Annotated in this window: 54 protein-coding genes and 2 pseudogenes (1 of these 56 only partly in view); 26 read left to right on the forward strand and 30 right to left on the reverse strand. The window is 58.7% G+C overall.

The features are described from left to right. The 5 genes and pseudogenes from ACERI1_RS17015 to ACERI1_RS17035 all read right to left on the reverse strand — a co-directional run. On the reverse strand, nt 1–660 hold a 660-nt coding region (locus ACERI1_RS17015), incomplete at its 3' end, for an MFS transporter (protein WP_373619656.1). A gap of 254 nt (nt 661–914) precedes the next feature. After that, nucleotides 915–1,190: a HalOD1 output domain-containing protein gene (locus ACERI1_RS17020; protein ID WP_373619657.1), complete on the reverse strand. Its 276-nt coding sequence runs from the start codon at nt 1,188–1,190 to the stop codon at nt 915–917. A 101-nt stretch (nt 1,191–1,291) separates the two neighbouring features. Continuing rightward, nucleotides 1,292–1,963 carry a helix-turn-helix domain-containing protein gene (locus ACERI1_RS17025; protein ID WP_373619658.1) on the reverse strand — a complete coding sequence of 224 codons (672 nt, stop codon included), beginning with the start codon at nt 1,961–1,963 and terminating at the stop codon, nt 1,292–1,294. 229 nt (nt 1,964–2,192) lie between these two features. Next, complete coding sequence (locus tag ACERI1_RS17030; RefSeq protein ID WP_373619659.1) at nt 2,193–3,014, reverse strand: ArsR family transcriptional regulator; 822 nt, start codon at nt 3,012–3,014, stop codon at nt 2,193–2,195. A 162-nt stretch (nt 3,015–3,176) separates the two neighbouring features. Next, nucleotides 3,177–3,295 (reverse strand): annotated as a pseudogene (locus ACERI1_RS17035) (IS6 family transposase); the annotation flags it as partial. Between the two features lie 333 nt (nt 3,296–3,628). Here ACERI1_RS17035 and ACERI1_RS17040 point away from each other — a divergent pair. Then, nucleotides 3,629–4,765, forward strand: coding sequence for a tyrosine-type recombinase/integrase (locus tag ACERI1_RS17040; protein WP_373619660.1), 1,137 nt, complete (start codon nt 3,629–3,631; stop codon nt 4,763–4,765). A gap of 260 nt (nt 4,766–5,025) precedes the next feature. Here the strand turns inward: ACERI1_RS17040 and ACERI1_RS17045 are convergent, their stop codons facing one another. After that, nucleotides 5,026–5,505: a hypothetical protein gene (locus tag ACERI1_RS17045; protein ID WP_373619661.1), complete on the reverse strand. Its 480-nt coding sequence runs from the start codon at nt 5,503–5,505 to the stop codon at nt 5,026–5,028. Between the two features lie 126 nt (nt 5,506–5,631). Beyond that, on the reverse strand, nt 5,632–6,474 hold the full coding sequence (locus tag ACERI1_RS17050; protein ID WP_373619662.1) for a thioesterase family protein: 843 nt from the start codon (nt 6,472–6,474) through the stop codon (nt 5,632–5,634). A 164-nt stretch (nt 6,475–6,638) separates the two neighbouring features. Here ACERI1_RS17050 and ACERI1_RS17055 point away from each other — a divergent pair, with 164 nt between their 5' ends. Next, nucleotides 6,639–7,040, forward strand: a complete 402-nt coding sequence (locus ACERI1_RS17055; protein WP_373619663.1) for a PaaI family thioesterase — start codon at nt 6,639–6,641, stop codon at nt 7,038–7,040. 147 nt (nt 7,041–7,187) lie between these two features. Here the strand turns inward: ACERI1_RS17055 and fdhF are convergent, their stop codons facing one another. After that, a complete protein-coding gene (gene fdhF / locus ACERI1_RS17060; protein ID WP_373619664.1) occupies nt 7,188–10,514 on the reverse strand; it encodes a formate dehydrogenase subunit alpha in 3,327 nt (1,108 codons plus the stop codon). Further along, entirely contained in the window at nt 10,511–12,037 is a 1,527-nt protein-coding gene (locus ACERI1_RS17065; protein ID WP_373619665.1) for an NADH-ubiquinone oxidoreductase-F iron-sulfur binding region domain-containing protein, read from the reverse strand. The genes fdhF and ACERI1_RS17065 overlap by 4 nt, the downstream gene beginning before the upstream one ends. Before the next feature lie 311 nt (nt 12,038–12,348). On the opposite strand from ACERI1_RS17065, the gene ACERI1_RS17070 reads away from it, so the two are divergent. Beyond that, the gene (locus ACERI1_RS17070) at nt 12,349–12,621 is read left to right on the forward strand and encodes a hypothetical protein (protein ID WP_373619666.1); all 273 of its coding nucleotides are present in this window, start codon (nt 12,349–12,351) and stop codon (nt 12,619–12,621) included. Between the two features lie 54 nt (nt 12,622–12,675). Here the strand turns inward: ACERI1_RS17070 and ACERI1_RS17075 are convergent, their stop codons facing one another. Further along, on the reverse strand, nt 12,676–14,460 hold the full coding sequence (locus ACERI1_RS17075) for an aldehyde ferredoxin oxidoreductase family protein (protein WP_373619667.1): 1,785 nt from the start codon (nt 14,458–14,460) through the stop codon (nt 12,676–12,678). A gap of 129 nt (nt 14,461–14,589) precedes the next feature. On the opposite strand from ACERI1_RS17075, the gene ACERI1_RS17080 reads away from it, so the two are divergent. Further along, nucleotides 14,590–15,336, forward strand: a complete 747-nt coding sequence (locus ACERI1_RS17080; protein ID WP_373619668.1) for an enoyl-CoA hydratase/isomerase family protein — start codon at nt 14,590–14,592, stop codon at nt 15,334–15,336. Between the two features lie 20 nt (nt 15,337–15,356). Here the strand turns inward: ACERI1_RS17080 and ACERI1_RS17085 are convergent, their stop codons facing one another. Together ACERI1_RS17085 and ACERI1_RS17090 are read right to left on the reverse strand one after the other, a co-directional pair. Continuing rightward, a complete protein-coding gene (locus tag ACERI1_RS17085) occupies nt 15,357–15,962 on the reverse strand; it encodes an N-acetyltransferase family protein (protein ID WP_373619669.1) in 606 nt (201 codons plus the stop codon). Nucleotides 15,963–16,030: 68 nt separating this feature from the next. Then, nucleotides 16,031–16,483 (reverse strand): MaoC family dehydratase, encoded by a 453-nt coding sequence (locus tag ACERI1_RS17090; RefSeq protein WP_373619670.1) that lies wholly within the window; start codon nt 16,481–16,483, stop codon nt 16,031–16,033. Between the two features lie 257 nt (nt 16,484–16,740). Between ACERI1_RS17090 and ACERI1_RS17095 the strand changes: the two genes are divergently transcribed. The 4 genes from ACERI1_RS17095 to ACERI1_RS17110 are packed head-to-tail and all read left to right on the forward strand — an operon-like array spanning nt 16,741 to nt 21,098. Further along, nucleotides 16,741–17,238, forward strand: coding sequence for a hypothetical protein (locus ACERI1_RS17095; protein ID WP_373619671.1), 498 nt, complete (start codon nt 16,741–16,743; stop codon nt 17,236–17,238). Continuing rightward, nucleotides 17,235–18,731 carry a UbiD family decarboxylase gene (locus ACERI1_RS17100; RefSeq protein ID WP_373619672.1) on the forward strand — a complete coding sequence of 499 codons (1,497 nt, stop codon included), beginning with the start codon at nt 17,235–17,237 and terminating at the stop codon, nt 18,729–18,731. Before ACERI1_RS17095 ends, ACERI1_RS17100 begins: the two co-directional genes overlap by 4 nt. Further along, nucleotides 18,728–20,149, forward strand: coding sequence for a UbiD family decarboxylase (locus ACERI1_RS17105; RefSeq protein WP_373619673.1), 1,422 nt, complete (start codon nt 18,728–18,730; stop codon nt 20,147–20,149). The genes ACERI1_RS17100 and ACERI1_RS17105 overlap by 4 nt, the downstream gene beginning before the upstream one ends. Beyond that, nucleotides 20,142–21,098 carry an MBL fold metallo-hydrolase gene (locus ACERI1_RS17110; RefSeq protein ID WP_373619674.1) on the forward strand — a complete coding sequence of 319 codons (957 nt, stop codon included), beginning with the start codon at nt 20,142–20,144 and terminating at the stop codon, nt 21,096–21,098. Before ACERI1_RS17105 ends, ACERI1_RS17110 begins: the two co-directional genes overlap by 8 nt. Nucleotides 21,099–21,331: 233 nt before the next feature. Here the strand turns inward: ACERI1_RS17110 and ACERI1_RS17115 are convergent, their stop codons facing one another. From ACERI1_RS17115 to ACERI1_RS17140, 6 genes are all read right to left on the reverse strand, one after another. Beyond that, the gene (locus tag ACERI1_RS17115) at nt 21,332–22,174 is read right to left on the reverse strand and encodes an enoyl-CoA hydratase/isomerase family protein (RefSeq protein WP_373619675.1); all 843 of its coding nucleotides are present in this window, start codon (nt 22,172–22,174) and stop codon (nt 21,332–21,334) included. Between the two features lie 125 nt (nt 22,175–22,299). Continuing rightward, nucleotides 22,300–22,476, reverse strand: coding sequence for a hypothetical protein (locus ACERI1_RS17120; protein ID WP_373619676.1), 177 nt, complete (start codon nt 22,474–22,476; stop codon nt 22,300–22,302). A 5-nt stretch (nt 22,477–22,481) separates the two neighbouring features. Beyond that, the gene (locus tag ACERI1_RS17125; RefSeq protein WP_373619677.1) at nt 22,482–23,246 is read right to left on the reverse strand and encodes a Phenylacetic acid catabolic protein; all 765 of its coding nucleotides are present in this window, start codon (nt 23,244–23,246) and stop codon (nt 22,482–22,484) included. Further along, a complete protein-coding gene (locus ACERI1_RS17130; protein WP_373619678.1) occupies nt 23,239–23,451 on the reverse strand; it encodes a phenylacetic acid degradation PaaB family protein in 213 nt (70 codons plus the stop codon). The genes ACERI1_RS17125 and ACERI1_RS17130 overlap by 8 nt, the downstream gene beginning before the upstream one ends. Nucleotides 23,452–23,460: 9 nt before the next feature. Beyond that, nucleotides 23,461–23,853 (reverse strand): metal-sulfur cluster assembly factor, encoded by a 393-nt coding sequence (locus tag ACERI1_RS17135; protein WP_373619679.1) that lies wholly within the window; start codon nt 23,851–23,853, stop codon nt 23,461–23,463. 1 nt (nt 23,854) lies between these two features. Further along, nucleotides 23,855–24,775 (reverse strand): Phenylacetic acid catabolic protein, encoded by a 921-nt coding sequence (locus ACERI1_RS17140; protein WP_373619680.1) that lies wholly within the window; start codon nt 24,773–24,775, stop codon nt 23,855–23,857. A 461-nt stretch (nt 24,776–25,236) separates the two neighbouring features. Here ACERI1_RS17140 and ACERI1_RS17145 point away from each other — a divergent pair, with 461 nt between their 5' ends. Together ACERI1_RS17145 and ACERI1_RS17150 are read left to right on the forward strand one after the other, a co-directional pair. Beyond that, entirely contained in the window at nt 25,237–25,734 is a 498-nt protein-coding gene (locus ACERI1_RS17145) for an N-acetyltransferase family protein (protein WP_373619681.1), read from the forward strand. Between the two features lie 3 nt (nt 25,735–25,737). Then, nucleotides 25,738–26,022, forward strand: coding sequence for a 2Fe-2S iron-sulfur cluster-binding protein (locus tag ACERI1_RS17150; protein ID WP_373619682.1), 285 nt, complete (start codon nt 25,738–25,740; stop codon nt 26,020–26,022). A 781-nt stretch (nt 26,023–26,803) separates the two neighbouring features. On the opposite strand, the gene ACERI1_RS17155 is transcribed toward ACERI1_RS17150, so the two are convergent. Beyond that, a complete protein-coding gene (locus tag ACERI1_RS17155; RefSeq protein ID WP_373619683.1) occupies nt 26,804–28,438 on the reverse strand; it encodes an acyl-CoA synthetase in 1,635 nt (544 codons plus the stop codon). A 432-nt stretch (nt 28,439–28,870) separates the two neighbouring features. Here ACERI1_RS17155 and ACERI1_RS17160 point away from each other — a divergent pair, with 432 nt between their 5' ends. The 9 genes and pseudogenes from ACERI1_RS17160 to ACERI1_RS17200 all read left to right on the forward strand — a co-directional run bounded on the left by ACERI1_RS17160 (nt 28,871) and on the right by ACERI1_RS17200 (nt 36,522). Next, complete coding sequence (locus ACERI1_RS17160; RefSeq protein WP_373619727.1) at nt 28,871–30,094, forward strand: ABC transporter substrate-binding protein; 1,224 nt, start codon at nt 28,871–28,873, stop codon at nt 30,092–30,094. A 99-nt stretch (nt 30,095–30,193) separates the two neighbouring features. Then, on the forward strand, nt 30,194–31,063 hold the full coding sequence (locus ACERI1_RS17165) for a branched-chain amino acid ABC transporter permease (RefSeq protein ID WP_373619684.1): 870 nt from the start codon (nt 30,194–30,196) through the stop codon (nt 31,061–31,063). Continuing rightward, entirely contained in the window at nt 31,064–32,143 is a 1,080-nt protein-coding gene (locus tag ACERI1_RS17170; protein WP_373619685.1) for a branched-chain amino acid ABC transporter permease, read from the forward strand. It abuts the gene before it with no gap. A gap of 2 nt (nt 32,144–32,145) precedes the next feature. Beyond that, nucleotides 32,146–32,740 (forward strand): annotated as a pseudogene (locus ACERI1_RS17175) (ABC transporter ATP-binding protein); the annotation flags it as partial. A gap of 95 nt (nt 32,741–32,835) precedes the next feature. After that, a complete protein-coding gene (locus tag ACERI1_RS17180; protein ID WP_373619728.1) occupies nt 32,836–32,961 on the forward strand; it encodes a hypothetical protein in 126 nt (41 codons plus the stop codon). Next, nucleotides 32,954–33,685, forward strand: coding sequence for an ABC transporter ATP-binding protein (locus ACERI1_RS17185; RefSeq protein WP_373619686.1), 732 nt, complete (start codon nt 32,954–32,956; stop codon nt 33,683–33,685). The genes ACERI1_RS17180 and ACERI1_RS17185 overlap by 8 nt, the downstream gene beginning before the upstream one ends. Before the next feature lie 157 nt (nt 33,686–33,842). After that, a complete protein-coding gene (locus ACERI1_RS17190) occupies nt 33,843–34,652 on the forward strand; it encodes an enoyl-CoA hydratase/isomerase family protein (protein ID WP_373619687.1) in 810 nt (269 codons plus the stop codon). Between the two features lie 221 nt (nt 34,653–34,873). Then, on the forward strand, nt 34,874–35,275 hold the full coding sequence (locus ACERI1_RS17195) for a universal stress protein (protein ID WP_373619688.1): 402 nt from the start codon (nt 34,874–34,876) through the stop codon (nt 35,273–35,275). A 470-nt stretch (nt 35,276–35,745) separates the two neighbouring features. Beyond that, nucleotides 35,746–36,522, forward strand: a complete 777-nt coding sequence (locus ACERI1_RS17200) for an enoyl-CoA hydratase/isomerase family protein (protein ID WP_373619689.1) — start codon at nt 35,746–35,748, stop codon at nt 36,520–36,522. Between the two features lie 57 nt (nt 36,523–36,579). On the opposite strand, the gene ACERI1_RS17205 is transcribed toward ACERI1_RS17200, so the two are convergent. The 6 genes from ACERI1_RS17205 to ACERI1_RS17230 all read right to left on the reverse strand — a co-directional run bounded on the left by ACERI1_RS17205 (nt 36,580) and on the right by ACERI1_RS17230 (nt 42,802). Beyond that, complete coding sequence (locus tag ACERI1_RS17205) at nt 36,580–37,386, reverse strand: enoyl-CoA hydratase/isomerase family protein (protein ID WP_373619690.1); 807 nt, start codon at nt 37,384–37,386, stop codon at nt 36,580–36,582. After that, a complete protein-coding gene (locus tag ACERI1_RS17210) occupies nt 37,379–38,269 on the reverse strand; it encodes a 3-hydroxyacyl-CoA dehydrogenase family protein (RefSeq protein ID WP_373619691.1) in 891 nt (296 codons plus the stop codon). The genes ACERI1_RS17205 and ACERI1_RS17210 overlap by 8 nt, the downstream gene beginning before the upstream one ends. A gap of 112 nt (nt 38,270–38,381) precedes the next feature. Next, a complete protein-coding gene (locus ACERI1_RS17215) occupies nt 38,382–38,774 on the reverse strand; it encodes a hypothetical protein (RefSeq protein WP_373619692.1) in 393 nt (130 codons plus the stop codon). A 2-nt stretch (nt 38,775–38,776) separates the two neighbouring features. Further along, the gene (locus ACERI1_RS17220) at nt 38,777–39,379 is read right to left on the reverse strand and encodes an HTH domain-containing protein (protein WP_373619693.1); all 603 of its coding nucleotides are present in this window, start codon (nt 39,377–39,379) and stop codon (nt 38,777–38,779) included. A gap of 826 nt (nt 39,380–40,205) precedes the next feature. Beyond that, a complete protein-coding gene (locus ACERI1_RS17225) occupies nt 40,206–41,627 on the reverse strand; it encodes a zinc ribbon domain-containing protein (protein WP_373619694.1) in 1,422 nt (473 codons plus the stop codon). Then, on the reverse strand, nt 41,624–42,802 hold the full coding sequence (locus ACERI1_RS17230; RefSeq protein WP_373619695.1) for a beta-ketoacyl synthase N-terminal-like domain-containing protein: 1,179 nt from the start codon (nt 42,800–42,802) through the stop codon (nt 41,624–41,626). The genes ACERI1_RS17225 and ACERI1_RS17230 overlap by 4 nt, the downstream gene beginning before the upstream one ends. A 112-nt stretch (nt 42,803–42,914) precedes the next feature. Here ACERI1_RS17230 and ACERI1_RS17235 point away from each other — a divergent pair, with 112 nt between their 5' ends. From ACERI1_RS17235 to rdfA, 3 genes are all read left to right on the forward strand, one after another. After that, nucleotides 42,915–44,366, forward strand: a complete 1,452-nt coding sequence (locus ACERI1_RS17235; protein WP_373619696.1) for an aldehyde dehydrogenase — start codon at nt 42,915–42,917, stop codon at nt 44,364–44,366. 327 nt (nt 44,367–44,693) lie between these two features. Further along, entirely contained in the window at nt 44,694–45,848 is a 1,155-nt protein-coding gene (locus ACERI1_RS17240; protein WP_373619697.1) for an acyl-CoA dehydrogenase family protein, read from the forward strand. An 805-nt stretch (nt 45,849–46,653) separates the two neighbouring features. Next, nucleotides 46,654–47,289, forward strand: a complete 636-nt coding sequence (gene rdfA / locus ACERI1_RS17245; protein ID WP_373619698.1) for a rod-determining factor RdfA — start codon at nt 46,654–46,656, stop codon at nt 47,287–47,289. Between the two features lie 309 nt (nt 47,290–47,598). Here rdfA and ACERI1_RS17250 read toward each other — a convergent pair whose 3' ends face one another. Next, nucleotides 47,599–48,363 (reverse strand): IclR family transcriptional regulator, encoded by a 765-nt coding sequence (locus ACERI1_RS17250; RefSeq protein ID WP_373619699.1) that lies wholly within the window; start codon nt 48,361–48,363, stop codon nt 47,599–47,601. A 361-nt stretch (nt 48,364–48,724) separates the two neighbouring features. Here ACERI1_RS17250 and ACERI1_RS17255 point away from each other — a divergent pair, with 361 nt between their 5' ends. After that, nucleotides 48,725–49,222, forward strand: a complete 498-nt coding sequence (locus tag ACERI1_RS17255; protein WP_373619700.1) for a gamma carbonic anhydrase family protein — start codon at nt 48,725–48,727, stop codon at nt 49,220–49,222. Between the two features lie 355 nt (nt 49,223–49,577). Continuing rightward, the gene (locus ACERI1_RS17260; protein ID WP_373619729.1) at nt 49,578–51,035 is read left to right on the forward strand and encodes an aldehyde dehydrogenase family protein; all 1,458 of its coding nucleotides are present in this window, start codon (nt 49,578–49,580) and stop codon (nt 51,033–51,035) included. Nucleotides 51,036–51,306: 271 nt separating this feature from the next. On the opposite strand, the gene ACERI1_RS17265 is transcribed toward ACERI1_RS17260, so the two are convergent. Next, a complete protein-coding gene (locus tag ACERI1_RS17265) occupies nt 51,307–52,476 on the reverse strand; it encodes an NAD(P)/FAD-dependent oxidoreductase (protein WP_373619701.1) in 1,170 nt (389 codons plus the stop codon). Nucleotides 52,477–52,710: 234 nt separating this feature from the next. Between ACERI1_RS17265 and ACERI1_RS17270 the strand changes: the two genes are divergently transcribed. Then, entirely contained in the window at nt 52,711–53,883 is a 1,173-nt protein-coding gene (locus tag ACERI1_RS17270; protein ID WP_373619702.1) for a sugar MFS transporter, read from the forward strand. A gap of 253 nt (nt 53,884–54,136) precedes the next feature. Continuing rightward, the gene (locus ACERI1_RS17275) at nt 54,137–56,152 is read left to right on the forward strand and encodes an AMP-binding protein (RefSeq protein WP_373619703.1); all 2,016 of its coding nucleotides are present in this window, start codon (nt 54,137–54,139) and stop codon (nt 56,150–56,152) included. Nucleotides 56,153–56,239: 87 nt separating this feature from the next. Here ACERI1_RS17275 and ACERI1_RS17280 read toward each other — a convergent pair whose 3' ends face one another. The 3 genes in view from ACERI1_RS17280 to ACERI1_RS17290 are tightly spaced (at most 3 nt apart) and all read right to left on the reverse strand, a layout consistent with a single transcriptional unit that may run on beyond the window. Beyond that, a complete protein-coding gene (locus ACERI1_RS17280; RefSeq protein WP_373619704.1) occupies nt 56,240–56,680 on the reverse strand; it encodes a universal stress protein in 441 nt (146 codons plus the stop codon). Between the two features lie 3 nt (nt 56,681–56,683). Beyond that, the gene (locus ACERI1_RS17285; RefSeq protein WP_373619705.1) at nt 56,684–57,118 is read right to left on the reverse strand and encodes a metal-sulfur cluster assembly factor; all 435 of its coding nucleotides are present in this window, start codon (nt 57,116–57,118) and stop codon (nt 56,684–56,686) included. A 2-nt stretch (nt 57,119–57,120) separates the two neighbouring features. Next, a protein-coding gene (locus tag ACERI1_RS17290; RefSeq protein ID WP_373619706.1) for an amidohydrolase family protein crosses the window boundary here: on the reverse strand, nt 57,121–57,327 show its end. Its footprint extends 870 nt past the window's final position; 207 of the gene's 1,077 nt are visible here — the last part of the coding sequence; its start codon lies beyond the right edge, outside the window; it ends in the stop codon at nt 57,121–57,123.

Genomic DNA, 57,327 nt, shown 5'->3' on the forward strand with positions numbered 1-57,327 from the left:
TAAGTCGCTGATCCTCGCGTAGAGCCATGCGGCGTCAACTGTAGTTGCGTTCTGCGAACCTCTCGGCGGTCGATGGTAGACGAAACTCGAGATGAACACGAGAACGGCAGTCACACCAACGACGGCAGCAAAGGCGGATCGGAAACCGGTCTGGTCGAACAGCCAGAGCCATGCGAACGGCAGCACTAACGGGCCGAGACCGATCCCTGTCATCGTGAGACTCGTCGCAAGCCCTTGATAGACATCGAACCATTGCGGTGCAAGCGAAACGACGATCGTAAACGCGGTTCCTCCGGTCGTGCCAAGGAGTACAAACGCGACAACGACACCGAGATACGAGTTGACGATCTGCAGGAGTGCGGTAGTAATAACGAGGCCGATGCCGATCAGTGCAAGGACCGGTCGGAGGGGGAATCGAGCGGCGAACACGCCGAAAAGGCCACCGGCCATGAGGAAGACTGCAGTCGTGATTGAAAAGACCGACGAGACCTGCAATGCAGAGAGGCTGAAGGTCGCGGCGAGGCGATCGGCGTAGACGGTGAAGGTAAAGACAGCCCCCCAGATCGCCGTGAGAATGCAGATGCCGAGTCCGACGATCAGCCACCCCTGCGCGGAATCGAGGGCCTCCTCGTGCGCGTTGGACACCTTAGTTGCGGTCACACTTTGCCCCTCCTAGTGACGGAGTAGCGCGCCATGTGTCTACGAACTGTAATTATTCTTAGAGAGTTTTGATCATCTAGGTCGGGCGTTTTTGCCAAGAGGCTGTATAAATAAGTCATTCTTATTGTTTTGGCATCAAAAATTCATTTATTTCCGGAATGGGGCGTCATTTCGCAGACACTCATGTCTTCCTGTGCCAGTGAGGACTCACCCTGCTGTAGCACCACCTCATGGAGTCGTACGTGGCTGATCCATTAGCGATTGAGAACCGCGATTTCTCCGTCGCTCTGAACGCGGATCTCGTAGCCACAATACACGAATTGCACGTGGCCCGATGTTTGGGGGGCATCGCTGCTTGCGGAGTGAAAGAGTGCATCCAGCGCTTCAGGATTGATCACCGAATACAGCGGTGGAGACAACTCTACTGGATCAACACCTTCCAAGTCGGAGATCAGTTCGATGATCATCATACTCAGGTCCTCGTCTGGCTCTGCTGTGGGGAACGATTTTGTCTGGATTTCTGCTTCCATACCAACTCGGTTCGGTGTATGTCTCCTCAACGATATCGCCGAATAGTTTGACTGCTTTTAAGCAGGAACGGACGCCGTCCGACTGTGCACCGCGGCGGGTCTCAGTCCGATTCGACCGCGAACAGGGACTCGAATACCGTTGCGTTGATTCTACGGAGATGGGACGATAGCGTTGACGGCGCGATGTCAAGCTCAGCAGCGACATCTTTCGCACTGGCGCCGTCTTTGTCGTAATAGCCCATCTGGGTCGCGACCCGGGCGACCTGTCGCTGGCGATCAGTCAGCGCCGCTTTGATCCCAGCCTGTTCATCTATCGGCTGTGCTCCGGAACTCCGGAGTACCTCCAACTCGAACTGGATATCCTCCTCGCGGCAATATTCCCATAACGTACCGAAGTGGTCTCGTTCGCCGGTCTCTAACCGAAAGCGCCAGCCGCGATCGGCGCTTTCGCTGTTGACGACGTGGATACCGAGTTCGGAGAGCGTCGGGGAAACGAGTATTGTCGCTGGACTCAACTGGACGCGGTACATCCGTGTATCGCCGAAGTCCATCGTTTGGGTCCACTCTGCGACCGTCTGGTCGCGAGCAAGCTCCGTTTCAAATACGTGGAAGTCAACGTCCGTTACCCGGTAGAGGACGGTCGGTACGTCTTCGGTCGTCGCTGGGCGAACGGATTCCTCCGTGATCGACGCGTGGGGAACTGCCTCGAGTGTTGGCGCTAACGGGGCGTTCGGATGAGTCAGCACAATATCGGCGATAAAACTCTCGGGCACTGGAGACAGCGAAGGTATTCATCCGTAGGGTGAAAATTCCTCTGTTTACACTATCAGGGTAATATTACAAGGATTTTATAATGGCGCACATATGTGGCCTTTATTTTGTATTATGGTGGAAAAATATAACATGCCTGTGGGATTCTCGGGGACAAGTGAGCATACGCAACTGCTATTCGGTGCAGGCGAAGTAAGTCTCGAATTCATGCTTCATAGCAAATATTGATGGTCAGCTTTCAAACGGAAGATTGCCAAGGAACTCGTCACTCTGGTAATCGAGGTGATCTAATCGCGGTCCGAGCAACTCACGGGTCAGGACCACCAAGGGGTTGGTCGTTCCTTCACCGACCATTGCGATCTCCGTTCTCGTCCCATCAGCAGCTTCATCCCACAGGCCGACGACGACTTTCGCTCGATCAGCAACAATCAGCCGACTTACTTTGGGATAACTCGACTGTTCATACATCCAGTCCATTTGGGGATCCCATATCGTCGCTGCTGGAAGACGCTCCCGGAAGAACTCTCGAGCCTCTCGGCTTTTTGTCCCGGCATGGAGTTCGACTCCCCGCTCGATAGCTCTCTTTGCATAGGGGAGACACTCTTCATCGAGTAGTTCGTCGGAGGCGTAAATCAGAAACAGTTCATCTTCGGCTGTATCAGCCAACCCCCGGCAGTAGTCGTACACCTCTTCGCTCCCTTCAAGTCGTCCAACGGTGCTTTCGTCCGTTCTGCGACCTGTTCCGACCTGTGAGAGCAGGTCGTCGAGTACGTCTATATCCATCCACTCGGCGTCACTTGTCAAGTAGTTCTGGCTAGTGACGATGCTTTCGTCGTGGTCGTAGTTGATTAGCCCTGCCTCGTCAAGTCGAGGAAGATGGTTGTGGTGGAGCGAGATAACCGTCTGCTCGATGCTCTCGTCGTCCTCCGAAACGAGTTGTTCCGCGATCTCGGACACAGAAAGTCCGTGTGAAGCATCAGTGAGAGCGGTCAAAACCGCCCGATTCGTGGTATCTGTAAGTAGCCGAATGAGTTCCTCGTCCTGCGAATCCATTACCATTGAATACTCCTGTTGGATAATAAGGAGAAGGTCTCAGTTCACATACACGATTCTTGAATAGTTATCTATCAACTCTAATTGAACGTAACTCCACCGACAACAATTACTAAGCAGGTCTACTTTGCGATCGCTGCGCCATCGTGCGTGTCAGACCGTCATGCCAACCAAGCGAAGAATCGCTTGTGTCTCTCGGAGCAAACACCCGTCCGCCCATGCTCCCATGATTCATAAAATCCCGTCGCATAGCACTCGCTGAGCAGGTCTGCGAACGGCATGACCAAACTATGGCTTTACGACCTGCTCGCTTCTCAAACTGGTTTATCGAGACAGTGCTAATTATACAGAACGGTGTGTTGTTCAACCATACAAAAATAATGTGAACCAAAGCTCAGACTGTAGGCGCTCTTTCGAGCCGTGGAAAACACCCTACTTGGCTGAAGCCGTCCGCTTCTGCCCCGCTAACGTCCCGATGTGCCATCTTCCGAGCCACGGATTTTTAATATATCATCATACCATTTACTATGTGGCGGTCTGTACCGTAGAACACTCGAGAAGCCTGGAATTAGCCGAATGAGTGTGTTCGCGAGCCACTGTGCATTAGTACAGTAATGCACAGTGAATTTATGCACCCCGACACTGTACGGGAAATCGAACAGATGGATCACAGCGATTCCACGGCGACACCCGGAGAACACGCCCTTGAGGATACCATCGACGCCTTCCTCGAGTCGGGTAACAAGGCCGGCAACTACCGCGATGCCCTCGAGCGCGTCTTGACCGACTGGCGACAGCGCCTCGAAGCCCGTGGCACCGGGACAGTCGAACATGTCTCGAAACGCGACATGGCAACGTATGCGCAAGCGCTCTCGAACGACGAGACAAAGACCGCAGCGACCGCGTGGACGTACTACGACTACGTCTCGGCATTTCTCTCTTACTGCGTGAAATGGGACTGGCTCGAAGACAATCCCGCCCAGAAAGGGATCGCACTCGACGAGCTGCCACCGCGACCGGCGAAAAAGAGCGGTGATCAACAGTTCTGGTCGGCTGAAGATCGGAAGGCGTTGCTCCGATTTGTCGATCGTCGTGCCCACGAGGCCGTCGACGAAAACGGCTCAGCCGCACTCGAGGAACTGCGCGATCGTGCGCTCGTCTACCTGCTGGCCTATTCGGGGGCTCGTGGCGGGGAAATCCTTTCAGACCCACGCGACGACCGGCGTAACGGCTTGCGATGGGGCGACATCGACCTCGAGAACAACCAGTTCCAGGTGCTCGGCAAAAGCCAGCACGAAGACGAGGAGGTCCAACTCCCAAAACAAGTGCATCGACCGCTCGAGCGGCTGGAACAAGCGCTCAAGCCGCCGACGCCCGAGTGGCCTGTGTTCGTGACGAGCCATGCCCCATCGTTGTACAGGGCACTCCCCGACGACGCTGATCCGTCTGTGGGTGGGCCACTCGAGTTACATCGGGAACATGGGGTCGTTCCGCCGTCGCTATCGACCAACGGCGGTCGGTCAGTTCTGAAACGGCTGTGTGATGCGGCTGCCCTCGAGATCGACGGCGAGTACTTGAAGCCCCACGGCGCACGGCGTGGTGTCGGTGAAGCCATCTATCGCGAGCACGGTGCGGCCGCAGCACAACGGGTGTTGCGCCACGCTGATCCTCGGACGACCTCACAGATGTACGCCCATATCGAAACTGAAGAATTGGCAGAGGAGACGTCTGAAGTCTTCGAGAACGAGTGAACTCAGTTTTGTGTAAACTGGTAGTTAGCCAATACGTCCTATACCTCTATCACCGTTCGTGTGGCTCGAGTGTTCTACGGGCAATAAACTAAATTTCGCTGTATAGATTCTACGGTGTAGAAGATGAGACTTTGATGGGCTCAGCAAGCCTGTAATACGCAGTCTCGGACGAATTAGTGAACAGGAATTGCTTCAAATCGACTCTCGAGCATCATTCTTATTGAACATCAACTATTTCGAAGCATCTGAAATTAAATCACTTACTCGTTGGTGTACTGAACAGCAACCCACACCTCGTTTTCAGAGTCTGAGTTGGGAAGAAGAAGGACTTCATCGACCAGACTCGTACGAACGCACTCTTCCCAAGCCTCCATCGCAGTGTCATGGTATTCATTGACAGTAGCTGTATCGACGTCCTCACCGTGATCGTTGCGAGCGATCGATCGTGATTCTTGTCGCGTCGGAATCGAAATTCGCGTTCGATTCCGATCGTAATCGCCGCGGACGTCAACAAAGGCTTCGGGACGAAGATTGATCGCTGTAGAATCAACGTCCGAGGGCGAATCCGTGTCATCCAGAACGTGGTGTCGCGCCGTCACGTCACCTTCGAACGGTGGTGAAATGCGGAGGACGTGGCGACGGTGTTCAGTCTCGTCGTCGCGATTTCGTTTGAACGCCGCAACGATCGTTGCAGGGTCAACGACGACCGTTTTGATTCGGTCCGCTACAGGTTGAGGCACACCTCGAGCCATACTATCGAATGCCTGTACTCTCTCCACCGATAAACCGCTATTGGTCGCTGAGCTCGATGGTCTCTGAACCATATCGATACTAACCAGCCGAGTCGGTGAAGTGAACGGTCCCCGCTATGGTTCGAACGGAGCAATCATTTCGTCGTCGAACGGGACGGGTACCCCGCTTCGATCGAAGCAGCCGTATTCCGTGACTCCGCTGATGTTCGTCGCTCCATCGCTCGTTAGTTCGTGCCTGACGCGGATCGTCTCTCGGTCGACGTGTACCACGTTACAGTCGACGTGAAGTTCGGTTTCGAAGTGAACAGGCGACTGAAACTGCCATTCCCACTCGCGGAGCCGATATGGCTGTTTCTCGCCGGCGAGTTCGCCGACGGACGTCCCCTGTTCAGTGAGGAACTCTTCGAGAGCAATACCCGCAAATCGGGGATACTCTTCGAAGTACGCCAGATCTGCGCCTTCGATGTAGGGGCTCCGAATCGGGACCGATGTCGAATACGAGGGGAGGTCCGAACCCTCGTTCGATTCCGTCGTCGGCCCGACTTCGGGATCACGATCGACACACGCGTCCGCGAACGCCGACTGCACCTGTTCGGGTAACGGACGTGCAGCGCCGGTCGGTGCGATCGTCACGTGGGTCATTCGCGCCGTCGCGAGACGCTCCCCGTCGTCGTCGAGAACTTCGTATAGGAGTTCGACGCTTGAGTCCCCGACGCCGATCGGGACCGTCTCGACGGTGATCGTGTCTCCGAGTGCGGGATATCGGTGAACAGTGGTATCGACCACGACCGGCGCGTAGGGAATACCGTCCTCGGCGAGGATCTCTTCGAACGAGTAGCCGAAGGCGGCGGCTACCTCCTGTGTCGAAATCAGCTGCCAGTCGAAAAGGACTGAGCCGTGAACGAGCGGTCCGGCGAGCTCTCCGAATCGGACGTCGGTATCGCTAATCGTTTGCACACCACGTCCCTATTCAGTCGAGTATTACTACATTACGGAAAACGGCAAACAATACTACGTTCGATCGACGAGTTCACTGCGCGGAAGCCAGCAGTGGAGACATTTGGGTAAAGCTCACTACCCGAGTCGCACGGCTTTTTATGCAACAATGACCTTTCGCTCATATGACTGCTGACGAAGAATCGAACGGGGACGAATCGTTCGACGATCCGTTCTGTGACCATCTCGGGATCACGTTCGACGAAATCGAAGACGGTGAAGCCACGGCGCGGATGCCGGTTACGGAATCGCATTTGAACTTTGCCGGCGTCCTCCACGGCGGTGCTGTCTTCGCGCTTGCAGACGCAGCAGCCGGGGCAGCGCTTTCTTCCCGTATCGGGAACGACGCCAGCATCGCACTCGAGGCGAACGTGTCCTTCCTCGAGGCAGTGGACGTCGGTGAGACGGTCGTCGCGACTGCGACGGTGCCACACGAAAGCAGGAAGACGGCGGAAATAACGGTCACGATCGAGACAGAAGCGGGGACGCGCGTTGCCTCATACCGGAGTCGGGGGTACAAATTCTAGCGACTGCCGGCACTCTATCCTTCGATAACGACGCCGCTCAGTTAGTCACGCTTTCGCGAACGGGCTCATACGATTTGCTGTAACGATGTACCGGTACAACCGCAGGGCGGTCGCGGTTGCGCCGGCACTGACTGACAGCAGACCGTATCAGTCGTCGGAAGCGGCGCCATCACGACGTGCCCTGACGGCTGGCGCTTGAAGCACCTCGGCGTCGGTCTCCGAACCAAGCGGTGTGACGCGGACACTCGTGACCTTGTACTCAGGGATGCCCGACTGTGGATCGAACGTCTCCTGTGTGAGCGTGTTGACCGCGCCGGCGGCGAAGTGCATCGGGATGAACAGCGTTCCCGCGTCGACGCGATCGGTGAGCTGTGCTCTGACTACGATCTCACCGCGTCGGGACTCAACGTGAACGTAGTCCCCGTCGTCGATCTCGAGGCGATCAGCCAGGTGCGGATGGATTTCGACGAAACTCTCGCCGACGTGGCTCATGAGCCCTTCGACACGGCGGGTGAGCTGGCCAGTGTGCCAGTGATAGAGGACCCGACCCGACGTGAGTGTGAGTGGGTACTCCTCATCTGGAATCTCTCCAGGTTGCCCGCTGTCTGCCGGGACGAATCGGGCGCGCCCATCGTCGAAGTTGAAGTTACCCTCCTCGTAGTCGTACAGATACGGCGTCCCGGGGTGGTCATCGGTCGGACAGGGCCACTGAAGCCCGTGTTGGTCGCCTGCCTCGAGGCGCTCGTAGCTGACGCCGCCGTAGATCGTCGTCACGTCACTGATCTCGGCCATTATCTCCCGGGGGTGGTCGTAGCTCCAGTCGTATCCCAGACGGTTCGCTAACTCCTGAGTGATCTCCCAGTCCTGGCGGGCGTTTCCAGGCGGGGTAGCCGTCGGGCGAACACGCTGGATACGACGTTCCGTGTTGGTGAACGTGCCGTGTTTCTCCGGTGATGTGGCTGCAGGGAGGATTACGTCCGCGTGCTCTGCCGTCTCGGTCATGAAGATGTCCTGGACGACGAGGAAGTCAAGCGCCTCGAGAGCCTCGCGAGCGTGTTCGATGTCGGGTTCGGAGAGGGCGGGGTTCTCGCCGACGATATACATGCCCCGCAGATTGCCTTCGTGGGCCTCGCTGAACATCTCGGGCACTTTGAGCCCAGGTTCGGCGGGTGGCTGCTCGCCCCACGCGTCCGCGAATTTTGCCTGCACGTCCTCGTCGGCTGGATCCTGATAGCCGGGCAGACTGCCGGGGAGCGTCCCCATGTCGCCGCCACCGCCCTGCACGTTGTTCTGGCCGCGGAACGGGGAAAGGCCAGCCCCCGGTTTTCCGAGCTGACCCAGCACGAGCGCGAGGTTTGCAAGCGCGAGGATGTTCTGCGTGCCGTGACTGGACTGAGTCATGCCCATTGCCCAGCCGAAGACGACGGTATCGGCCGCAGCGAGGGTTTCGGCGGCCGACTCAAGATCGGCTGCCGGGACACCGGCAACCTCCTCGACCCGTTCGGGTGTGTACGGTTGGACCTTCTCACGGAGGTCGTCGAAACCGGTGGTATTGCGCTCGATGAACGCCTCGTCGTGGAGGTCGTGTTCGATGATGTACCGAATCAGTCCGTTGATCCAGGCCACGTCGTAGCCCGGTTTGGTTCGAGTGTACTGGTCGGCGTGTTCGGCGATGCCGATCCTTCGCGGATCGAACACCATCAGGTCGGCACCGTCACGGACGTTCTGTTTGATGCGCGTTGCCAGCACCGGGTGGCTCTCGGTCGTGTTCGAGCCAGTGATGAGGTAGGCGTCTGCCTCGCCGACATCTTCGTTGATGCGGTTTGTCATCGCACCGTAGCCAAGCGTCTGCTGGAGGGCCGCGACCGTCGACGAGTGACAGAGACGCGCGCAGTTGTCGATGTTCTTCGTCCCTAGGACCTGCCGGGCGAACTTCTGGACGAGATACGCCTCCTCGTTCGTTCCCTTCGACGACGCGAGACAACTGACCGCGTCGACGCCGTGTTCGTCCTGTATCTCACGAAGGTTCTCTGCGACGTACTCGAGGGCCTCGTCCCACGAGACGGGCTCGAATTCGCCGGAGCCGGTTCGGACGAGCGGTTCCGTAAGTCGTTTGTCGCTGTTTGCGAACTCGTGGCCGAACTTTCCTTTGACGCAGGTCGAGAAATTGTTTGCGGGTGCTGCGGACGGCTCGTCGACCGGCTCGACGCCGATCGTGTCGCCGTCTTTCCCCCACATCTCGAAGCGACAGCCGACTGCACAGAACCCACACGTCGTTTCGGCAGTGTCGATCCTGTCGAGGCGCACGTCGCTGACGAAATCGGCGATATCGAAGAGTCGCCCTTCGGGAAGTGTGTTCATCGCGATGCTCTCGGCGGTGTGTTCGCCGGCGACGATCGCTTTCCGACCGTACTCGCTTGCCAGTTGCGCCGCACGGTTCTTGGCGCTCTCCATGAAGCGTGCGACTCTCGCCTCCTCGTTGCTGTCGGTGTCGGTCGCGTCGGAGGAATCGGCGCAACCGGGATCGGGAGGCCGATTGGGTGCGGACGTCTCGTCGAGCGTTTCGACGGCGTCGGTTTCGATGACCTTCCCGATCGAGTTGCGCTGAGTGAATCCCGGAAGCGGCAGCGTACCGGCACCGCCGATTCCCTTTTCGGTGAGTGCGCCGGTCGGACAGACCGTCGCACAGTGTCCACAGGAGACACAGTCCGACTCGGCCATCGTCTCTGCGTCCGACTGGAAGCCGATCCGGGTGTCCTCGCCGTGGCCCTCGATCCGGAGGACGCCCTCGACCTGGACGTCGTTACAGCCCTCGACACAGCGGTTACAGAGAATACACTTGTTGCGATCGATCTGGATGAACGACGAGGTGTCGTCGAGCGGTTCGTACTCGTCGCGGTCCGCGAAGACACCATAGCGTGGGTGATCGACACCCTCGCTGATCGCGGCGTCTTGCAGTTCACACCGACCGTTTCCGTTACAGGTCGTACAGCGGAGGTTGTGATTCGAGAGGACGAGATCCAGGTTGACGCTCCGGCTCTCCGCGGCGTCCGGCGTGTCGGTTTTGACCGTCAGTCCCTCCTCTGCGGGGAACGAACAGGACGGAACGAGGCCGTGTTCCTCGGTTTCGACCATACAGGTCCGACACTCGCTTCGCGGCCCGATCTTGTCACTCGCGTCGCCATCCCGATCGTAGTGACACAGCGCGGGCACGTCGGCGTCGTCCTCGAGGCCGTCGGCACCGTGCTGGACGGTTACCGTCTCGTCATCGACAGCGTCCATCGCGTCGATGACGGTCGAGTCTGGCGGAACGGTGACCGTCGTCCCATTAATCGAGAGGGTCGTTGGATGGTCGCCGGCTGTGCCGACAGGCGGGTCGTTCGCAGTGCCGGTCTCGAAGTCGGCTGTCACTGGCGTCTGTTCCTGTGTGTCGTCGATCGCCGGTACGTGCGGCAGTGGCTCGTCTGTACTCATAGTTGGGTCGAACACGTTCCGCTCGGACACTGTCCATCAGCGTGAACGCGAAATTCCGGTTCGAATTCGTCTATCGCCGTTACCACGGGCCGCGGTGCATATTCTCCGATCTGGCAATTACTCGAGCGAGTCATGACCCGCCCCAGTTCACGGATATCATCGCTTCTGAACGAGCCCTGGTAGAGTTCGCGAAGCAGTTCGGTGAGCTGTTTCGTTCCTTCTCGTCCCGGAACGCATCGACCGCTGTTCGCTTGGGAGGCAAAGCGCGCTCGCTCGCCGGCGGTCGCGACCGCACAGCGGTCGTCGTTCAACAGTTCGACAACGCCGTCCGTTCCGAGACCAGCAGCGGTAAGCGACTGTGCGGTCGGGGCGAGATCCAGTTCGGTCGTTATGCCACCGAAGACGCCGCCGACACACGCCATTTTGAACGAACCGTCCATCGAGACGGCATCGCGAGCCACCGCGAGTTCCGTCCCGGCGTCTAGTTCGACGACCGCCGGCACGTCGACATCGCCAGTGACGGTCACGAGCCGTGTCCCCGGATCCGGCGCGTCCGCGTCGAACGACGGTGGGGACCGCATCGCTCGCTGGAGCTGTGCGACCGTCCGGGGCGTGTGTACGACCGTCGGACGACCGTAGAGGCCGTATTGGGCCGGCGTCGGCGGTTGCAGACGCGGCTCGATCCGATCTGCCCCTTCCATCGCCTCGAGCGCGGCCGTCGGCGACCCAGCGCGGTACTCGTCGGGGCCGGCGACGACATCTGGGACGACGGGCAACACGTCTTTGACCGCGTCGACGGCCTGTCTGACGTGTTGCTGCAGTGCCGTCTCGCGCTCGTTCAGGTAGATCACTGCGTCCTCGGCACCGACGAACGACGCGACCGCCGCGACGCCATCGAGGACCGCGATCGGTGCGCTGGCGAGCAGCGTCCGGTCTGCCTGCTGGCGGTCGTCAGTCTCGTGTGCGTTGACGACGACGACGGGATCACCGTCGGTGTCACGAGCCGTCGTCCATGCGTTGGCAGCGGGCTGGTCCGCGACGGCGTCTCCCCTGCCGCGGGCGAGTACCCCCGTCTGTGCGGCGACACTCACATCTTGTTGCTCGGTCGAACAAAGCGCGTAGTCGGCCGGCTCAAGTGGATCGATCCAGCCACACGGGCCGAGGACGCGTCGGTGGCCGACGGACAGCGGACCGGTTTCCGGAACCGGGAGCGACGGCGTATCCGGGTCGTGTTCGACGACCGCATCGGCGTGGGACGTCGGGAACGTTCCTGATTCCAGTTCGGTGGCGAGCTCACGTGCGTCGGACGACGACGCCGAGTAGAAGAAGGCGGTTCGTCCACCGTCGGTCGCGAGGACCAGCGGCTCGAGTTTTCTGCTGCCGGTCGGTCCTGTTCGGACGATTGGCACGGAATCCGTGGCATCGCGGGCAGCAGCGTAGACCCGATCGCCACGATCCGCCGTCACGTCCGCCGAGATGCGAACGACCGGCGAGCGGTCAACGGTACCTGTAACATCCGTCATCGATGTCCATCGTTTGGAGTGTGGTACTAAAAACTACCCGAATATCACACTGCGGTGGACGTCCGTCCTGTCGACGATCGACGAGAGTTCAAAACGGCGGCTCGAGCTGGGGTTCATTTCGGCGGGCTTGCCGCCCAAGCACGACCACAAGCACCAGTACGACGATACCGAGTACGATCGATCGGGGTTTTGCCATACGTTCGTTCTCCGTGGTCGACCATGTAACGTCTTCGCTTCAGAACACGCACCAGCGGGCCAGTGAGAATCCGGTATCGAAGCGTTGAGGACGCGTCGACCGCTTCGCTTGAACGATGACGAACCCGCAGTTCGAGGACCTTCGAGCACAGGCCGCCGACGCAATCGACGATGACGATCTCATGTCGGTATACACGGGGCTCGTACACGAAGACGGTCGCCACGAGTACTACTTCGGGAACGACACTGAGGAAGCGACGGAGCTCCGAGAGGCGGCTGCAATCCAGCTCGGCATGATGCTCCGCGTGCTCGCGGACCGCTCCGACAGCTCCGTCGACGAGCTCACCGAGCTCGCAGCTGAACGCGCCGAACAAATGCAGCTCCGATAGTCTGACCCAGGCAACCACGGCTCAGCCGTCGTGGCTACGACTCGTGGGTGTCGTCTACGTCTCGCCCGTTGGTGGAGTATCGAGCGGCGTCTCGTCGTCGACGATATCATCGAGATCGAGTCGGACGAGCGTTTCGGCGAGTGGCCGACCATTCGGTCCCCAGCCTCTGGTCGCATAGTAGCGCTCGAGCGCTCGCTCGAAGTCGTCCGGATCGATGGCACTATCGCGTCCATGCGCGCCAGGGAGTGATTTCCGGAACACTGACGGAAGACTGTCGTCTGCTCTCTCGAACCCCTCTCGAACATTGAATAGTCGAACAAGCGTCCAGACTCGTTCGCCAAGTCGATAGAGGTCGCTCGAGTCGTACGATCGACCGAGCGCAGCCAGCCACTCTGCCCCTAAATCATCGAACACCTCGCCAAGGAAGTCGTCCGTCGGCAGACTCCAGAGGACCGAGCGAACGTTCTGTGCGGTGACGACCGCACGAACCTGCGTCTGGAGCGACCACTCTTCGTCGAAGACTTCGCGCTCGAAGGGACGTGCACGGCGGTGGCAGGCACCACGATCGCTCGTCGCGTACGCAAGCGCCATGCTGCCAGCCTGTCGCGGATCGTACGACGGCACGGCCATCGACTTCACGGTCGGCACGAACGCCTCGCCACCGTATCGATCGGCGGCAACAGCGACGCCGTCGGCTAACGCGTCCGCGACCGTCCCCTCTCGAGTCGCGATCCGTTTGATCAGTTCCGCGGCGGCGTCGGCGTCGCCAAAGGAGACCTCGAGATCGATATGTCCCGCGTCGGCAGCGCGGATCGCCCATGCAACCGCGTTTCCGGCACTGATAACGTCCAGTCCGAGCCGGTCACAGCACGCACCAAGTGTTGCGACGTCGTCGAAATCATCGATCCCAAGCCCGGCACCTAGCGTCATCGCAGTCGCACCGCGCGGGACGGTCTCGCCGTCCTCGGTTTCGATGCGAAAACCGCCGGGATAGTCTCCGTCGGGATACTCTCGCTCGACGGCAGACGCTTTGGCGGCTTCGACGCCGATCGCGTCGCTCTCGCCGAACGTCGTCTCCTGCCACCCTCGCGTCGCGAGCAGCCCGGTCTCGTCGGCGAAATCGAGACTCTCGATCGTCGCGCCCGCGTGTAACCACTGGCCGGTATCGTGTTCCTGATAGGCCTCGGCGTACGTCCGGTGGAGCTTCGCAAGTTCGCCGGTCGGCTCGAGTTCGTCCCCACGGACGGCGATCGCCTTGAGTCGTTTTGCGCCCATCACCGCACCCGCGCCGCCGCGACCTGCGTGGTGATCGCCGCCGTCGGATGCGATCGACGCGTACCTGACCATCGCTTCACCCGCGGGACCGATACACGCGACCGCGGCGTCGGGAAATGCATCCGCGACGGCGTCGGTCGTAGCCCCGGCGAGGTCGGCAGCCGTCTCAAGCGTGACTTCTCCGTCATCGATCTGGATCACGGTCGGAACGTCTGCACGTCCCGTCACGAACAGGCCGAGACAGTTCGGAAGCGCACCCGCGAGACGGGCAGGGAACTGGCCGCCAGCGTAGGAGTCGAGAAAGCCACCAGTGAGCGGCGATTTCGTGACCGCAGCGTATCGCGTTTCGCCGGGCAGATAGCCCGACAGCGGCCCGAGCATGAAGCCGAGGACGTTGTCGGGCCCCAACGGATCGACGTTTGCCTCGAGTTCCTCGTAGAGATAGCGAGCACCGAGCCCCTTGCCGCCGAGAAACTGCCGTCGCCACCGCTCCGGGACGCGTTCGTGACGAACCGTCCGCGCCGAGAGGTCGACCCAGCAGACGTGGTCGCGCGTCTGTGTCACGGTCCCAACCACGAGTCGGTCGAATAAACGCTTTCTGACTCGAGCGGGGACGGGCCGAGTCGTGCCGACGTGATACGTGAGAGTGTTGAGTCTAGCAAAATTTAACAGCCGCGGACGACAGGATGCCGTATGAACGTCGAAGATCAGAACGGCGTACGGACGGTCACGTTCGACCGGCCCGAATCGTTGAATGCGTTTACCGCCGATGCAGCCAAAGCGCTCGCACAGGCCATCGAAGGCGTCGATGCAGACCAGCACGATGCGATCGTTCTCACTGGCGAGGGCGAGGCGTTCAGCGCTGGTGGCGATCTCGAGGCGATGGCCGAACGCGATGAGACGCCGAAGGAGTCCTTCGACCGGACACGCGAGACGCTCGGACGAGTCGTCGAGACAGCCCTCACGTCGGACGTGCCGATCGTCGCAAAGGTAAACGGCGATGCCGTCGGTGCCGGACTCGCCGTCACTGCCGTGAGCGATTTCGCCTACGCCGCTGACTCCGCGTCGTTTAGCTGTGCGTTCGCACGAGTGGGTCTCGTTCCAGATACCGGCGGAACGTTCCTGCTTCCCCGGCTTGTCGGCCTCCGGACGGCCAAACGGCTGGCGTTAACCGCCGAGTTCATTTCCGCAGCCGAAGCCGCCGACCTCGGGCTGATCAACGAGGCCGTCCCGGACGACGACCTTGATGCCACCGTCGATGACCTCCTCGAGACGCTCCGCAAGCGACCGACGGCAACGCTCGGACTGACAAAGCGTGCGATCCACGAAAACATGGGACGGTACTGGCAGGAGGCCCTCGACCACGAACTCCTCACGCAATCGCTCGCATACGGCACGCCGGAACACGAGGATGGTGTGAACGCCTTTCTCGAACGGTGATCGTGGGCAGCTTCCGTCGGTCACTCACGCTTGGCCGGTGGTCGCTGAACCTGGTCGGCGATCGGCAACTGGAGTTCGAGCGCCATTGCGAGTTCCGAGAGTTTCCGGTTGGTCACTTCGAAGCCGATGTTCTGGTACACTGAGATCGCCTGTTTGTTTCCCTTGGCTACCTCGAGCGTCAACGCTTGGTGGTTCTTGTCCTTTGCGTACGCGATCAGCTGTTTGATGAGTTCAGAGCCGATCCCGCTGTTCTGAAAGTCCTGATGAACGAAGATAATGAACTCAGGACTGTCCGAATCGGCAGGAACCACTGCGGTGTGGCCGACGATGCGGTCATCAGCAACGACGACCAAGTTCCATCCGTTCGTAGTTAACCGATCGACCCAGGTCTCGAGTCGTGAGCGCCCTTTCGGGGGCAACCCCATCGTTCGGTTGTAGTCGTCGATTTCCTCGTACATCGTGAGTAGTGACTCTCGATCGCTGGACCGATAGCAGCGAGCGATGAAGGCATCGCCGTCTGCATCCCGGAATCGCGGGCATCGTGGTGGACAGTGCGGCGTGCCCTCACATTCCCCGTTGTCCCACGCGGTACAGGCTGGTGTCGCTGTCTCAGACCCAACGGTCATATCGGTTTGTTTCTTCGGCAGGCACTTAATTTGTCACTCGGACCTATTGGCCTGCTAGTATATTTGTCTCACTCGCGTCGCTCGACCAGTTCGCGGTTCTCGAGCGAGAGCACTTCGGTCCCGGACTGGTTCAGCACCGAAATCTCCTCGTGGACGATTCCGGTCGTTGGGTCGCTCTCGGAGGGCCGCGTCTCGACGATCGTCGTCTCGACGGCGAGCGTATCGCCCGGGCGAACCGGCGCGTGCCATCGGACGTTGTCGATCCCGATGCCAGCGATGACGGCCCGGTCGCTGCGAACCTCCTCGACGAGCAGCCGAACCGACAGGGAAAGTGTATGGTAGCCGCTGGCAATGAGGCCCTCGTACCGACTTTCGGACGCTGCTTCCGGGTCGGTATGGATGGGAAGCGGATCGAACTGCTGGGCAAACTCGACGATTTCGTCAGCAGAAACCGTCACCTCGCCGCAGTGAATCGTCGCTCCGGCGGAGATGTCCTCGAGATAGACCGTATCGCTATCCATATCTGGCATCGATACGAGGAACTCGCTCGTGTGAGCACTTTATATTGCCGGCTATCAGTCCGTGCTCATCCATTGCGACTCACGCGCGACCGACGTCTCCCCCACATTGTCCAAGAGAGTGATATTCAGTTGACACACTGGAAAACCGTGTATGGGGACGAAACGAGCGCGGCTGCAGTTAATTATGAATATAAAACATGTCCGATCGGATAGAGGGGGATTTTATTTGGAGGCATCCCCCATATCCGATATCAAGTATGGCAGGAAAGTACATCACATCCGAAAGCAACTTACCGGAGAACCCCGAGGGGGAGGAGATCCAATTACAGGTCAGTGATGAAGAAACGAAAGAAATTTTCACTATTCGGGCCAGAGTCGATCGAGAACCAGACAACCTTCTCGATCCCGACACCCTCACTGTCGTGAAAGGCCCCCACGAGGACACTGAAGAGGAGTGGTACGTCGATGTTCTCGAGACTGACAGTGGAGAACCGATCGATACCGAACTTCTAGAGTCGACGATGAACGCGCTCGAGGACAAGTCAACCGTGATTAATACCCGGTCGAAGGAAGTGAAGACGCTCCTGCAATACCTCACGGAGAAAGGGGAGTACAACTCCGTCTCAGAGGCAAGCCGGACGATTATGCTCGAGTATCTCTCCGAGGCCTACCCGGACCTCGTCAGTGAGTACATCGATCTCAAAGTGCAGTCTGAACGAAGCGAGTTGGCTGACGAACTGCACGATCACCGATGACGATCAGTAGTCTTCGGCAGTACATCCAGCGACTCGAGACACGAGATGAGTTACATCGAATCACGGAACCGGTCTCATGGAATTTAGAGGCTAGTGCTGTCACGATGCTGTTAAACGAAGAAGACAGTAGCGTGCCACTGTTCGAAAACGTCGAGGCAGCGCGGCTCATCGGCGATCCGTATCGGGGATCACAGCGCAGGCCATGGGATCGAATCGCGCTCGGACTGGAATTACCGACAGACCTATCATATCGTGAATATTATGAATCGGTTATCGAGCGGTTGAAAAATCCGGTCGAGCCTGTCACGGTCGCTGCCGATGACGCGCCGTGTAAGGATGTCATCCAGACGGGAGACGACGTTGACCTGTTGGATTTTCCCTGGCCGTACATTCACGCGGGTGACGGTGGCCGGTATTCGAATCTCCATACGCTTATTGCACCTGACCCAGACTCCGAGTGGGTCGACTGGTCGTACCACCGATCGATGATTCACGATAGCGAGACGGCCAGCGTGCTCTTGCTTGCGGGTGAACAGACGCCGAATATGTACTATTACAAGTACGAGCGGCGAAACGAGCCGATGCCAGTCGCGATCGCCGTTGGCGTCGAACCTGCCGTTCAGTATGCGTCTGTCATGTGGATCCCGACGGGCCGGAACGAGGCGGAGTACGCGGGCGGGTTGAAACAGGGACCGGTTGAACTCGTTCCCTGTGAAACGAACGATCTCTTGGTTCCAGCGACGGCAGAACTTATCATTGAGGGTGAGATTCTTCCCGATGAACGGCGCGACGAAGGGCCGTTTGGCGACTATTTCGGGTATATGAATGGGCCCCGACGGTCGATGCCGCTGTTCCGAGTGACGGGTATTACCCACCAGACGGATCCGATACTGCCGTTCTGTGTCGAAGGGGTCGGGGTCGGACATACGGAAAACACGACCAGTTCGATGGAGGTCGGCTGCGTCGGCCCGGACGCAACGCTCGGGCTTCGAACGGCCGGGTTCGACGTCGAATGCTGTGCACCGTGGAAATCGACGCCGAGAACGGTGTACGCGATCTCGACCGAGAAAACCAACCCCAGCTATCTCCACGATATGGCGAACTTCATCTTCACGACATGGGGGATGCTCCACGTCGACTTCTTCATATTCGTCGATGCCGACGTCAACCCGCTCGATCAGCGAGCAGTTCTCGAGGCGCTTGCGTTACATGCGGATCCGGATACGGACTTTCACCAGTTCGGTGTTGAAACGATGCCGAAAGTGCCGCTGAACATCTATCAAACGCCGACCGAGAAGGGCGACGTTCAGACTGGGACGTCGAAAGCAAAAACATCGAAAGCGTACATCGACGCGACGAGTACGGAGTCCGAACGCGAGAGCCGCGATACCGACGACGTGGAGCGTAAATATCGGGCGCAAAAAATACTCAAACGAGCCGGTATCGAGTCGGAGACGTTCTCGTTTATTGAGCCAGGAGACTCAGCGCAATGACAGCAGTACGACAGCATCTTGATCGACTCAGCGAAACGGACGATCTGATCACCATTACGGAACACGTTCACTGGGACGGCATGGTTGCCGAGGTCGCAAGCGAGGCGATACAGCATAACTGTCCCGTCACGCTGTTCGAGAACACATCCGGCGCAGTACGGCTTGCGAGTGGCGTTTACGGTGGTGCTGACCAGTTCGCCAGTAAAGACCAACAGCCGTGGCAACGAATTACGCAAGCACTTGACCTCGGTGCGGACTGTTCGTACAGCGAGTTGATCGAGCGGCTAGCACAGTGGAACTCGGCCAGCATCGACGATCAGTTCACCGATGAGGCGGAAGCGACAGTTCGTAACGATACTGACCTCTACGGCCTCGGTCTGCCGACGACCAGCGACGGAACGCCGCTCATGTCTCTCGGCCTTCTCGTCGTCGAGAAAGACGGCATCACGACCTGGGCACCGATCAAGGGACAAGCCCAGCGAAGCAGAACGCTTCGAGTATCTGTTCCGAAAGCCTTCGCGGAGTGGTGTCCGCCACAGGCAGATGCAAGCGTCGTGCTCGGCGTCTCGGCTGCTCCACTTATTGCGGCGCTGCAGGGATGGACACAGGTACAGACGACGCCTGCCGTCCCGAAACTGGCAGCAGGATTGACAGACGTTTCCCTGACATCGATCGGCTCGCGGACCGTTCCGGCAGACGCTGAGGTTCGCATCGACGGCCACATGAGCATCGGACCCGAGACCGAACCCGATGACAACGTAACAAAGGCAGCGTGGGAACTCGCGTGTGAGACCGAAACAATCACGATCGAAACCGACACGATTGCGCTCCGCGAGCAGCCGACCGTTCCGTTTACACCACTCGGTGAACCGCTGACCGACGATCTCCACCTACTGTGTCTCGTCGAGACGGCGAAACTCTTTCGACGCGTCAACAATTACTGGGGTGCCTCACCAGTCGAATGGATCCAGATCCCGGTCGAAGGGCGGCTTGGCTTCTGTATCGTCTCGAGTGAAATTCTCTATGCGGGATTCGAGTGGCAACTGGCGAACACGCTCTTTTCGTTTTCCGATCTGTTCGACAAAGTACTCGTATTAGACGAACAGGCGGATCCGACGAATCTTGCTCGCTCGCTCGACGATATGTGGGTCAAAGCCCATCCTGCCAACGACTGGACATTCAGCGAACCGAACGCCTCACGCGCAACCGCCCCCGTCTATCGTCCCGACGAGAACGGATCGCAGCTCTATATCAACGCCACGTGGGATCCACGATGGGACGAAGAGTACATCGCGCCCCGCGTTACCTTCGAGACGACGTTTTCGGAGAACGTACTCGAATCGATTGCCGACAGGTGGAACGAGTTGGGCCTTGGTGAACTCCTCGACAAGCAGGAAATTGGTGACGTCCATGAATGATACTATCCGAATTCCGGTCGGCAACGGCTCGCCAGAAGGAACGAATAGCGCATATGTCCTTCCGGACCGTGGCGTCGTCATTGACCCCGGGCCACCGTCCGAGGCGGCGTGGGACGCTCTTCGAGACGGGATTACTGACGCTGGCCTCGCACTCGAGGACGTCGAACACGTCCTCGTCACCCATTGGCACATCGATCACGCCGGCCTGACAGCCCGGCTCGCAGACCGTGCGAACGCGACAGTACACGCCCACCGGAACGATGCACCGTTGATCGGCGAGTACGCGACCGCTCGCCCACAGCGGCTTCGCCGTGACCGGCAGGTACTCGCGCAGTGGGGAGTGCCGGAATCGATCCGAACTGGCGTGCTGGATCGTGATACGCCGTCGCCGCTGCCCGACTCGTTCCCTGTCGTTCGACACGACGACGGCGAGACTATCGCCGGTGTCGAACTCGTTCACACGCCCGGACATACGAGCGGGCACAGCTCGCTACGGACGAGCGACGCGGTATTCCTCGGTGATCTGTTGTTACCGACGTATACCCCGAACGTCGGCGGCAGCGATACGCGACTCGAGGATCCGCTTGGGCGCTACCTGTCGTCGCTTCACCGTCTCGACTCGGCCCCGAAAGACGGACTCCCGGGGCATGGAACGCCACTCGAGATCGCGACCGCGATCGACGAGGTGAAACGTCACCATCGAGAGCGAGCCAGAGCAGCCTTTCGTGCACTCGCGACGCCAGAGCCAGCGGCACAGACGCCGTGGGACGTCGCACAAGCGTTGTTCGGAGAGATGCGCGGTATCCACGCGAAATTCGGTGCAGGCGAGGCGACCGCACATCTGCAGCGGCTCGCCGAACTGGGGATCGTCGACCGTCTCGAGGGAACACCGACTCGCTATCGTCCGAGCGTTGACGCGTACCCAGCAGAGCTATCCTTGACACCGTAGCACACGTAGTATTCCGGTTTTTCGACGCGATTAACCCAGATACGAGCAACCGTCGAATAGACACACGGCTACGAACGACTTAAAAGCGGAAACGGTAGTGTCGAACACCAGTCCGCAACCACCTGGTCGCACCTCGCATGCGAGCGTGTGTGGGCGACGGTATATCGACAGCGTACCTGTCGAGGCACAAGTCACCCGCAGAGGTGTGGGTGGGGACAGAACCTTCCGTGGTATTACTCTTCAGCGCCGGGTTCCTTGTCGCCGAGTTCGACGCCCAGGAAGTCCGGTTCGCGGTCCTCGAGGAACGCGGAGACACCTTCCTCTGCGACATCGGAGCCGAGCAGTCGGTTCTGGAGCTCGCGCTCGTGGACCAGTGCGTCCTGCAGCGGCATCTCGAGGCCTTCGTTGACCGCGAGCTTGTTGTTGCCGACCGCGACGCTCGGCTTTTCGACGAGTTCTCGGGCGAAGTCGAAGGCAGCGTCTTCGATCTCCGACGGCGGGAAGATCTTGTCGAAGATCCCTTTCTCGGTTGCCTCTTCCGGCGTGAACGTCTCACCGGTGAGCATCATCTCGAGTGCCTCAGACCGGTCGATGTACCGGGGCAGGAGCTGGGTCCCCGCCTCGCCAGCGATGAGACCGAGGCTGATCTCGGGCATTCCGATGTTATAGCCGTCGTCGTTGCCGACGTAGCGGAAGTCACAGGCGAGTGCAAGCTCGAGGCCACCACCCATACAGTGACCGTTGACCATCGCGATGAAGATCGTGTCGGTCGAGCGGATCTTCATCATGACTTCCTTGCTCGTCTGGCTCGCGTAGCCGACCTGGCGGCCGGACTCCTCGGCCAGCTCCTGGATGTCGAAGCCGGTCGAGAAGAACTTCTCGTTCTCGCTTCCGAAGAGCACAGCGCGGACGTTCTCGTCGAATCGGATGGACTCGACAGCACGCTGCAGCTCGAGCAGGACGTCAATGTCGTGTGCGTTTGCCGGTGGTCGGTTGAGACGGAGCACACCAACGTGGTCGGTTACTTCCGTTGTGAAGTACTCCAGTTCAAGCTCGTCGAACGATTGGAGTTGCATACAAAACACCAATCGCACCAACCATATATAAATCTTTCTAACGAAGGTCCAATATGCAAGCGAGAAACGCTGAGGATAGCAAATGCTACGGGTACCGAGGACGGTTTATCAGTCGACTGAGCTACCTATCGACCGGTGTCCGGACTCGAGCCGTCGTATTTGATCCGTTCGAACACGGTGTTGCAGCCGTGGCAGTAGTACTGCGTCTTCGAAATCTCGCTTCCGAAGGCGGATTCCTGTTCGGTGTCCGCTGACTCACAGAACGGACACACCACGGTTGGCTCCGAGAGCTGGTCGTTCATGGTGATCAGTTCAGTGCGAACAGTTCGTTCTCCTCGCCTCGGATCTGTTTGAGTTCCGTCTCACTGATCGACCCGCTGTCAACTCGTCGTCGCGTTTCGTCCCACTCCTCGGACGCGGGTGCGTCCCAGTCGACAGCGTCGAGCGAGACAGCCGTGTCCGCGAACAGGTTCTGGTAGTGCTCGATGAACGACTCACGGATGTCGGCGATCGATCGATCCGTAAAGCCAGCCTCGAGCAGTGGATCCTCCGCGTCGTCGTATGCTGCCGGCCCGATGAAGGCCAGTGCCTGTGGCAGCGTCTTTTCGAGGGTCTGCTGGATCGTCTCGGGGTCCTCGTCAGCGAGGGTTTCGAGGCGCGCATCGTGATACTCGAGATGGAAGTACTCGTCTTCACCCATCTTGGTGATCAGGCCGTCCAGATCGTCCTGATCGATCGCGTCGAGCAGATACCATGCGGCGCGATCTGCGGGCGCAATCGAGGCGATGTACGAGGTCCACTCGCCATCGATCTGATCGATAGACGCGGCGTTTGCGAATTCGTCCGGGTCGCGCTGTCCTTTCAGCCAGTCGTCGTCGCGGCCCTGCGCTTCCAGTTCGTTGGCCAGTTGCCGGACGTGGCCGATTTCTTCCTGTGCAGCACTCGAGCCACCGATGTCGTCCTCGAGCGTAGGACCTGCGAGACTCCATTGGCCGTATCGGAAGCCGAGGACGAGTTTCGTGTCGTGGATCGCCTGCACGTAGTCGACCGCTTGGTCGGGCCAGTCACTCATTGGGAGCCACCTCGGGCGTGGGTTGTGCGTCAGGATTTACTTCGTGGACGTCGTTCTCTCTGACGACAGCAAGGTAATCCCAGTCTTCTTCATCGAACGTATTGTGTGCGTACATCTGTGCGAGTTTGTCGCTCTGTGCGGTGACGTTACCGATGTAGGTCGTCTGGTCACCGGCGTTGAGTCGTGCGAAGACTTCGTATTTCATTGGTCTGTGTTACAGGCTGATGCCTGCCTCGTGCATTTTTTTGCGAACCGATTCGGTGAGCATGTCCTTCGTCCAGACGGGATCCCAGACCACGTCGATCTCGACCTCGTCGACGCCGTCGATCACCGACAGACAGCTCCGGATATCGTTGTGGATCATGTCGTACGCCGGACAGCCCATGCAGGGGAAACTCATCTCGACGGTCACGTGTCCATCGTTGTTTCGGACGTCGTAGATCATCGCCATCTCGACGATGCTGACCGGGATGTGTGGATCGGGGATCTCGTCGATGATGTCCCAGAGTTCCCGCTCGAACGGCGTCGAGTCGGCGCGTCGCTGCTCGACGAACTCACTAGTTTCGGACACGTCCGCTGTGCTGGTGTTTCGCTGTGCGCTTGACATGTTAGACCTCGACTTCGACGGTACCGGATTGGATCAGGTTGACGTACTTCTCGTTGGCCGGTCCGCGACCGCGCCAGCGATCGATGACGTCGTCCCACGAGATCTGCTCGTCGTAGCGCCACTCCTTGTTGTCCGCGTCGAACGCGATCGGCATGTCGTACTCGAGGACGTATTTCTCTTGCTCCTCGTCGTAGTGAGCTGGGACGTCGAGATCGAGTTCGGTCAGGAACGGCATCGATCGGCTGAGCCAGTCCTGTCGGAGCTCGTCGTTGGACTTACCCTTGATACGGTACTCGAGTTGTTCGTCGTGTTTCTTTTTGTCGTCCGGGAGGCCGAACCATTCGACGCCGATGGGGAACATCCAGTCGACGGCGTCCTGCAGCATCTCTCGGGTCTTTTCGCTGTTGTTTGCGAGGCGGCGCATCCACGTCTCGCCATGGCGGAGGTGGAACTGCTCTTCCTTGCTGACCTTCGTGAGCGCGCGTTTCCATGGCGCGTACGAGGTATTCTCGTGAACGTCGCCCAATAGAGTGATCCCTGCTCGGTCGAACAGGCCGTGTGCCGTCACGAGCTCTGCGAAGTTGTCGATGTGCTGGTCGAACCCGTAGGTGTTGCGGAACTCGTGGGGTTCGCGCCCGTAGATGAGCTCCTCACGGTCTTCGCCCAGGTCCTCGAGCAGGCGATAGGCGATGTGACCGTGGCCGAGCTCGTCCTGGATGACGCTGATACACGATGCGCGTGCGTCGAGCGACGGCGCGTTGAGCGACTGGTCGTAGTACGCGGGTGCGCTCATCAGTTCCGTATCGCCCGAGACCAGCAGGATCTGCTTGAGGGCCTTCTTGTACCCATCAGTCATCTCCTCGGTCGATTCGATCATTCGCCCGTTCTGCAGCTCTTTTTTGAATTGCTTGTCTGTTGCCATAGCGCTGATCTTCCATTAGACCCTTTCAATCCCAGGGATATAATTGTTTCCTGTATACGCTTTGTGTATCTACTGTTTTCATCACTGGTGGTTATACTGTTGGCGGAATCGAGGGCCACATCACCCACAGACGACCGGTTGATCACCGGGCAATGGCCACCAATCGCCCCCAATCGTAGTGGATCGTGTCCGCGCGCGCGGCGTCGCCCGCGCCGCGTGATGCTGTAGTTCCTCCCACGATGTCGTCAACAGTGCAGCCGAGACATGTCCGCATGCAACACCGCGACTCCAAATCGCTTGAGTACAGCTAAATTGATGTCTCGTACGGGTTTCTCCGGGAAAATAGCCTCGCTGACCGCCGTCATTCTCGGCAGAAATATCAGCTATGAGTAGGTAAACTATTGACAAAATGGTTCGACTTACCAGTGCATTTTTTAATAGTCCGACCCTGACGGTAGTACATGACGTACCAGATACGACAGGCGAACCCAGACGACGGCACCGAACTGCTGGAACTATGGCACGGATTTACGAGCCATCTCTCAGAGCACGATGAGCGATACGAACACAAAGAAACCGCCAACGATCGGTGGCTCCAGTACTTCGAAAACCAGCTCGTCGACTCGAAATACGGGACTGTCATCGTCGCGGAACATGAGGAGTCCGGTGACCTCGTCGGCGTGCTCGAGGCGCGTATCATGGGCAATCACCCGATTTTCCGGCTGCAGGACCACGGATACATCAACGGCCACTTCGTCGAGGAAGCCCATCGCGGCAACGGTGTCGGGGCTGCGTTGCTGGACGAAGTTCATGACTGGTTCACGCAGTCGTCGAAGGATATCGACTTCTACCGCGTCGATGTCATCCACGGCGACGACTCTTCCGAAGCGTTCTACGAGGCGAACGACTTCGAACCGGTCGAGCATGTCTTCGAACGGTCCATCGATCAGGAGCAGTGAGCAATGGTCGAAAGTTATACTGTGGAGTTCGTCGACGAGGGACAGACGATCGAAGTACCAGCGAATAAGCCGATCCTCGAAGCAGCGGAAGAAGCCGGACTGACTCCCCCCTACCAGTGTCGGATGGGCGTTTGCGGGGTCTGCTCTGCCATGATCGTCGAAGACGGTGAGGTCGATCAGACGGAAGGGATGTTCCTGTCCGACAGCGAAAAAGAGGAAGGCTATGCCCTGACCTGTATCGCAAAGCCGCGATCGGACCTTCGTATCCGAACGGACGAAGGCCCCTGAACGAACGCGACGCCCTCCTTTTCACCACACCCCATTCTTGAGAGTCGCAGAAGCACTCTCTGATCAGCGACCGCATCGACCCAGTAACGATCGCAGAGATGCATCAGCAGCTGGTCGGTCGCCCACCTTCTGGTTGGAGTGGTGTATACGGGGATCGTATACGGAAATCGTCTGTGCACCGGCCAGGTATTTACACCAGTACAACTGTAATTACACCGGTCGCCGAGCTGTCCGTGATCGGCCCATTCTCGAGAAGTGATTCTACATCGAATTACAACCGTACTGTTGTAATCGGATACCATCCTCAAGCCGAGTGCAGTCAAGCGACGAGGTCTGCTCCAGCATTTGTATACATCTTTCGTATACAATATTGTATACGGGATGGGAATACGATCGCTACCGACTCGAAAAACTCGATCGGCCTCTCAGGTCCTGTCCGGTCCCACGATTCACACGCGACTGAACTCGAACAGCTGTCGCCGGCGGTGTCTCTCTACGAGTAGCAAGCGCCGACGTTCATCGGACCGATCGACCGGCATCCGGAGAAGACGCGCGAGCAGTGCCTCGTCGACCTCATCCGACGGTGACGAGTCGAGAAGCGCGATTACGTACGTTGAAACCGATACAATATCCAAGAGTTAGACTGGTCTGAGAAGGCGAGACAGACAGAAACGACTGCAACAGGTGTCGGTAGGTGCATCGAAAAGTCTGCCCGAGAGAGGCAAGACAAGGCAATCGACAACGGCGAAATCCGACGCGGTTCGTCTCTGAAAGGCCGTTGTTAGCTGTGCTCTTGTTCCCGCAGTTCCGTCCGACGGATCTTTCCGGTCTCCGTCCGCGGAAGAGTCTCACAGAACTCGACCTTGCGCGGATACTTGTACGGCGCAAGGGTGTTCTTGACGTGGTTTTGGAGTTCCGAGACCAGTTCGTCACTACCGGAGACACCGTCGCTCAGGACGACGAACGCTTTCACGACTTCACCGCGTTGGTCGTCCGGACTGCCGACGACGGCGACCTCGGAGACCGATTCGTGTTCTTCGACAACTGCCTCAACTTCGGGTCCGGGGATGTTGTACCCACTCGAGATAATGAGATCGTCGTCACGGGACTTGTACTCGAGTCGACCGTCCTCACGCTGGACGAAGATGTCGCCCGGAATCGACCAGCCGTCCTTGTTCGCCCCGATCTGTTTTTCAGGTCGGTCCCAGTATTCGATACCAGTTGGACCGCGAACCGCGAGGTGACCTGGTTCACCGCGTTCCAGCTCTTCGCCAGTGTTGGGATCGATGATCTTGCACTCGTATCCGGGGACCGGGTAGCCGGTCACGTTCGGATCGATCTCCTCATCGTGGCGGTGGCTGATGAAGATGTGCAGCATTTCCGTCGTCCCGATCCCGTCAAGAATCTCGACCCCGTATTCGGATTTGAAATTCTCGAACGTCGTTGGAGTCAACGGCTCACCTGCACTGAGTCCGAGGCGAAGCGACGAGACATCGTATTCATCAGGCCCGTCCGGATGTCGTGAGAGGATCTGGTTGTATCCTGTTGGAATCGAACAGAAGACCGAGATGCCGTGATTTTCGATCGCTTCCAGTAAGTCGCCAGGAGACGCATCTTCGACGAGACTCGTACTCGCACCGAACCGAAGCGGGAACGTCACGAGGTCACCGAATCCGTACGCGAAGGGCAGCGGTGGGTTGCCACCAAAGACGTCGTCTTCCGTCGGCTCGATACAGTAGCGGGCATACGTATCTGCGGTGGCCAGCATGTTCCGATGGGTGTGAATTGCACCCTTTGGCCGCCCGGTCGTCCCGCTCGTATACAGCATCAACGCGAGATCGTCGCGCTCGGTCTCGTAGGCCTCGAGTTCGTCACTGGCGTCGTCGATCAGACCGTCGTAGCTGTGATAGCTGTGATCGATCCCGTTGCGTTCGGCAACGATGATGTCGTCGACGGTCTCGAGTTCGGGAAGCGCGTTCTCGATTTCGTCGAGGAGATCGTCGTAGACGACGACGGCTGACGCTTCGGCGTTGTTGATGATGTACTCGAGTTCTTTTGCTCGCAAGAGCTTCATCGATGGGAGCGCGACCGCACCGATTTTCTGGGCTGCCAGACACGAGACGATCGCCTCTGGTCGATTGGGGAACCGGACGACGACCCGATCGCCGGCTTCGATACCGAGGTCACGGAGCGCGTTCCCCATGCTGTTTACCTTCTGCTGGAGTTCCTCGTACGTGAGTGTCCGATCTTCGAAGTAGACCGCAACGTTGTCGCCGCGTCCCTCGCGGACGTGACGGTCGACCAGCTCGTCGGCCACGTTGATTTGCTGTGGATAGTGTGCTTCCGGTACCGCGTGGATGTACTCAGGGGTGTTCGATTCGTCTGGAAGGTACCCCTCTGTGATACCATCTTGCATGTACGGTCTATCTATAATAGCTTTTCATAATATAGCTGCCGGTTCCTACGTATCCGAATAGGATAATAAGAATACAGAAAGGTGTAATAATATTGAACATATGCTGGAACGAATGTCCATAGATTCAGCGCTAACAACACTCTTCGCCGCAACTCCCATCAATTAATATTAGCCACGGTTTGATCGCCGGCCTGACCAGCATCGGTCCGGAAACAGGAGCACATTGCTCACGCGCAGTCGATAGGATGCACCCACATTACATTGGACTCATCCAAGCTCGAAGGGTCCAATTCGAAATAGTGAGATCCGCATTTGAAACCTCGTTGTGATATTTCACGAACCGGTGGTCGTTCCCACCATATAGACGAAATTTATATATATGGTAATGCTACACAGTAGAGTATGGTTCGCAAACTCACGGACGAGAGTACCATGAGGAATGAAAACACACAGACAAAGTCATCGACGCTATCGAGACGACAATATCTCACAAGTGGGGCGGCAGTCGGTGTCGGAGCCGCACTCGGTGGCTGCCTCAGCGGCGGACACGACGGTCTGACAGTCGGATTTGCACTGCCGTTTACGGGCACGTATACGATGCTCGGAGAGAGTATCGTCAACGGGTTCGAACTCTACCTCGAGCAAAACGACGGGCAGATCAACGGTGAAGAGGTCGAAACAGTCGAGCGTGACACGGAAGCGAACACGAATCGCGGCGTGGACGTGACGCGGGAACTGCTGGTCGAAGAACGCGCGGATGCGATCGTTGGCCCCGTCTCGAGTGCCGTCGCGATCGCGATGATGCAGACGATCCAAACCGAGGCGAGCGCGATCTGGCTGAACGCGAACGCGGGCAACTACCGTATCGCGGAGGAGGGCTGTCTGAACTACCACTTCAGAACGTCGTTCAACGACTGGCAAACGAGTGCCCCGCTGGCACAGTGGGTATACGACAACGTCGCCGACAACGTGTGTCTGTCGTATGCTGATTACGCGTTCGGACAGAACTCGAAGAACTTCTTCAAAGAGGCGTTTACCGAAGCCGGTGGCGAAGTCGTCGACGAAGTCGGTGCGCCGCTTGGCACCAGTGACTACTCATCGTATCTCGGAGATATCGAGAGCAGCGGCGCTGATGCGGTGTTTTCGTTCTTTGCGGGGAGCGACGCCGTCAACTACATCTCCGACTTCGCCGAGTACGGGCTCAACAACGAGATGACCCAGACCGGAAGCGGATTCCTGTTGTCGGAAGATACGCTTCCCGCACAGGGTGAGGCCGCACTCGGCATGTACTCGCTGCTGCACTACACGCCGACTCGAGACGCCGAGCGAAACCAGCAGTTCGTCGAGAACTACAACAACGCCTATGATAGCACGGCCAACGTCTACGCTTGCCAGGGGTACGATTCCGCACAGGCGTTCGCTGCTGCGGTCGAAGAATCGGGTGGCTCGGATCCCGATGCCATGGCGAACGCCCTCAGTGGGATGGAACTCGATAGCCCACGCGGGAGTTTCACGTTCAACCCCGAAACACACGAAGCGGTGCAGGACATGTACGTGCGGGAAGTCGTCGAAAGCGACGGCGAAAATCCCGTCGAGAACGAAGTCGTCACGACGATCGAACAAGTCGAAGGCCCCAGCTGGGGATGCAGCCTGTGATTCGTATGGACCGTCCAAGACATCCACACGGTAGTAATCGCACAGACGAGAGAGCGCATTGCCGAGCGAGGCGAGCGAGAGCGGAGGTGACCGCCAGCCATGATTGACTCGATCCTTCGGGCGACGTTACTGGGGATCCAATCCGGGATGACCCTCGCACTGATCGCCGCAGGGCTGACGCTCATCTTCGGGATGCTCGACGTCATCAACTTCGCGCACGGGGCACTCTACATGCTCGGTGCGTACTTCGGTGTCGTCATCGCAGCACAGCTGGGCAGCTTCTGGCTTGCCCTGTTGCTTGCACCGTTGGTGGTCGGCGTCGTCGGGGTTGCAATCGAGATGCTGTCGCTCCGACCGCTCTACGGTCGCAACCCCCTCTACCATATCTTGCTGACCTTCGGGTTCGCGATTATGATACAGGGGGCCGTCGTGCAGATCTGGGGTGGACAGGCGAGACAAATCCCGAAACCAGACGTTCTCACCGGAACGGTGACACTGGGAGCGTTCGATTACCCACTGTACCGGCTGTTCGTCCTCGTCGTGAGCACGCTCTTGATAGCTGCCGTATGGCTAGCGATCGAGCGGAGTAACCTCGGCATCCTCATGCGAGCCAGTGCGCAGGACACGGAGATGGTCAACGCGCTCGGGATCGACGTTTCGAAGGTGTTCACCGGCGTCTTCGTGTTCGGTGCGGTGCTGGCCGGACTCGCGGGAGTATTACTCGGTGTGTCGCGCTCAGTCGACCCCGGCATGGGAATGGGCGTCATTATCGAAGCGTTCGTCATCGTCGTCATCGGCGGGTTGGGGAGTTTCCGCGGTGCTGTCTATACCGCGCTCCTGATCGGTCTGGTAACCGCGTACGGTGCATTGATCGTGCCGACGTTGACCGAACTGTTCCTCTTTGCACTGATGGCAGTGGTACTTATGATCAAACCGAACGGCCTGTTCGGCACGGCGGAGGCAGCATAGATGCAGCAAGTGTTCGACTTCATCCGGCGACAGCGACCGTCTGAGACGGGGAACCAGATCCTCTCGAGTGGCGGACGGCTCGTCTTGGTACTGGCCATCGCCAGTCTCGCCGCACTGGGACCAGTCATCCAGTCGGTACAGCCCTTCTGGCTGAACCTCCTGATCCGAATGCTGACGTTCGCACTCCTGGCGCTGAGTCTGGACTTCATCTTCGGCTACGCAGGACTGCTCTCGTTCGGCCACGCCGCGATGTACGGTGCTGGCGGGTACGTCGCTGCGTTACTAATCACGAGAGTGACTGCGAGCGCGCTCGTCGTCTTACCGGCAGCGATCATCACTGGCGTGATCACGGCCGCAGTGATCGGCTGGGTTAGCGTGCGAGCACGTGGCATCTACTTCGCCATGCTGACGCTGGCGTTCGCACAGATGATCTACATCATCGCGTTTACCGATCTCCCAGCGGCGATCCTCAGCATGGAAACGGTTACAGGTGGTGACAACGGTCTCTACGGGATTCAGCTGTACGAACTGTTCGGGATCGACTTCCGCAACCGGCTCAATTACTACTACCTGACGCTGGGAATCGTCGCCCTCTCGCTCGCCGGACTGGTTCGACTCGCCAACTCCCCGTTCGGACGCGTTCTACAGGGCATCCGCGAGAACGAAGACCGGATCGAGTTCATCGGGTACGACGTCGACCGGTACAAAGTCATCGCGTTCGCGATCAGCGGCGGCTTCGCCGGTCTCGCCGGTGGACTGTACGTTCCGTTCCAGAGCGTCGCAAACCCCGAACTGCTACACTGGACGGTTAGCGGTGAACTCGTCGTCATGGTGTTACTCGGCGGCATGGGAACGTTCTGGGGCCCAATGGTCGGCGCTGGACTCGTCGTCTTCCTCGAGGATCGACTCGGTGGTGTGGCAAGCTGGGAGGTCATCCTCGGTGGACTGTTCGTTGCAGTGGTAATTTTCGCCCCGCGTGGACTCGCTGGGATGATCGTCGCCGTGCGAAACGATCCCCGCGCCGCACTCGGCAAGGCATTACAGGCACTCAAAAACTACCTCGACGCGGTGAGAGGGTAACCATGAGCAGCAACGCAAACGAACTCGAGCAAGTGGATGGACCGCACCCGAACACATCGAGTGACGCGATCCTTCGGACCGACGGCTTGACCAAACGGTTCGGACCGCTGACCGCGACCGATAACGTCTCACTCGAGATCCAAGAGAACAGCATCACCTCGATCATCGGCCCGAACGGGGCTGGGAAGACGACGCTGTTCAACCTCATCACTGGCAAGTACGAGCCGACCGACGGGCAGATCGTCTTTCAGGACGAGTCGATCGGTGGCAAAGACCCACACCAAATCGTTCGTCACGGGATCGTTCGCTCGTTCCAGATTACGAACTTCTTTACCGAACTCACGACGATCGAAAACGTCCGCCTCGCCGCACAGGCCCGATACACCGGCTTTGGACCGACGGATTTCCTCAAACATCACGCATCACTCGAGGAGCCGATTAACGACGCAATGCGCGTTCTCGAGCGAGTCCAGCTGGACGACGTTGCCCACGAGCCTGCATCGAACCTCTCGTACGGGCAGCGACGACATCTCGAGATCGCGATTGCGCTCGCGTCGGACCCGGATCTCCTGTTGATGGACGAGCCAACGGCAGGGATGAGTCCCGAAGAGACGAACGAAACCGTGGAGCTGATCGAAGACATCGCGACGGATATTACGCTTATTATCATCGAACACGATATGGAGATTGTAATGGGAATTTCCGATCAAATTGCGGTGTTAAACAACGGATCGCTGTTGACACAGGGACCGCCAGCGGAGATTCAACAGGACGAACGCGTCCAGCGGGCATACCTGCGTGGTGGTAGCCGTGACTGACGCTCGAGCAGCCGATCGACTGTTGACGGTCGATTCGATCGATACCCACTACGGGGACAGTCACATCCTCTTCGATCTCTCGCTTGCCGTCGATCGTGGCGAGATCGTCGCATTGGTCGGTCGAAACGGGGCCGGAAAAACGACGACGCTCCGAAGTGTCATGGGGGTAACGTCGATCACGAACGGAGCAATCACGAAAGAGGAAGATCAGCTCCACGAGTTAGACCCACATGAGGTTCGGAAACACGGGATCTCGTGGATTCCCGAAGAACGACGCGTCTTCGGGAACTTGACCGTCGAGGAGAACCTTCGGCTGGCAGCACACAGCGGCGACGACGACCAGGCGGACCAATTCGAGGAGATCTATACGCAGTTTCCGCGACTCGACGAGCGACGGGACCAGAAAGCGGGAACGATGAGCGGCGGCGAACAACAGATGCTGGCGATCGCACGTGCGCTGCTCGGCCCCGAAACGGATCTGCTCCTCCTCGACGAACCAAGCGAGGGACTCGCCCCACAGATCGTCGACGACGTTGCCGATATCATTCGGCAACTCAACGAACGTGGCGTCACCATCCTGCTCGTCGAGCAGAACGCCGAAATGGCACTCGAGTTAGCGGATCGAGCATACGTCCTCGAGACTGGCGAGATCGTCCACGAATCGGCTGCTTCAGAACTGCTCGCCGACCGCGAAACGATGGAAAGCTACCTCGGTGTCCAATGACTGTCCCACGTGGGATGCACTCAGAACGGCTCAGCGCACACGTGAGCGACGGACGACCGAGTTCCCCGACGCGAACCCAGCCTCCGGCTCCCGCAGCGGCGGCATTCCGCGATACTCGTCGGAACTGGAGCAACTGGCCCACTGGGGGTGACTCAGTGTGACCATCGAAACCGAGCGACTTCACGAGTTGGTCCGCCTCGAGCGCCTCGACGACGACGGCGTCGCCCGCCTCGTGATGGAACACGATGAGACGCCGATGAACGTCTTTCGTCCCTCGAAGGTCGAGGCAATGGCAACAGCGGTGGAATCACTCGCCGGTGAGGTCGGCTGTCTGGTGCTATACGGTGAGCCGGTGTTCTCTGCTGGCGCAGATCTCGACTCGGTCAAGCAGACGCCACAGGAGATGCGGTCTGCAAAGATCGACACCATCGCAGCGGCGTCAAATCGCTTCATTCGAGCGATCAGGAGCTTTCCAGCGCCCGTTATCTCGGCCGTGACCGGCGTCGCGGCGGGTGGCGGTCTCGGCTTTGCACTCGCGTCGGATCTGATCAGTCTGCACGCCGACGCGGTGTTCGACACGGCGTACGCCCGTATCGGGCTGACGCCGGATAACGCGACGCCGTTCTTCCTCGTGAAAACGGTCGGTCCATACAGGGCCAGAGAATTACTGTTCGATCCCGAACCGATCTCTGCGACGGAGGCAGTCGAACTCGGCCTCGCAAATACCCGGTACGAAGTTCCGGAATCGGAGTTCATCGAGGCCGTGACTGAAGACGCGATAGCGTATGCGAATGGCCCCACTGAAACGTACGCACAGACGAAGCAACTCGTCGATACGGTCTTCAGCGAACGGCTCGATCAGCACCTCGAGCAGGAGCGGTCGACAATCAAGCGAATGAGCGAATCCGATACCTTTGACGAGGGGCTGTCGGCCTTTTTTGAAAAGCGCGGCCCGGACTGGGAGTAACGCTCACTCAGGTCCGGTAGCGTGCTATCGTAGCTACTGAACGTCACTGGGAAGGAATCGAAGCGTTTCGCGAGGACCGCGGCCCGGCAGTAACCGGAGAGGAGCGTTCAATCAATCGGACCGGGTCACAGACGCCACCCCGGTAGATCGAGAGTTACCACCGCTGGTTCGACTGGGAATCGCCCTCGAACTATTTATGTCTCGAACGGCTAGTGGTACCTATGAGCGAGATACTCCTTGCCGTCGATGACGAGATGGCTCGTGTCGAACGGCAGATTCAAACAGTGCTTGAGCTCCCGATCGAAACCGATGCCGTCTCCGTGACGGTATTACACGTCTTCTCGGATAACCCATCCGGGGCATCCGTTTCGCAACTCCAGACGGCACGAGCCGCTGAAGAGCAGCTCGAGGCTGCGGGGATCGACGTGAATCTGGCCGAGCGAAGCGGCGAACCGTCGTCGGAAATACTCTCGTATGCAGAACAGATGGATGCGGACATGATTTGCCTCGCCGGTCGGAATCGATCACCGACAGGGAAGGCACTGTTCGGCAGCGTCACACAGGACGTGATTTTGAGCACCGACCGGCCGGTTCTCATCGCCGGGAGATCGAAAGCAGACTGACCGGACCGCCGTCAGTCATGCTCTGTAGCCGGTCGTGGGTGTGCAATTTTCCACCGATCGCACAGTTATCGTGCGATCGGATATGATAACGCTCAGTGGCTACGAGAGAGACGCCATCAGTGGTTGTGGGACAGTCGACGCACGGTAGCGACAACGGATCGAGACCAACGGCTCATCGGTTTGTGGCAGCGAAACCGAGGGCCAGAGCAAGCAACATGGCTGTCTCTGGGCCTCGGACAGGAAGTCCAATTGTGTCACAGGCAGGATGTCTGATGACCAGAGGTGGATCTCTTGGGTGGAGCCGACCTTTTCCCGCCAATTAAGCAAACTGCAGTGGATCATAATAAAACTTGCTAAAACAGTTGGGTCGAATCGCTTCTCGGAGAGAGCAGCGAGTTTCAAACTTGGGGCTGATCGCGTCGAAAGCCCGAAAAGCTCATGATAAGACGCCTCGTGTCTCTCGTACACATATGACGTTCGACACACTCGAGGTGTCCGTCGACGATGGCATTGCAACCGTGCGACTCGCAAACGAGCCGGTCAACGCGATCAGCCAGCAGATGCGCTACGAACTCGCTGATGCAGTCGAGATCCTTCGCGAGGACCGCGTTCGCGTTGGACTCATCACCGGATCCGCTGACGTGTTTTCGGTCGGCGCGGATATTGGTCTCTTCGAAACGGCCCAGGAGTGGTCAACTGACGAATTTCGGTCGAACTCGCGAATTCTCGGTGGCGCCTTCGACGCGCTCGAAACGATGGAAAAGCCAGTTCTCGCTGCGATTGACGGAACCTGCGTCGGCGGCGGCCTCGAGCTCGCGTTAGCCTGTGACGTTCGCATCGCGGCTCCCGACGCAACGCTCGGCTTTCCCGAGCACAACATCGGGCTAATTCCCGGCTTGGGTGGCTGTTCGCGCTTCGTTCATCTCGTTGGTCCGGGAACAGCCAAGGACCTGATCTTCAGTGGCGACCTCATCGACGGTGAACGCGCCCACGAGATCGGTCTCGCCGAACGGGTCGAATCGGACCCCGAAGCCGCCGCACGAGAGTACGCAGACACACTGCTCGACCAGCCGCCGCAAGCCCTTGGATTGGCAAAGCGCGTCGTCAATGCGGCCCGCGATACCGACACGCAGACGGCGGGCGTTCTGGAATCGCTCGCCCAGAGTACGCTGCTGAAAACCGACGATCATCGCGAAGGACTCCAGGCATTTCGAGAGGATCGCGACCCAGAGTTCACTGGTGAGTAGCGCCCGGTCTAGTGGCAGTCACCCGTCTTTTGTTGCCGAAAAATCCGACTTCTGTAACTATTCGCCGGTAAATTCGGGCTCCCGACCCTCGAGGAAGGCGTCGATCCCCTCGTCTTTGTCGTCAGTTGCAAAGAGCTGGGTGAACAGTTCGGCTTCGTAGTCCAGCCCCTCCTCGAGCCCCATGCGAGCGCTCGCCGTGACGGCGTTTTTGGCGAACTCGAGGGCGAGTGGGCTTTTGGTGGCCATCGATTCGGCGAGGTCGTAGACGCGCTCGTCGAGGTCGGCTTCGTCATGCACTTCGTCGACGAGGCCGATCTCGTTGGCTTCCGTCGCGCCGACGAGTTCGCCGGAGAGGATCAGTTTCATCGCCTGCCCTTCGCCGACGAGTCGTGGCAACCGCTGCGTGCCGCCGCCGCCGGGGATGATACCGAGGTTGATCTCGGGCTGGCCGAGCTTCGACCCCGCTTTGGCGATACGGACGTCACAGGCCATCGCGAGTTCACAGCCACCGCCCAACGCGTGGCCGTTGATTTTCGCGATAACCGGGAGCGAGGCATCGTCGACGGTCTCGTAGATCCGCGGACGTTTGCTGGCGTCGCGCTGCTCGACGACACCGCGGTCTTTGAACTCGGTCACGTCGGCACCGGCAACGAATGCGCCTGATCCTTCACCGCCGGTAAGCACGAGGACGCGCACGTCGTCGTCCGCCTCGGCTGCAGCGACGGCGTTTTTGAGTTCCGTTCGGACCTGTCCGTTGAGCGCGTTCCGGGCGTCCGGTCGCTCGATGGCAACCGTCGCAACGCGGTCAGCGTGCTCACCAACTGTAACGGAGAGCAATTCATAGTCATCAGTAAGGTCACTCATCGTCATCACCCCACTCGCCGCTCATGCCGACGCGTTCGCCGTTTTCCCAGACGTAGTAGCCTTCGCCGGTCTTCTTGCCGAGCTTGTTCGCACGGACTTTCCGGCGCAGCGACTGCGGTGGCTTGAACCGCTCGCCCAGCTCCTCGCGGAGATGCTCGGCGATGTGTAGACGCACGTCGAGGCCAACGTGGTCGGTCAGCTCGAGTGGGCCCATCGGGTGGCCGTAGCCGACCGACATCCCCTCGTCGATGTCGGCTGGGCTGGCGACGCCCTGTTCGACCATCCGAATCGCCTCGAGGCCGAGCGCGACGCCGAGTCGTGACGTGGCAAAGCCAGCCGTATCGCGCACAACGACGTCTTCCTTGTCGATGCCCTGCACGTAGTCGATCGCGAACGCTTCGGTGCGGTCGTCGGTCTGCTCGGCGATGACGATCTCGACTAAGTCCATGATATGTGGCGGGTTGAAGAAGTGCAATCCGACGGCCCGCTCGGGGCGCTCGAGGGCGCTTGCCATCTCGGTCACGGACAGCGAGGAGGTGTTCGAGGCGATGATCGTGTCCTCGCTCGTCGCGGCTTCGACGTCCGCGAAGACCTCCTTCTTTAGGTCCATGTCTTCCGGCACCGCCTCGACGACGAGGTCCGCGTCCGCAACCGCTGCCTCGAGGTCAGTCATCCCCTCGATGCGCGCGAGCGTCTCAGTCATCTCGGCCTCGGTGAGCTTGTCCCGGTCGACGCCACCCTGAAGATTGGTGCGGATCCCCTCGAGACCGTTTTCGACGAACTCGTCTTCGATGTCTCGGAGGATGACATCGTGGCCCGCCATCGCAGAGACCTGGGCGATTCCGTGTCCCATACTTCCGGCTCCAAGAACGGTTACCTGCATAGACGAACACACTCGCGTCCGGATCAAAAAGATTGCTATCGCTGACAACGGGAACAATCAGTTGGACGGGATCGAACGTGCCAGCTGTGACGCGAGGAGACGCCGATACGCCTTACGTCAGGTCTGCTGCATCGAGACAGTCGAGAAGCGTTTCGAGGCGGTCGTGACGCCGATAGCGAAGTTCGTTCGAGCGGGAATCGTACTCGATGATGCCAGCCGCGGTCAACTTCGGGAGGTGAATATGATGGAGCAAGAGCTCGAGCTGGTCACGGTCCGGCTGCTCGCTCGTCCCCTCGGCGTATCGCTCGAGGAGATGCGTCGTCACCTCATCGATCGCCGTCGGCGTGTCAGTGGAACGTATCAGATACCGAAGGAGATCCCGTCGGTGCTGATGTGCCACTAGTTCGAGCAGCACGTCCACCGGTGGAGAGTCGTCGAAATCGGTCGAATCGGGCCGTATTTCCGACGGACGTTCGTCGTTCGGCTGACCGATGTCGTCATCCATCGTTAGCGATCGGAGGGACTGTTGTCGGGCTGGCTCTCGGTGCCCGTCTCCAGCGGTGTCGACTGCTCGTTTCCAGTCATAGGTGTCCCATCTGTGCCTTCATTCGGTTCGGTCGACATGAGCCACTCAGTGACGGTGTGCGTTCGCTCGCCGTTCGTGTAGGGAACGACTCCACAGAGGGAGTCCGTGTCAGCACCTGCGTCGTCGGCATAGAGTGCCAACGCGACGACGGGAACGCGAACTCGCTCGATCGAATCGTCAGTAGCAGCCTCGAGCAAGGGGACGTTCTGTCGCTGGAACGCCGGCTCGAGCGAGCAGTCGTGCTGCGCGGCCCAGCGTTCGAATTCGGCGACGAGTTCGTCTCGAGTCGGTTCGCCCTCGGTGATCGAGTCGATCGGCTGGCACTCCGGTGGCCAGGTCGTAACCTGATAGTCAGCGATGGTCCCGGATTCACGGAGGGAGTGCAACCGGTCGACGATATCGTCGATCGTCTCGGTAAGTGCAGCGGGAACGGATGCCCGGACGTAACACTCGACTCGAAGCTCCAGCTGTCGATCGACAGGGGCGGCTGTCACAGCCGGTGAGAGCAGCTCATTGGCAGACATATTCATCCTCCGTTCGCCGGATATGATCGTTTGCGTCGAGTGATGTCAGTATCGGAAGGAGCGTGAGTTTGGGTAGTTTCAGTCGGTGCTGGAGCTCGGAGACCGTCGCCCCGTCCATCACGAGAATAGTGACGTATACTAACTTTACTCGTGGTGATACAAGATCGTCTGGTAATGCGGTGTGATGGTCAGTTATGGACATCATCGCATGCCGTATGAGAACGAGTTACCAAATAAAGATAACTATGTCAGACATAATAATGATGGAAGGGGCAGAGAGAGACGCGAAGACGAGACTGTCCGTCTGAATCGGAGTTATCGCCAGTATTGTCGATGCCACTACTATTATATGATCTACTCAGTTTTGATAGATTACTTACGAAATGAGAACACAGTACTTCGTTCGTATCACCACTGCAATCGGGAGTTCCGCCATCGACGATACGGCGTCACAGTCTTACGGTGTACACAATGCGTAAGACGCAGGAAGAGTCGGTATATGTCGTCCCCCACAGTGACTGCTATCACACGAATCGAGACTGCCGAGGGATCCAGCAGGCATACACCGTTCGCGAACACCTTCGATCTGACCTCTCAGACGAGCTCGAGCACTGTCAACTATGCTCGGGGAACGTTCCCCTGCCAGACACCGATTCGTTCAAGTTCCGACGATTACTCGAGGAGCTCGATCCGGACGACATCAGCTGACAGCCTGCGGTAGAGAACATAGCGCGGATGTCTCCAGATCACGTATCGGGGGACCGCGGTATCGCTCCGAAAAACGAGGAACTGGACAGCAGTCGTGTAGTCAGATCCCTACAGACCGTCAGTGATCCCCATCATCGGCTGGCGTGAACTTGACACCGTACCGCGTGACGCCTTCCTGCGTGTAGATCCGCCGAATCGTCGCCGTGACGGTATCGCCGACGGCCATCGCCTCAGGATCGACGTCCGTCAACTGTGCGGGCAGCGTGACGGACCCGCCCTCGGTTTCGAGCGCGACGATTGCGGCAGTGTAGGCACCGTCCTGTTGCTGGAGTTGTGCGAACTCGGGCGGTGCACCGCCCTGTCCGATAACGGTCATCGCTCGAATCGTTCCGGTTCGAGGCGCTTCGACCGCGTCGAACTCGACGCGAGCGTGACACTCCTGACAGGCACCCTTGGGCGGGAACGTGACGCCGCCACACTCCGGGCACGACCCGGCAACGAGGCGGTATCGCTGCTCGAGTGACTGCTGCCAGTTCGGCAGGCTCACGTTCGCACCGCCACCGGAGACGTCACCGTCGACGACGTAGCCACGCTCTCGAAGGTACGCCGAATACGAGATCGGCTCCGCGGCGGCGATCCGTTCGATACCGGGGACCGCAAGGCTGCCCTCACAGGCCACTGCGGCTGCACTGCCACCGCCGAAGAAGGCACCGACGGTCAGTTCGTCGTCGTCGGCTTCATCGAGCGCCGAAAGCAGCCCGATCGGGACGGTCGCCGCGCCAGCATCGCCGATCTGATCGGCCACCGTCCCCGCCGACACGGCGTCAGGAGACAGGGGGAGATCGCCCGTGATGCGGTAGGGGAGCGAGGCGTTCGGCTGATGGACTGCCGCAGCGGTCGCCGTCTCGAGGTCGACGCCGAGTGAGGTGGCTGCACTCGTAACGGCCTCGCGCATGGCATCGCGCTCGTAGGTCGTGATGCCGAGCGAGTCGGTGTCTCGCTGACCGCGTTCACGGAAGCGGATGCCGGGCGTCTCGTTACTGTGCCAGGCCACGTTGTCGATCGCCACGGCGGGATCGTCACCGATAATGAGCGCTGCTGCGCCGGCACCGAAGGGATGATCGCTATCGGCGCGGTCTCCTTCGGGGCAGTCGGCAGCGATCACGAGCGCCGTCCCGTCGGCATCGAGCGCCCGCGAGAGCGCCTCCGCGCCGGCCGCAGTGTGATGTGTCGTGGTCGTACTCGCGACATCCGCTGGCAGATCGAGCATTCTGACCAGTCGTGACACGAAGTCGCCTTCCTCGAGCGGGGGTGTCGTCGTCGCAGCCGCGACGACATCGATCGCCGCTCGATCGACGGACGCACCCTCGAGTGCGCGTTCGGTGGCTGCGACGGCCATCGTCAGCGTATCCTCGTCGGCAGCGGGGACTGCCTTCTGGTCGACCCCCGCAGCGTGGCTCGTTCCCCATGCCGTCTCGAGTTCGTCGCTCGACAGTCGGAACCGAGGGACGTAGACGCCCCCAGCGACAAGTCCTCTCATGCTGACCCCTCCATTGGTTCCTTCTCAAAGATATGGACGGTCACACCACCGCCGCTGCCGCCGACGTTGTGTGTGAGCCCGTATTTCGGATCGTCGACCTGAACGTACGCCTCGCCGCGGAGCTGTTTGAAGGCTTCGACGACCTGACCGGTCCCGGTTGCCCCGATCGGATGGCCTTTCGATTTCAGCCCGCCGCTGGTGTTGGTCGGCAGTTCGCCGTCAGGGTCGGTAACCCCCTCCCGGAGCAGTCGACCGGCTTCGCCACGCTCACAGAATCCAAGGTCCTCGTAGGCCAGCAGTTCTGCGATGGCGAAACAGTCGTGGATCTCCGCGAAGTCGAGATCCGATGGTTCGATTCCCGCAGCCTCGTAGGCGTCTTCTCCCGCACGAACACTCGCTGGAATCGAGGTGAGCGATTCGCGCTGGAACAGTCCGACCCGGCCACTCGAGGCACCAGCACCGGCGACGCGGACCAGCGTATCGCTGTGTTCTCTGGCAACGTCTTCGCTCACGACGAGGACGGCGCTCGCGCCGTCGGTCGTCGGACAACAGTGATAGAGATTGAGCGGATCTGCGACCGACGGGGCAGCGGAGGCATCCTCGAGCGAGCACTCGAAGCCGAGGTGTGCCTTGGGATTCTGTGCGCCGTTCCCATGGTTTTTCACTGCGACGCGGCTGAGATCATCTATCTCGGCATCGTATTCGTCCATGTAGGCGCTTGCCATCTGGGCGTAGACACCGGCGAACGTCGTCCCGCTCATTCGTTCCCACTCGGTCTCGCCGCTGACGCCGAGCCACCAGCGCGTGTGGTCGGAACTCGCGTCGGTCATCACCTCGTAGCCACCGGCCAGTGCGACATCGACGAGTCCCGAACGGACGGCAGTCACCGCCTGTCGGAACGCGTAGCCGCTGGCAGCACAGGCGTTTTCGACGCGCGTCGTCGGAACGCCGTGAAGTCCGAGGTGTTCAGTTACTGCTGGCCCAGACAGACCGATCTGGCGGCCACCGACGCCGAGCGTTCCGAGAAACGCCTCGTCGATCTGTTCTGGGTCGATCGTCGTATCCACGCTGTCCATCGCCGCGTCGAACGCGTCGTCGAACAGCGAGAGATACGTCTCTTCTGGAAACGAGCCGAACGATGACTGTCCAGCTCCGAGTACGTATGCATCTCGCATGTCTTTGACTATCTACTCGGGGACCTTATAGATAACTCACGGAGTGAGAGAGTGTCCGCCGGGTGATTGGATACCACATATTTTTATCCGATCAACTGATACGCTGATGTGCATGAGTTACACCGGTCCAACAGACCTGTATATCAACGGCGACTGGATTGCCGCCGATGGCAACCAGACGTTTACGACTGAAGACCCAGCAACGGAGGAGACCTATGCGGAGCTCGCAGAAGCCAGCGAGGAAGACGTCGATCGTGCCGTCGAGGCAGCGTTCGATGCGGTCGACCGAGACAGTGAGTGGCGCTCGCTCGATCCCCGAGAGCGCGGCTCGTATCTCGACGCCATGGCAGACGCGATCGAAGACCGGAAAGACGAGATCGTCCGCGTCGAGTCTCGAGACAACGGCAAGACGCCGTTCGAAGCTACTCTCGACGTCGATATGGTCATCGACACGTTCCGCTACTACGCCGGCTGGACCGACAAGATCGAGGGCGACGAGGTACCGGTCCCCGGCGACCGACTGAACTACACCGTTCGAGAGCCGGTCGGCGTCACCGGACACGTCATCCCGTGGAATTACCCCTTCCAGCTCGCCGGACGGAGTCTCGCACCAGCGCTCGCGTGTGGAAACACGGCCGTTCTCAAGCCCTCGAGCACGACGCCACTGTCAGCACTGTACTACGCGCTCGCTGCAGACGAGGCAGGCATCCCCGATGGCGTGGTGAACGTCGTTCCCGGTCGCGGGAGCACGGCAGGAAACAGACTCGTCGAACACCCCGATGTCGACCACATCGCGTTCACCGGAAGTACGGGCGTCGGCAAAGGCGTCATGGAGCGTGCCTCACAGAACGTCACTGGTGTCACCCTCGAGCTTGGCGGCAAAGGGCCAAACATCGTCTACCCAGATGCTGACCTCGACGCCGCTGCTGCCGGGTGTCACTACGGCATCTTCATGAACGCTGGTCAGATGTGCTGGGCCGGCTCGCGACTGCTCGTCCACGAATCGGTCCACGACGAGGTCGTCGACCGGGTCGTCGAACGAGCCGAGGCGATCCCGCTGGGCAGCGGTATCGACGACGACGGCCAGATGGGGCCGACCGTTAGCGAGAGCCACCAGCAAGAGGTCCTCGACTACATCGAGACCGGCAAAGCCGAAGGTGCAACCGTCGCGACCGGCGGCGGCGTTCCCGCGAACAAAGACACTGGCTACTTCGTTGAGCCGACCGTCTTTACCGACGTGACGAACGATATGACGATCGCACAGGAGGAGATTTTCGGCCCTGTGCTCTCGGTCATCGAGTTCTCTGACCAGGAGGAAGCGATCGAAATCGCCAACGACTCGCCGTACGGACTCATGGCGGGCATCTGGACGAACGACCTGAAAACGGCCCACCAGACCGCCGAGTACCTCGACTACGGCATGGTGAGCATCAACGAATATCCCGTGACCCAGCCACAGACGCCGTTCGGCGGCTTCAAACAGAGCGGCTACGGGCGCGAACAGGGGACCGAGGCACTGCAGGAGTACACCCAGACCAAAAACGTCAACGTCAACCTCGAGTAACGACGCTCCTCCTCGGGAATTTAGCTCATCGTTTTTCGCTGCGTCTGCAGTTCCTGCCGGTCTGTAACCAAACACCGTCACCTGTGTCGAAGACGTCGAGACGCGACTATAGTACCAACTGAAACGGTTGATACACCGATCACACAGCTCTCGTGTCGGGTGTGCAGGGGACGTTCAGTGGCTACTATAATGGGACTGACACCCAACAGTCGCAAGTAGCCAGCAGCAGACGGTTGGGACCCGCCACGGAGAGGCACACGAATGGAGTGGTACTGCCGTAGCCGCTCGAGAACTTTTATAGTGATGTGCCTCGCCTGTAGTACTGTAATGAGCCTCATCGAGAACGCACTCTCTGACGAGCACCGCGAGTTCCGTGACCGAGCAGCAACGTTTGCCGAGGAGGTCGTCGAACCGGAAGCCGATCGGATCGAACGGACTGACGAGTTCCCACGCGACGTGATCGAAGCGGCGGGCGAGCGGGGACTGTTAGGGATCATGCTTCCCGAAGCGTACGGCGGTGCGGACTCGGATTTCGTTTCCTACTGTCTGGCGGTCGAACAGATCGCACAGGCCAGCGGTGCCGTCGCCGAAACGATTCAGGGTCACACGTTCGCAGCGCTCCCGATCGCGAACTTCGGCACTGAAGCCCAAAAGGAAGAATACCTCGAGCCGATGGCGCAAGGTGAAGCCGTCGGGTCGATGTTGCTGACGGAACCGGACGCCGGTAGCTCGCCGACCGAGCTGTCGACGGTCGCCGAGGAAACCGAAGACGGGTATGCGCTCAGCGGTGAGAAGGCGTTCGGAACGAACGCCGGCGTCGCGGATATCCATCTTGTCGTCGCTCGAAAACGGCCCGCGCCCGAGGAGGGCCACGGCGTAAGCGTGTTTCTCGCACCTAGTGCCGACGGACGGGACGGGTTCGACTTCGACCGGACGGAGTTCATGGGAATGCGCGGCCACGTGACGGGAGATTCGACGCTCGAAAACGTCGACATCGACGAGTCCGCGGTACTTGGCGAGATCGGACAGGGGTTCCGAATCGCGATGGGAACGATCGATATGGCCAGAACCGGACTGGGTGCGATCGGGACCGGAATCGCGACCGCTGCCTTCGAGGAAGCCGTCGACTATGCGGGAGACCGCGAGCAAGGCGGACAGCCCGTTGGCGAGTACCAGGCCGTGCAGGTTCTCGTCGCAGACATGGATGCCAAACTCGACGCGGCGCGGCATCTCGTCTACGACTCGGCGACGGCTATCGCATCCGGAAACGGCAGTACGCGCCAGTCGAGCAAAGCGAAGTACGTCGCGAGCGACGCCGCCGAGTTCGTCACTCGAAACGCAATGCAGGTCTACGGCGGGAAGGGATACCGGACGGATCTGCCGCTCGAGCGATACTACCGGGATGCGAAGATCCTGAGTATCATCGGTGGAACAACGGAGATTCAGAAGACAACGGTCGCGAGTGAAGCACTCGGGTTATAACGGTATTGGAGAGCGAACTTGAGTATAGTCTAACTGGCGTGATACGACTTGGTGGGTCAGGAGCCGCTATACACAGCGGTTGACGACCGATGTTTCCGCTGACCGTATCCCTCGGAACTGAGCGCTGACAGTATTTCATGCGTACCTGTATCAATGGGCAGGATCTATCGGGTGCGTTTGAGCGGTTGCTGATTTCAAACCTCAGTCATGGAATTAACAGTGGGTGAACGATCGATGAGAGTTTCTCACGCCGCTTGACCACAATTCACCGAACCCTGTGAGTCACTGGGTGACTGTAGCGGATCAGATATGGCTCCGAGCTAATGATCGCCCCATTCAACATTGTATACGGGTACCGTATACAGAATAGTATTGGCCCAATTATTCGAATCTGTGTTCTGATAGCCACCTACTTTTCGAACTTTTCTTTTTAGTCGATAGCTGGTCGTAGATTGAATGACACTCAGACCACAACTAGTAGTGGCGGGGGACGTATACGAGACTCGAATACGACGTTCCGTGTGTGGTTAAGCCACTCCACTGTGAGAACTCTCTCATCTTTCAATGACTGGAACAACAGATCACTACCCCGGCCAGACCGGACAAGACTGGACTCGCCGTCTATTACGGTTGTACTGTTGTAAATAGTGGAGGCATCGAAAGACCGCTATGGAAACGATACCACTAAGCATACTTACATGTGGTACGAAGACCAGTAGCAAGAGCGTATGGGTTATCCATCTCAGTCCTCGGACGGTATCCGAGAGGGAAACATATTTTACGCTCGTCACCTTCCAATTATCTAATGACCGATATCGAGGATTCCGAGACCGACGAATCGTCATGTGGCTGTAAGCTTGGACGGGTCGCCGACAAATACGACCTATCAGGTCTCGATAACGACTTGATCGCATACTGGACCGGCGATGCTGACGAACAGCTCAGCACACGGCAACTCGCGACATATGTGAACCAGCAGATACTCTCGGCGGCACTTGCTAACGCAGATATTCCGCCGCGAGAGGGGGAAATCGAGAATACATACCGATTGCTCACGGACGACGATGTCAGCAGCGGCACACGGGTTCAGACACGAAACGAGCTGCAACGCGATGGGGTTCCAGTTGAGCAGGTCGAATCTGATTTCGTCTCTCATCAAACCGTCTACAATCATCTCACGAAATGCCTCGAGACGGAACTCGAGAAGCCAAGCGACGAGGAACAACTCGAGCGAAGCCGGGAAAAGCTCGCTGCGCTCCAAAATCGAACCGAAGCAGTGACCTCGGATACGATTGCCCGACTCGATCGAAAGGACCTCATCGATATCGGTGAGTTCAACGTTACCGTCTCCGTTACCGTGACCTGCGAGGAGTGCCTTCAAGAGTACACTGTCAGGGAGTTACTCGACGAACGATCCTGTAACTGCCAAAGCCAATCGTAAAAGAAACGTCTCGACAGTCAAGATACTCTACGATCTGCTCACTTCTCAAACTGCGCTAGCTAGATGGTGCCTCCCCCAGCTTTATTCAGATCCTGGCGAAATACAATGATTGGAATTCTCTCAGAGTGGCTATTCCGTTCCCAAGTCAGGTACAACTGCAACATTCATCGTGACTCCTCGTACTACGACATTTCGACCATGCTAAAATGGAATTCACACTGATGCAGGTTAGAATGTTTTACAGACGTACCAATGTAACTCGTAGAATCGATTTATTTATTCAAGGTGTACATTGACGGCACCCATAATTCATGAAAGAGATAGCTCGAGTTCGAATTCATTGGCGACACCGGACAAGATGTTCGGAATGTCCTCTTCGAACTGTTCGTTGGTGAGTCGTTGGGCTGGACTGGCGACGCTGAACGCTCCGATGACGCGACCGTCGGATCCATTTACGGGAATACCGACGGCTTTGATGCCTTCAAGTTGTTCCTCGTAGTTGAACGCGATTCCCCTCTCGCGAATCGTCTCGAGTTGGTCAAGAAGCGTTTCAGTGTTAGTTATCGTGTTCTCCGTCGCCGAAGGGAGCCCCCATCGGTCAATTATTTCCTCAACGGGCTTTCGAGAAAGCCTCGATAGAATGGCCTTCCCAGCGGCAGTTTGATGCAGATAGAACCGCTTACCGATGGTCGAATACGTCCAGACTGCGTGTTTTCCCGAGGATGTGTACATGTAGACACCGCGTCTGTTTTCTTCGATCGCAAACACGACTCTGCAGTCGGTTTCTTTGGCGAGTTTCTCCGTATACGATTTCGCATTCCTGTAGGCGTTTTTCCTATTGCGAACGTACTCACCGTGTTCGAGAAATCGAAGGCTGAGATAGTACTCGTCGCCCTCTTTAACGGCGTAACCCTTCGCCAGTAGCGTTGTCAGATGAGAATGGACCGTACTTGGAGCCAACTCGAGCGCATCGGCCAGCTCCGTGACTCGCCCGCCGTCACGCTCTTGAAGCGCCTCTATGACCTCGAGCGAAGTAGCTGTTGTCTGTAGCTTTCGCCCGGTTTTGTCACCCATGGCATTACTATACGGACACTACATATAAAATTCTTCGTTCGAGAATGTCCGAGACTTTTTCATTATCATTTTGGATGATCATGGTTCACACGGTTTCTCCTGACCCTTTTCCTTCGAGATCAGGTTCCAATACTGGATATCCCGATTCTGTACCGCCTCGAGTGGCGAACCAGTAGTGGGCAACGTACGATACCATATCTGTAAATATCCGTCTCGGATCGGTATTCGCCTCTCGGGAATCGGCGGTACCCACTCCGAGGCTACCAGAGAATATCGAGGATTCTCAGTTGAACGGTCGAGCGCTTCGCAGAAGATCTAAACTCCGGTATCACTAAACCACGCCCCGGCATACGGGTGTCGCATGGAACGATCAGTACTGGGCTCAACCCCGGAAATCGCGGACTCGGCGTTCGTTTCGGAACTGGCATACGCAGTAGGAGACGTCACCGTGGGCGAGCAATCGAGCCTTTGGCCATTCGTCTGCCTTCGTGGCGACGGTGGACCGACCGTCGTTGGTAGCGAAACCAACGTTCAGGAGTTCTCGATGTTGCACGGCGCGACCATTGGCGACAGAGTGACCATCGGGCACAACGTTGTCATCGACTACGCAACCGTCGAAGATGATTCGCTCATTGGGATGTCCAGTACCGTCCAGAGAGACGCCGTCATCGAATCAAACTGTCTCGTCGCCGCGGGTAGTCTGGTGACCGAGGGGCAGACGATTCCGGAAGGCCACCTCGCGTACGGCGCCCCGGCGGAGACGCGGCCGATCAAGGACTCTCATCTCGAGGAACTCGTTCGGGTGCAAGAACTGTACGTAGAGCACACCGAGACCTATAAGGAGGCCGGGTTGGAGTAGGCTCCAGGAACGGAGTGTTCCCAAGAACAGATAGGACATCGATAGTTGCTGCGTAAGACACTGATTCACGAAATCCTGGGAGCCGATTCAATATCATAGTCCGAGAAGATCGTCCTCCGAAGCGTCGAAGCGACCTCCACCGGCGAGGAGAGGAGTGATCTCGACGCGCTTGATGACATCGAGAACGCCAGACAATGGCGATCGCGATCGGTCTGGGTTCTCACCTTCGAAGTGCTTGCAGCAGATGTCCAAACCTATCGCAAGTCGCCAGATATCCTCGTCGTTGAGAGGCCGTCCGAGGCGCTTGCAAGTTCACCAAGTTATTTGCATGATGGATTCGACTATTCGTGTGCTGATGTCCAGAGAAGCACTTGCTGCAGTTAGCAACCAGTATGGCCTGTGGATCGACGGAGAAGAACAGCCAGCCGAGACAGACGAGCAACTATCGGTTCTCAATCCTGCGACGGAAGGTGAACTTGCCACCGTTGCGATAGCTACCGAAAACGACGTTGACGAGGCGGTCCGCGTCGCTCGTGATGCGTTCGAGACGTGGAATCGTCAGACGCCGGCGGAACGTGGACGCATTCTCACGGATATTGCAGCTGCAATCCGCAATGAGAAGGAACGACTTGCGCAAATCGAGACGCTGGAAAACGGGAAACCACTGACAGAAGCGCGTGGCCAGGTCGAACGTGCAGCTCGCCACTTCGAATACTATGCTGGTATCGCGGATAAGATCCAGGGCGAGAGCATTCCACTCTCCGAGACGTACGTCGATTACACCGTTCGCGAACCACTCGGAGTTACCGCCCACATCGTTCCGTGGAACGTTCCGATCTATCTGTTCGCTCGGAGCGTTGCACCCGCACTCGCCGCTGGAAACGCGGCGGTCGTTAAACCGGCCAGGGAAACGCCGCTTGGCGCTCTCGAACTCGCCCAACTTGCGACCGATGTCGGATTGCCTGACGGCCTCTTGAACGTTGTCTCTGGACACGGTAGCGAGGCAGGCGCCGCTCTCACCGGCCATCCGGAGGTAAGCAGTGTTACTTTCACTGGATCAGACTCGACTGGGGTCAGGGTCGGGAAGAGTGCTATCGAGAATGTCTCAGAGGTGGTCCTCGAACTGGGTGGGAAGAGCCCGAACGTTGTTTTCCCTGATGCCGACTGGGAAGCAGCGCTCGAGGGGGTGATCACCGGAATCTTCAGCAATGCCGGACAGGTCTGTTCTGCTGGATCGCGGTTGCTGGTTCACGAAGAGATCCACGACGAATTCATTGCAGATCTTGCTGACCGCGCGACCGCTCTGGATGTTGGTCCGGGCATCGACGACGCCGACATGGGGCCGCTAACTTCGGACGATCATCTCGAAGAGGTGCTCGAGTACATCGACATTGGCCGTCAAGAGGCTGGTGACCCCGTCATTGGAGGGGACAGGCTTGATGGTGACGGATACTTCGTCGAACCAACGATCTTTGATTCCGTGACCCACGACATGCGTATCGCCCAAGAGGAGATTTTCGGACCCGTCCTCACCGTCTCAACGTTCGCTGATGAAGAAGAGGCCATCGAACTCGCCAATGCGACCGATTACGGCCTCGTCGCGGGAATCTACACCGAGAACGTCGGTCGTGCTCACCGCTTTGCCCGTGAGGTCGATGCCGGCCAGATCTACATCAATGAGTTCTTTGCGGGCGGCAATGAGACGCCGTTCGGCGGCTTCAAGCAGAGTGGCATCGGCCGTGATAACGGCGTACAGGCCATCGACAACTATACGCAAATCAAGAACGTCTGTGCGAATATCGATCACCGCTGAAGGAATTGGTTCTCCAGATACCGAGAAGCCCTTTCCCGTGAACAGAGACCATCACTAACTTTCCCAAACCAAGTGGCGGGTACGATTGGCGTGATACATGCAAGGACGCAGATGATCATGTCGTGGGTCGGGAGTTTCCGACACAGCAATGGGCACGTGTCTTGAATGACGATGGACCCGTTGTACGGGTTAGCTTTTGAACACCTCTCACCCCCTGTGGTTGATAGAACCTAGTTAACAACCACGGACCGACAACAATCATCGGCACTGTCTACAGCGAGGACCAAGACTTGCGAGCTTCGTTCCAGGACGTAATATCCGCTATCCAGCGGGCGGCGATGAGCTTTTTGAGCATCTGTGCTGGCACGCCGGTGAAGGTGTCGACGGGTAGGGAGATGCCGAAGGCCGGCTTGACCTTGTGGGCGACAGCTTCTTCGCCGACGGAGATGACGGTCCCTTTGTCCTCGTGTTCCCAGGTCCGGAGCGGTCGGTTCTCGATCGCACGGGCAATGTTCTCGCCAGCGACTTCCGCAGCCTGCCAGGCGGCCTGTGCTGTCGGTGGGGCAGGCTGGTCACCCTGATCGATGATCGCCGAGTCCCCGATAGCGAAGACGCAGTCATCGGAGGTCTGGAAGTTCGCGCCTGTGTTGACGCGGTTGTGTTCTTTCCCGAGGTCGGCATCTGCAAGCGTATCGCGCCCCGTGATCCCGCCAGTCCAGATGAGGATGTCGTGATTGAGGGGAGCGCCCTTGTCGAACTGGATATGCTTGTCGGTGGCTTTGGTAATCGGATCGTCGGTGTGGATCTGGACGCCAGCGTCTTCGAGTCGATCGCGCAGGGCCTGTTGGCACGCCGGGTCGTTACCCGGGAAGATTTCCTCGAGGGCTTCGACCAGATGGACCTCGATGGGTGCGTGGTGTTGGTCACGGAACTCAGCGATCTCGCCGGCAGTCTGGATGCCAGAGAGGCCGGCACCGCCGATGACCACCTGTGCGGGCTCGCTACGGGCCGCAGCCTGACTTGCTTCTTTGACAGCCTTGTGGATCTCGAGGGCGTCATCGAGGTTTTTGAGCGTTAGGGAGTGTTCCTCGAGACCAGGGATACCGTAGTAGGCGGTCTGGCTGCCCAGCGCAACAAGGACGTAGTCGTATTCGACATCGTCGCTTGCTGCGAGTTCGACAACCTGATCCTCGACGTTGAGTCCAACGACCTTGTCCTGAATGAACCGGGTCGACGGGTCCGCGATCCCATCGACAGGGAACGTGATGTCCGACTGGACTGACGGATCTCGAATTACGCGATGAGACTCGTGCAAAACGAGGTGATAGTCGACATCAGCGATCCACGTAAGCTGTGCGTTGTCGCTCAGTTCTGACTGAAGTTTAGTGATCGCGCCGGTACTGGCGTATCCGGCACCGAGTACGATGACGTTCACTGCCATATCCAGGCTTTAGGAGTACGATGATACAAAGGTATTGGAATGAATATGTCGGTACTTCTTGACCAAAGTTCCGTGAGGCGTGATGATTGTCGAAGAGAAGGCGACAGCCCGCGGCCGAGACATACGCTTGTGGTACGTCTACTCCAATGGCAATTCACTCGCATTCATTCCGACTGATTGTGAAAGTATAAGGTACCACTTTTTATCCCTGGCGTGTAGATGTGTGATAGCGACATGGTAAAGCGAAGGCTCTGGACAGCAGCGGTATTTCTGTTTATTATCAGCGACGGAATTACCTCGCAGGTTCGTGGCGCATTACTGCCGAGTATCAAAGACTCGTTCACTGTTTCAGACACTTTACTGGGTCTAGTTGCACCAGCTGGTACGCTCGGATATCTCTTCGCTGCAGTAGCCGTTGGCTTCGCAGCGAGTCGACTCGATACCCGTCGGTTCCTCTTGGTTGGGGCGGGTGGGACGGCGCTGTTCCTATCGCTGTTGAGCCAGGTCCCCACATACATGCTACTGCTCGTATTCCTGCTTGGACAGAGTCTTACGATTGGTGTCTTTCGGGGATTGGATCGAGCACTGTTGAGTACACTTTACCCCAAAGATCGTGGCCGACTATTCAATATCTACGCGCTGATGTGGGCAATCGGTGCCACGGTAGGGCCACTGCTGGTCAACCAGGTCCTCAAGAGCGGCGACTGGCGTGTCACCTTCCTGCTGTTGGCGGCTGGCTTTCTCCCGGCGTTTGTGCTCATCACGCAACTCGAGCTCCCATCGAATCTCGATAAGGGAGAGTCGTTCTCGTTGGCTGAACTCCGGGAGTTGCTCCAGAACCCCGCCATCGTCGGGATGGCAGTGGCGCTGTTGTTGAGCGGTGGCATCGAGGGTGGCTTCTTCACCTGGTTGCCCTACTACGCGAACCAGTACTTCCCGCGAGCAACCGCGAACGTCGTCCTGTCTGGGTTTCTGGTCGCGTACATTCCCGGACGGTTCGTCTACAGCCAGCTTTCGGGCCGGGTCGAACCACTCACGCTCCTCTTGACGTTGGCACTCGCCGCAATCCCAGTCCTCGGATACGTCTTCTTCATCAGCGACGGTCGCGGGATGATTCTCGGCGTCTTCCTTGTGGGCTTTTTTGTCTCCGGGTTCTTTCCGACGCTCTCGGCGTTCGGAATCGATGCCGTTCCGCACCACAGCGGCCCAGTTAACGCTATCGCGATCAGTGCAAACTTTCTCGGCCTGTCGGTCGTCCCGGTCATTATGGGCATCGTCAGTGACCAGAGTACCATCACAACGGCGATGCGGCTGCTCATCGTCTCGATGGCCGCCCTGGCGCTCGTCATCGTCGCGTCGAAGGTGGCCGTCAACCGACAGACGCCGACAGCCACTGTCGCTGACTAAGCGAAGACTTTTCGGTCGAATTGATCTGTAGACTGGCACATTTCGACCCAATACAGCGTTCACTGATCGCCACAAATCCAATGAGACGGATCCATCAGCATTCGTCTCCGAGCTGGCGTACCTCATCGATGAGATCTCCATCGGACTATACAAGGACGGATACCACTTCGAGTAATAGGGCGGCACACCGGCTACGTTCAAACAGCGACGACCGCCAATTATAGGTGATGGGAGCGCACACGTGTAGGCGAACATGGCGGAGCAAGAAGAGCCAGTGACAGAGACGGGTATCGTCCACGAGCCGAGCCGGGAATTCGTCGAATCGACGAACGTCTGGCGGTTCATGCAGGAGTACGGAATCGACGACTACGACGATCTCATCAAACGTACGACGACCGAGATCAACGGCATCCCCGATTCGGGTGTCGAGTGGTTCTGGGACGAACTCGTCGACTATCTCGACATTGAGTTCTACACGGACTACGACCACGTGCGAGACAACACCACGGGACCGCAGTTCACCGACTGGTATCCCGGCGGCGAACTCAACATCGCTCATAACGTTCTCGACAGACACGCTGCTCCCGACAGCGAACGGCGGAACAAGGTCGCCTGCATCTGGGAAGCCGAAGACGGCGAGATCCGCGAGGTGACCTATCATGAACTGCATCGCCAGGCCAACCAGGTTGCCAACACCCTCGAGGCGCGTGGCGTCGAGACCGGCGACACCGTTGGCCTGTATATGCCGATGGTCCCCGAGGTCATATCCATCCTCTACGGCTGTTTCAAGGTCGGCGCGATCGCGGTCCCCATCTTCTCGGGCTTCGGCGTCGACGCCGCTGCGACACGCATCGAAGACTCCGAGTGCAGCGTCCTGTTCACCGGTGACGGCTTCCAGCGACGGGGAGGGGAGATTACGCTGAAAGGGACGGCCGACGACGCCATCGAACAGGCCGGCCACGTTGAGCACACCATCGTCTTCGACCGACTCGGACTCGCCAGCGACGATGAAATCCCCTGGCATGATGACCGCGACGAACACTGGGCCGACACCGTCGAAACCCAGGATGACAACTACGATACCACGGCGCTTTCGTCGGATCAGGAGTCGATGCTCCTGTACTCGTCGGGCACCACCGGCAAACCCAAAGGCATCGTTCACACCCACGCCGGTGCAGTGATGCAAGCCGCCAAGGAGCTTCACTTCGGGTTCGATCTCAAGCCCTCGGACCGATTTTTCTGGGTGTCGGATATCGGATGGATGATGGGACCCTGGACGCTGATCGGCAACCACGCCTTCGGTGGAACCGTCTTCATGTACGAAGGTGCGCCGGATCACCCCCAGCCGGATCGATTCTGGCAGCTGATCGACCGCCACGAACTCACTCAGTTCGGCATCTCACCCACGGCGATTCGCGCCCTCCGCAAACAGGGTGATGAGTGGATCAAAGGCTACGACCTCTCTTCGCTCCGCATGCTCGGGTCGACGGGCGAACCCTGGGACGCCGAGTCCTGGCTCTGGTTCTACGAGCACGTCGGTGGCGGCGACACACCCATCGTGAACATCAGCGGGGGCACCGAGATCATGGGCTGTTTCCTCATGCCGATGCCGATCCAACCGCTCAAACCCGGGACGCTCGGCGGTCCTGGTCTTGGCATGAACATCGACATCGTCGATGGCGACGGCAACAGCATCAAGGACGACCACGAGCGCGGGTATCTGGTGGCGCGTGACTCCTGTCCGTCGATGACGAAATCGCTCTGGTCCGGTGATGAGCGGTACCTCGAGGAGTACTGGTCATCGTTCGAGGACCCACCGCTGTGGGACCACGGTGACTGGGCGCAGAAAGACGAGGATGGTCTCTGGTTCCTCCACGGACGCGCCGACGACGCCCTCAACGTCGCCGGTCGCAAGGTCGGTCCGGCAGAGGTCGAAGGCGCTGCAATGGAACACGACAGCGTGAACCAAGCTGCGGCCGTCGGCGTCCCCGACGACACGACGGGGACAGCAGTGGTTCTCTACGTCATCGTCGAGGACGGATTCGAGGAAGCCGATGAGCTGCGCGAAGAGATTCGAGCGATGGTCGGCCAAGAGCACGGCAAGCCGTTCCGCCCACGAGAGGTGCTGTTTGTCGACGAGTTCCCCAAAACACAATCTGGAAAGATCATTCGACGGGCCGTCGAGGCGACCTACACCGGCGAGGACCTCGGTGACATGAGCAGCATCGAGAATCCGGAAGCGCTCGACAACGTCGAGAACGCCAGGTAACAACGGTTCCGCAGGCCGTTTTTCGAGCAGTACTACGCTACAAAGTGACGAGGAATCGAGACGGCGAGGCAGGAAGAACTGCCGGCGTCAGCGTTCCGGATTCGGAACAGTGACCACGGGACATTCGACCGACAGCAGAACGTCCTGAGCGGTCGACCCGAAAAGGGCCTTCCCGGTCGGACTCCGCTTCCGGAATCCCATCACGACAATGTCGATATTATAATCGGTCACGTAGTCGAGGATTTCGCTCGACGGGCTCCCATCTTTGACGACAGTGCTGACGTCACCATCGTGGTCAGCGACGATGTCGGTGGCTTCATCGAGTAGGTCCTCGGCTGCCTCTCGCTCGGCAGCGTACCACCCTTCGTCTCGACCACGACCACCGCGTGTGAGACTGGTTTTCTTCTCGGTGTACTCGATGATGGAGAGTATCGTGATGTCGGCGCCTGGGTAGTGTGTGACCGCGTGGTTGACCGCGGCCATCGATTGGGGCGAGTCGTCGAGCGGTACGAGTATCTGAAGTGTCATGGCTCAGTCCGAGCGCTCCGCGTAGGGTGTGATGTCCGCAGCCTCGACGCGCTCCTGGAAGCGCTCTCGGCGTTCTCGCTGCTGCTGTTCGGACATGCGTTCCGCCGTCCAGACTTTCCCGCTGGTCACCTGATGAACCTCGGCCTCCTCAATCCCCTCGAGAGACTCAACGCGCTCTTTGATCTCGTCGGTGATGTCGATGACGTACATGCACCGCTGGGAGGTCAGCAGGATGTCGATCCGCGCCTCGCCAGTCTGCTCGTCGACCGTGATGTCGTCGATGATACCGAGATCGACGAGATCGATCGGGTTGTCGGTGATACAGCTACAGGGGTCGAGAACCTCTTGAAGCTGTGCCTTGATAGCCATCTTGAGATCACTGTCGAACTCGGTGTCGGGTGTGATGTGATCTTGCTCGGCGTGTTCGATTATACGCATCGTTATGCAGGGGTGTCGTAGGTCGACCACGGTTCAGCCGGGTAGTCACCGGTCTCTCTGCGCTCTTGGCGCTTCTGTTCCCACTTGTCGCCCTTGATGTCCTTTCTGACCTTCTCAGGGTCTTTGTCCAGGAGTCGGAAGGCATTCTTCCCAAGGATCTTTTCTTTGATCTCATCGGTAACTTGTGGGTAGTCGTTGCCGGCGCGCAT

The organism is Natrinema sp. HArc-T2, from assembly GCF_041821085.1.
In the GTDB taxonomy this organism is placed as follows: domain Archaea; phylum Halobacteriota; class Halobacteria; order Halobacteriales; family Natrialbaceae; genus Natrinema.

Excerpts from the sequence above, each read along its gene's own strand:
- ACERI1_RS17020 (WP_373619657.1), bottom strand. The coding sequence starts at position 1,190 with ATGGAAGCAGAAATCCAGACAAAATCGTTCCCCACAGCAGAGCCAGAC.
- ACERI1_RS17030 (WP_373619659.1), bottom strand. The coding sequence starts at position 3,014 with ATGGATTCGCAGGACGAGGAACTCATTCGGCTACTTACAGATACCACG.
- ACERI1_RS17040 (WP_373619660.1), top strand. The coding sequence starts at position 3,629 with ATGCACAGTGAATTTATGCACCCCGACACTGTACGGGAAATCGAACAG.
- ACERI1_RS17055 (WP_373619663.1), top strand. The coding sequence starts at position 6,639 with ATGACTGCTGACGAAGAATCGAACGGGGACGAATCGTTCGACGATCCG.
- fdhF (WP_373619664.1), bottom strand. The coding sequence starts at position 10,514 with ATGAGTACAGACGAGCCACTGCCGCACGTACCGGCGATCGACGACACA.
- ACERI1_RS17065 (WP_373619665.1), bottom strand. The coding sequence starts at position 12,037 with ATGACGGATGTTACAGGTACCGTTGACCGCTCGCCGGTCGTTCGCATC.
- ACERI1_RS17070 (WP_373619666.1), top strand. The coding sequence starts at position 12,349 with ATGACGAACCCGCAGTTCGAGGACCTTCGAGCACAGGCCGCCGACGCA.
- ACERI1_RS17080 (WP_373619668.1), top strand. The coding sequence starts at position 14,590 with ATGAACGTCGAAGATCAGAACGGCGTACGGACGGTCACGTTCGACCGG.
- ACERI1_RS17085 (WP_373619669.1), bottom strand. The coding sequence starts at position 15,962 with ATGACCGTTGGGTCTGAGACAGCGACACCAGCCTGTACCGCGTGGGAC.
- ACERI1_RS17090 (WP_373619670.1), bottom strand. The coding sequence starts at position 16,483 with ATGGATAGCGATACGGTCTATCTCGAGGACATCTCCGCCGGAGCGACG.
- ACERI1_RS17095 (WP_373619671.1), top strand. The coding sequence starts at position 16,741 with ATGGCAGGAAAGTACATCACATCCGAAAGCAACTTACCGGAGAACCCC.
- ACERI1_RS17100 (WP_373619672.1), top strand. The coding sequence starts at position 17,235 with ATGACGATCAGTAGTCTTCGGCAGTACATCCAGCGACTCGAGACACGA.
- ACERI1_RS17105 (WP_373619673.1), top strand. The coding sequence starts at position 18,728 with ATGACAGCAGTACGACAGCATCTTGATCGACTCAGCGAAACGGACGAT.
- ACERI1_RS17110 (WP_373619674.1), top strand. The coding sequence starts at position 20,142 with ATGAATGATACTATCCGAATTCCGGTCGGCAACGGCTCGCCAGAAGGA.
- ACERI1_RS17115 (WP_373619675.1), bottom strand. The coding sequence starts at position 22,174 with ATGCAACTCCAATCGTTCGACGAGCTTGAACTGGAGTACTTCACAACG.
- ACERI1_RS17120 (WP_373619676.1), bottom strand. The coding sequence starts at position 22,476 with ATGAACGACCAGCTCTCGGAGCCAACCGTGGTGTGTCCGTTCTGTGAG.
- ACERI1_RS17125 (WP_373619677.1), bottom strand. The coding sequence starts at position 23,246 with ATGAGTGACTGGCCCGACCAAGCGGTCGACTACGTGCAGGCGATCCAC.
- ACERI1_RS17130 (WP_373619678.1), bottom strand. The coding sequence starts at position 23,451 with ATGAAATACGAAGTCTTCGCACGACTCAACGCCGGTGACCAGACGACC.
- ACERI1_RS17135 (WP_373619679.1), bottom strand. The coding sequence starts at position 23,853 with ATGTCAAGCGCACAGCGAAACACCAGCACAGCGGACGTGTCCGAAACT.
- ACERI1_RS17140 (WP_373619680.1), bottom strand. The coding sequence starts at position 24,775 with ATGGCAACAGACAAGCAATTCAAAAAAGAGCTGCAGAACGGGCGAATG.
- ACERI1_RS17145 (WP_373619681.1), top strand. The coding sequence starts at position 25,237 with ATGACGTACCAGATACGACAGGCGAACCCAGACGACGGCACCGAACTG.
- ACERI1_RS17150 (WP_373619682.1), top strand. The coding sequence starts at position 25,738 with ATGGTCGAAAGTTATACTGTGGAGTTCGTCGACGAGGGACAGACGATC.
- ACERI1_RS17155 (WP_373619683.1), bottom strand. The coding sequence starts at position 28,438 with ATGCAAGATGGTATCACAGAGGGGTACCTTCCAGACGAATCGAACACC.
- ACERI1_RS17160 (WP_373619727.1), top strand. The coding sequence starts at position 28,871 with ATGAGGAATGAAAACACACAGACAAAGTCATCGACGCTATCGAGACGA.
- ACERI1_RS17165 (WP_373619684.1), top strand. The coding sequence starts at position 30,194 with ATGATTGACTCGATCCTTCGGGCGACGTTACTGGGGATCCAATCCGGG.
- ACERI1_RS17170 (WP_373619685.1), top strand. The coding sequence starts at position 31,064 with ATGCAGCAAGTGTTCGACTTCATCCGGCGACAGCGACCGTCTGAGACG.
- ACERI1_RS17180 (WP_373619728.1), top strand. The coding sequence starts at position 32,836 with ATGGGAATTTCCGATCAAATTGCGGTGTTAAACAACGGATCGCTGTTG.
- ACERI1_RS17195 (WP_373619688.1), top strand. The coding sequence starts at position 34,874 with ATGAGCGAGATACTCCTTGCCGTCGATGACGAGATGGCTCGTGTCGAA.
- ACERI1_RS17200 (WP_373619689.1), top strand. The coding sequence starts at position 35,746 with ATGACGTTCGACACACTCGAGGTGTCCGTCGACGATGGCATTGCAACC.
- ACERI1_RS17205 (WP_373619690.1), bottom strand. The coding sequence starts at position 37,386 with ATGAGTGACCTTACTGATGACTATGAATTGCTCTCCGTTACAGTTGGT.
- ACERI1_RS17210 (WP_373619691.1), bottom strand. The coding sequence starts at position 38,269 with ATGCAGGTAACCGTTCTTGGAGCCGGAAGTATGGGACACGGAATCGCC.
- ACERI1_RS17215 (WP_373619692.1), bottom strand. The coding sequence starts at position 38,774 with ATGGATGACGACATCGGTCAGCCGAACGACGAACGTCCGTCGGAAATA.
- ACERI1_RS17220 (WP_373619693.1), bottom strand. The coding sequence starts at position 39,379 with ATGTCTGCCAATGAGCTGCTCTCACCGGCTGTGACAGCCGCCCCTGTC.
- ACERI1_RS17225 (WP_373619694.1), bottom strand. The coding sequence starts at position 41,627 with ATGAGAGGACTTGTCGCTGGGGGCGTCTACGTCCCTCGGTTCCGACTG.
- ACERI1_RS17230 (WP_373619695.1), bottom strand. The coding sequence starts at position 42,802 with ATGCGAGATGCATACGTACTCGGAGCTGGACAGTCATCGTTCGGCTCG.
- ACERI1_RS17235 (WP_373619696.1), top strand. The coding sequence starts at position 42,915 with ATGAGTTACACCGGTCCAACAGACCTGTATATCAACGGCGACTGGATT.
- ACERI1_RS17240 (WP_373619697.1), top strand. The coding sequence starts at position 44,694 with ATGAGCCTCATCGAGAACGCACTCTCTGACGAGCACCGCGAGTTCCGT.
- rdfA (WP_373619698.1), top strand. The coding sequence starts at position 46,654 with ATGACCGATATCGAGGATTCCGAGACCGACGAATCGTCATGTGGCTGT.
- ACERI1_RS17250 (WP_373619699.1), bottom strand. The coding sequence starts at position 48,363 with ATGGGTGACAAAACCGGGCGAAAGCTACAGACAACAGCTACTTCGCTC.
- ACERI1_RS17255 (WP_373619700.1), top strand. The coding sequence starts at position 48,725 with ATGGAACGATCAGTACTGGGCTCAACCCCGGAAATCGCGGACTCGGCG.
- ACERI1_RS17260 (WP_373619729.1), top strand. The coding sequence starts at position 49,578 with ATGTCCAGAGAAGCACTTGCTGCAGTTAGCAACCAGTATGGCCTGTGG.
- ACERI1_RS17265 (WP_373619701.1), bottom strand. The coding sequence starts at position 52,476 with ATGGCAGTGAACGTCATCGTACTCGGTGCCGGATACGCCAGTACCGGC.
- ACERI1_RS17270 (WP_373619702.1), top strand. The coding sequence starts at position 52,711 with ATGGTAAAGCGAAGGCTCTGGACAGCAGCGGTATTTCTGTTTATTATC.
- ACERI1_RS17275 (WP_373619703.1), top strand. The coding sequence starts at position 54,137 with ATGGCGGAGCAAGAAGAGCCAGTGACAGAGACGGGTATCGTCCACGAG.
- ACERI1_RS17280 (WP_373619704.1), bottom strand. The coding sequence starts at position 56,680 with ATGACACTTCAGATACTCGTACCGCTCGACGACTCGCCCCAATCGATG.
- ACERI1_RS17285 (WP_373619705.1), bottom strand. The coding sequence starts at position 57,118 with ATGCGTATAATCGAACACGCCGAGCAAGATCACATCACACCCGACACC.